46 protein-coding genes (2 of these 46 running past the window's edge) are annotated in these 57,671 nt (G+C 38.9%); 11 read left to right on the forward strand and 35 right to left on the reverse strand.

What is annotated here, in order from left to right; all coding sequences use genetic code 11:
* The 14 genes from FA047_RS19235 to FA047_RS19300 form a co-directional block, all read right to left on the reverse strand.
* A protein-coding gene (locus FA047_RS19235) for a glycosyltransferase family 4 protein (protein ID WP_169304462.1) crosses the window boundary here: on the reverse strand, positions 1–1,100 show its 5' portion. The gene continues 88 nt to the left of window position 1, outside the view; the window shows 1,100 of its 1,188 coding nt (coding positions 1–1,100); the start codon lies at positions 1,098–1,100; its stop codon lies beyond the left edge, outside the window.
* A complete protein-coding gene (locus FA047_RS19240) occupies positions 1,093–2,313 on the reverse strand; it encodes an O-antigen ligase family protein (RefSeq protein ID WP_136837723.1) in 1,221 nt (406 codons plus the stop codon). Before FA047_RS19240 ends, FA047_RS19235 begins: the two co-directional genes overlap by 8 nt.
* A 21-nt stretch (positions 2,314–2,334) precedes the next feature.
* Positions 2,335–3,417, reverse strand: a complete 1,083-nt coding sequence (locus tag FA047_RS19245; RefSeq protein ID WP_136837724.1) for a glycosyltransferase family 1 protein — start codon at positions 3,415–3,417, stop codon at positions 2,335–2,337.
* Positions 3,417–4,013 carry a sugar transferase gene (locus FA047_RS19250; RefSeq protein WP_205943357.1) on the reverse strand — a complete coding sequence of 199 codons (597 nt, stop codon included), beginning with the start codon at positions 4,011–4,013 and terminating at the stop codon, positions 3,417–3,419. Before FA047_RS19250 ends, FA047_RS19245 begins: the two co-directional genes overlap by 1 nt.
* Before the next feature lie 10 nt (positions 4,014–4,023).
* Positions 4,024–5,265: a DegT/DnrJ/EryC1/StrS family aminotransferase gene (locus tag FA047_RS19255; RefSeq protein ID WP_136837726.1), complete on the reverse strand. Its 1,242-nt coding sequence runs from the start codon at positions 5,263–5,265 to the stop codon at positions 4,024–4,026.
* Positions 5,266–5,276: 11 nt separating this feature from the next.
* Positions 5,277–6,377: a glycosyltransferase gene (locus FA047_RS19260; RefSeq protein ID WP_136837727.1), complete on the reverse strand. Its 1,101-nt coding sequence runs from the start codon at positions 6,375–6,377 to the stop codon at positions 5,277–5,279.
* Between the two features lie 7 nt (positions 6,378–6,384).
* The gene (locus tag FA047_RS19265) at positions 6,385–7,251 is read right to left on the reverse strand and encodes a glycosyltransferase family 2 protein (protein WP_136837728.1); all 867 of its coding nucleotides are present in this window, start codon (positions 7,249–7,251) and stop codon (positions 6,385–6,387) included.
* A gap of 11 nt (positions 7,252–7,262) precedes the next feature.
* Positions 7,263–8,411: a DegT/DnrJ/EryC1/StrS family aminotransferase gene (locus FA047_RS19270; protein ID WP_136837729.1), complete on the reverse strand. Its 1,149-nt coding sequence runs from the start codon at positions 8,409–8,411 to the stop codon at positions 7,263–7,265.
* Positions 8,408–9,850, reverse strand: a complete 1,443-nt coding sequence (locus FA047_RS19275; RefSeq protein ID WP_136837730.1) for a lipopolysaccharide biosynthesis protein — start codon at positions 9,848–9,850, stop codon at positions 8,408–8,410. Before FA047_RS19275 ends, FA047_RS19270 begins: the two co-directional genes overlap by 4 nt.
* Positions 9,851–9,876: 26 nt before the next feature.
* On the reverse strand, positions 9,877–11,175 hold the full coding sequence (locus tag FA047_RS19280; RefSeq protein ID WP_136837731.1) for a nucleotide sugar dehydrogenase: 1,299 nt from the start codon (positions 11,173–11,175) through the stop codon (positions 9,877–9,879).
* A gap of 7 nt (positions 11,176–11,182) precedes the next feature.
* Positions 11,183–11,710, reverse strand: a complete 528-nt coding sequence (locus FA047_RS19285) for a UpxY family transcription antiterminator (protein ID WP_136837732.1) — start codon at positions 11,708–11,710, stop codon at positions 11,183–11,185.
* Positions 11,711–11,943: 233 nt separating this feature from the next.
* On the reverse strand, positions 11,944–14,187 hold the full coding sequence (locus tag FA047_RS19290) for a GumC family protein (protein ID WP_225872799.1): 2,244 nt from the start codon (positions 14,185–14,187) through the stop codon (positions 11,944–11,946).
* A gap of 85 nt (positions 14,188–14,272) precedes the next feature.
* Positions 14,273–15,037 (reverse strand): polysaccharide biosynthesis/export family protein, encoded by a 765-nt coding sequence (locus tag FA047_RS19295; RefSeq protein WP_136837734.1) that lies wholly within the window; start codon positions 15,035–15,037, stop codon positions 14,273–14,275.
* Between the two features lie 479 nt (positions 15,038–15,516).
* Positions 15,517–17,970 (reverse strand): TonB-dependent receptor, encoded by a 2,454-nt coding sequence (locus FA047_RS19300; RefSeq protein WP_136837735.1) that lies wholly within the window; start codon positions 17,968–17,970, stop codon positions 15,517–15,519.
* Positions 17,971–18,293: 323 nt separating this feature from the next.
* Here FA047_RS19300 and FA047_RS19305 point away from each other — a divergent pair, with 323 nt between their 5' ends.
* Positions 18,294–20,594, forward strand: coding sequence for a hypothetical protein (locus FA047_RS19305; protein WP_136837736.1), 2,301 nt, complete (start codon positions 18,294–18,296; stop codon positions 20,592–20,594).
* A gap of 39 nt (positions 20,595–20,633) precedes the next feature.
* On the opposite strand, the gene FA047_RS19310 is transcribed toward FA047_RS19305, so the two are convergent.
* The 3 genes from FA047_RS19310 to FA047_RS19320 all read right to left on the reverse strand — a co-directional run bounded on the left by FA047_RS19310 (position 20,634) and on the right by FA047_RS19320 (position 23,662).
* On the reverse strand, positions 20,634–20,819 hold the full coding sequence (locus tag FA047_RS19310) for a CsbD family protein (RefSeq protein ID WP_136837737.1): 186 nt from the start codon (positions 20,817–20,819) through the stop codon (positions 20,634–20,636).
* A gap of 66 nt (positions 20,820–20,885) precedes the next feature.
* Positions 20,886–22,778 carry an acetate--CoA ligase gene (gene acs, locus FA047_RS19315; protein ID WP_136837738.1) on the reverse strand — a complete coding sequence of 631 codons (1,893 nt, stop codon included), beginning with the start codon at positions 22,776–22,778 and terminating at the stop codon, positions 20,886–20,888.
* Positions 22,779–23,020: 242 nt separating this feature from the next.
* The gene (locus FA047_RS19320) at positions 23,021–23,662 is read right to left on the reverse strand and encodes a DUF6266 family protein (protein WP_136837739.1); all 642 of its coding nucleotides are present in this window, start codon (positions 23,660–23,662) and stop codon (positions 23,021–23,023) included.
* 347 nt (positions 23,663–24,009) lie between these two features.
* Between FA047_RS19320 and rpmB the strand changes: the two genes are divergently transcribed.
* The 7 genes from rpmB to FA047_RS19355 all read left to right on the forward strand — a co-directional run bounded on the left by rpmB (position 24,010) and on the right by FA047_RS19355 (position 29,989).
* Positions 24,010–24,243, forward strand: a complete 234-nt coding sequence (gene rpmB / locus FA047_RS19325) for a 50S ribosomal protein L28 (protein ID WP_131597730.1) — start codon at positions 24,010–24,012, stop codon at positions 24,241–24,243.
* 42 nt (positions 24,244–24,285) lie between these two features.
* Positions 24,286–24,468 (forward strand): 50S ribosomal protein L33, encoded by a 183-nt coding sequence (gene rpmG / locus FA047_RS19330; RefSeq protein WP_136837740.1) that lies wholly within the window; start codon positions 24,286–24,288, stop codon positions 24,466–24,468.
* Between the two features lie 32 nt (positions 24,469–24,500).
* Positions 24,501–24,656, forward strand: a complete 156-nt coding sequence (locus FA047_RS19335; protein WP_133577168.1) for a DUF4295 domain-containing protein — start codon at positions 24,501–24,503, stop codon at positions 24,654–24,656.
* A gap of 72 nt (positions 24,657–24,728) precedes the next feature.
* Entirely contained in the window at positions 24,729–25,700 is a 972-nt protein-coding gene (ftsY, locus tag FA047_RS19340) for a signal recognition particle-docking protein FtsY (protein ID WP_136837741.1), read from the forward strand.
* A 230-nt stretch (positions 25,701–25,930) separates the two neighbouring features.
* Complete coding sequence (gene rimO / locus FA047_RS19345) at positions 25,931–27,265, forward strand: 30S ribosomal protein S12 methylthiotransferase RimO (RefSeq protein ID WP_136837742.1); 1,335 nt, start codon at positions 25,931–25,933, stop codon at positions 27,263–27,265.
* Between the two features lie 46 nt (positions 27,266–27,311).
* The gene (gene bshC, locus FA047_RS19350; RefSeq protein ID WP_136837743.1) at positions 27,312–28,898 is read left to right on the forward strand and encodes a bacillithiol biosynthesis cysteine-adding enzyme BshC; all 1,587 of its coding nucleotides are present in this window, start codon (positions 27,312–27,314) and stop codon (positions 28,896–28,898) included.
* A gap of 5 nt (positions 28,899–28,903) precedes the next feature.
* A complete protein-coding gene (locus FA047_RS19355) occupies positions 28,904–29,989 on the forward strand; it encodes an Ldh family oxidoreductase (protein WP_136837744.1) in 1,086 nt (361 codons plus the stop codon).
* Position 29,990: 1 nt separating this feature from the next.
* Here the strand turns inward: FA047_RS19355 and FA047_RS19360 are convergent, their stop codons facing one another.
* The 14 genes from FA047_RS19360 to FA047_RS19425 all read right to left on the reverse strand — a co-directional run bounded on the left by FA047_RS19360 (position 29,991) and on the right by FA047_RS19425 (position 51,065).
* Complete coding sequence (locus FA047_RS19360) at positions 29,991–31,421, reverse strand: alpha-L-fucosidase (RefSeq protein WP_136837745.1); 1,431 nt, start codon at positions 31,419–31,421, stop codon at positions 29,991–29,993.
* Positions 31,422–31,551: 130 nt separating this feature from the next.
* Positions 31,552–33,195, reverse strand: coding sequence for a SusD/RagB family nutrient-binding outer membrane lipoprotein (locus FA047_RS19365; RefSeq protein WP_136837746.1), 1,644 nt, complete (start codon positions 33,193–33,195; stop codon positions 31,552–31,554).
* Positions 33,196–33,240: 45 nt separating this feature from the next.
* Complete coding sequence (locus FA047_RS19370; protein ID WP_136837747.1) at positions 33,241–36,699, reverse strand: SusC/RagA family TonB-linked outer membrane protein; 3,459 nt, start codon at positions 36,697–36,699, stop codon at positions 33,241–33,243.
* A 71-nt stretch (positions 36,700–36,770) separates the two neighbouring features.
* Entirely contained in the window at positions 36,771–37,892 is a 1,122-nt protein-coding gene (locus tag FA047_RS19375) for an ROK family protein (protein ID WP_136837748.1), read from the reverse strand.
* Between the two features lie 193 nt (positions 37,893–38,085).
* On the reverse strand, positions 38,086–39,402 hold the full coding sequence (locus FA047_RS19380) for a monooxygenase (protein WP_136837749.1): 1,317 nt from the start codon (positions 39,400–39,402) through the stop codon (positions 38,086–38,088).
* Between the two features lie 17 nt (positions 39,403–39,419).
* Positions 39,420–39,995, reverse strand: coding sequence for a redoxin domain-containing protein (locus tag FA047_RS19385; RefSeq protein WP_136837750.1), 576 nt, complete (start codon positions 39,993–39,995; stop codon positions 39,420–39,422).
* Positions 39,996–40,066: 71 nt separating this feature from the next.
* On the reverse strand, positions 40,067–41,773 hold the full coding sequence (locus FA047_RS19390) for a SusD/RagB family nutrient-binding outer membrane lipoprotein (protein WP_136837751.1): 1,707 nt from the start codon (positions 41,771–41,773) through the stop codon (positions 40,067–40,069).
* Positions 41,774–41,803: 30 nt separating this feature from the next.
* Entirely contained in the window at positions 41,804–45,130 is a 3,327-nt protein-coding gene (locus FA047_RS19395; RefSeq protein WP_205943358.1) for a SusC/RagA family TonB-linked outer membrane protein, read from the reverse strand.
* A 68-nt stretch (positions 45,131–45,198) separates the two neighbouring features.
* Positions 45,199–46,320 (reverse strand): ROK family protein, encoded by a 1,122-nt coding sequence (locus FA047_RS19400; RefSeq protein WP_136837792.1) that lies wholly within the window; start codon positions 46,318–46,320, stop codon positions 45,199–45,201.
* A 248-nt stretch (positions 46,321–46,568) separates the two neighbouring features.
* Positions 46,569–47,765, reverse strand: a complete 1,197-nt coding sequence (gene lepB / locus FA047_RS19405; protein WP_136837752.1) for a signal peptidase I — start codon at positions 47,763–47,765, stop codon at positions 46,569–46,571.
* A 93-nt stretch (positions 47,766–47,858) separates the two neighbouring features.
* Entirely contained in the window at positions 47,859–48,599 is a 741-nt protein-coding gene (gene dapB, locus FA047_RS19410) for a 4-hydroxy-tetrahydrodipicolinate reductase (protein ID WP_136837753.1), read from the reverse strand.
* A gap of 54 nt (positions 48,600–48,653) precedes the next feature.
* Complete coding sequence (locus FA047_RS19415) at positions 48,654–49,328, reverse strand: DUF5683 domain-containing protein (RefSeq protein ID WP_136837754.1); 675 nt, start codon at positions 49,326–49,328, stop codon at positions 48,654–48,656.
* Positions 49,328–50,251 carry a ParB/RepB/Spo0J family partition protein gene (locus FA047_RS19420; RefSeq protein WP_136837755.1) on the reverse strand — a complete coding sequence of 308 codons (924 nt, stop codon included), beginning with the start codon at positions 50,249–50,251 and terminating at the stop codon, positions 49,328–49,330. The genes FA047_RS19415 and FA047_RS19420 overlap by 1 nt, the downstream gene beginning before the upstream one ends.
* Positions 50,252–50,261: 10 nt before the next feature.
* Positions 50,262–51,065, reverse strand: coding sequence for a ParA family protein (locus FA047_RS19425; RefSeq protein WP_136837756.1), 804 nt, complete (start codon positions 51,063–51,065; stop codon positions 50,262–50,264).
* Positions 51,066–51,247: 182 nt separating this feature from the next.
* Here FA047_RS19425 and FA047_RS19430 point away from each other — a divergent pair, with 182 nt between their 5' ends.
* A complete protein-coding gene (locus tag FA047_RS19430) occupies positions 51,248–51,769 on the forward strand; it encodes an NADPH-dependent FMN reductase (protein ID WP_136837757.1) in 522 nt (173 codons plus the stop codon).
* Here the strand turns inward: FA047_RS19430 and FA047_RS19435 are convergent.
* Together FA047_RS19435 and FA047_RS19440 are read right to left on the reverse strand one after the other, a co-directional pair.
* Positions 51,756–52,211, reverse strand: coding sequence for a hypothetical protein (locus FA047_RS19435; RefSeq protein WP_136837758.1), 456 nt, complete (start codon positions 52,209–52,211; stop codon positions 51,756–51,758). The two genes, FA047_RS19430 and FA047_RS19435, sit on opposite strands and share 14 nt — an antisense overlap.
* A 77-nt stretch (positions 52,212–52,288) precedes the next feature.
* Positions 52,289–54,709, reverse strand: a complete 2,421-nt coding sequence (locus FA047_RS19440; protein ID WP_136837759.1) for an outer membrane beta-barrel family protein — start codon at positions 54,707–54,709, stop codon at positions 52,289–52,291.
* 162 nt (positions 54,710–54,871) lie between these two features.
* On the opposite strand from FA047_RS19440, the gene FA047_RS19445 reads away from it, so the two are divergent.
* Together FA047_RS19445 and FA047_RS19450 are read left to right on the forward strand one after the other, a co-directional pair.
* Positions 54,872–55,204, forward strand: a complete 333-nt coding sequence (locus FA047_RS19445; RefSeq protein WP_136837760.1) for a hypothetical protein — start codon at positions 54,872–54,874, stop codon at positions 55,202–55,204.
* On the forward strand, positions 55,201–55,857 hold the full coding sequence (locus tag FA047_RS19450) for an ATP-binding cassette domain-containing protein (protein WP_136837761.1): 657 nt from the start codon (positions 55,201–55,203) through the stop codon (positions 55,855–55,857). Before FA047_RS19445 ends, FA047_RS19450 begins: the two co-directional genes overlap by 4 nt.
* On the opposite strand, the gene FA047_RS19455 is transcribed toward FA047_RS19450, so the two are convergent.
* Entirely contained in the window at positions 55,852–56,442 is a 591-nt protein-coding gene (locus FA047_RS19455) for a TlpA family protein disulfide reductase (RefSeq protein WP_169304463.1), read from the reverse strand. The genes FA047_RS19450 and FA047_RS19455 overlap by 6 nt on opposite strands.
* A gap of 243 nt (positions 56,443–56,685) precedes the next feature.
* Positions 56,686–57,671, reverse strand: the 3' end of a protein-coding gene (gene leuS / locus FA047_RS19460; RefSeq protein ID WP_136837762.1) for a leucine--tRNA ligase. Its footprint extends 1,846 nt past the window's final position; only the last 986 of its 2,832 coding nucleotides appear in the window; the start codon falls outside the window, past its right edge; its stop codon occupies positions 56,686–56,688.

Genomic DNA, 57,671 nt, shown 5'->3' on the forward strand with positions numbered 1-57,671 from the left:
CTTATATAAGTTTTTAAATGTCTCTTCGCTGAAATCTCTATATGGTATTTATTTTGAAATTCAGTGATGGCATTTTGCTTTATCATTTTTCTATCCCGACTATAAACTGCTCTTTTGATCGCATCACAATAGCTCCTTACACTAAGATCTTCGCTTAAAAAGCCCGTCACCCCATCTTCAATCATCAGCGTTAAAGCTCCAATAGGCGTACATATTGGAATGCATCCCAAAGACAGGCTTTCAATAATGGTGATTGGCATACCTTCAAAAACACTTGGCAAGCAAAATCCATCCGCTATACTCAAATAATCTGCTACATTACTCCTTCCACCTAGAAATTCAACAAGGTCGTCCCCATCTGCCTGAATTTTTAAATGCCTGAACAATTTTTCATCATGTACCTCACCAATGATGAGCAATCTGCACTTTTTATCTTCTTTAGCATTAAATGCTTGCACAGCACGGATTAGCATCAGCTGGTTCTTTTCTGCTGAGATTCGCCCAACATGAACCAGCAAAAACTCTTTGTCTGTAGATTTATATTGATGAAAAATATCCTGATAAGACTCTGTAATTTTCAATGGGGGTCTCCCATTTTCGATCAGCACGTCATTGCTGAGGTTGTAATATTCTTTGTAAGTCCTGCTGGCGTTCTTAGATATCGTCACAGGAATTACTCTGTTCATCCAATAATGTAATTTTCTAAAGTGCTTTAGAAAATAACCGGTACATTCCACCTCCGCGACATTATGAATCGTATGGTAAAAAACAGTTTGATTATTAAAGAGCCTATATAATGTTAAATACTCCGAACTATTTAAATGACTGTGCACCGCATGCGGGCGATACATCTTCAACCAATTAGTGAGCTTTAACAGAACTGCCAAGCTAAATCCCTTTTTTTTATTAAAAGATAAATAGTTAACATTTGGAGCGATGTCCTTCACAAAAGAATTCTTATCCTGATTCTCACATAAAGAAATAATAGACAATTCATAGCGCTCATTTCTCGCTATTTCATTACAAAGATCTATTACAAAACGTTCTGCACCACCTAACCCCAGGTTACCAATAATGTGCACAATTTTTAGTTTAAGCATATGCATGAGATTGCTCAGGTACTATTGAATCCGCAGCCTGATATTTTTGCTGCCAATACAGATGAAGTATCCCGAAATACAAAAAAATAGTTGGGCCATCAGCTCCGATCAACCAGGGATTATGTGATAAAGCATTTATTGAAACTCCCATAAAGGAAAAACACAAACAAACCAACATCGCATTTTCCTTCAATCTTATAAATTCCATAACACGGATACAGATTGCGCCTACTTTGTAATAAATCCCAACTAACAACCCTAATCCTAAAAAAGGACCGAGATAGGTAAAAAACATTAGATAGGCATTATGAGAAGTTATTCCTGAAGAAAACACAGAGTCTCTGTAAATGACGTCACCCCAGCTTTTACCGTAAAAAATCAATCCGAAAGGATAGTCAATATAAATCCTTAGGTTTTCTTCTACCAGTCCCCCTCTGTTATAGGCAGCATCGTTATGAACATTCTTTGTAATGATGTTCTCTACACTATCCAGATTATCTTTAAGAACATAATTATAAACACCTGCACAAACGAGCGCCATCAGGGTAAGCGAAATGACCGCCCTGCCTCTGTAATAAAGCAGCATAAACAGAACTACGCAAAAAATAAAAGCGACAAATGCAGAACGTTGCATACATAGGAACAAGAATCCAAGACATATGGCAAGCACAACTCCTTTTGCCAGTAAAGACTTATTAAATACGCAGGTATAAATAAATGCAAACGGCGTTAATGCCGCTACTTGATAACCAAAATTAAATTGATAAACAGCAATACCTGAAGGACTTTGCATCACTCTTTCACCCATCAGCATCGCCCTCCATTGACTGATCTCATAAAAGTGATCGAATACAAGAACAATACACGAGATGGTTAGTAAACCAAAAAATACTACTACGACATAATTAAACCGTTCCTTACTGGTTCCTACAAAATGATTAAAGAATAAGGCACAGACGATGATACAAATGATATTAGCCGCAAAACCATTAAGAACTGATAAACCAACTACATAATAAAGGAAACCAGCTGCAGCAAGTAGCAATAGAATTTTCCAGTAGATGAACTCTGTATTGTCTTTCTCTTTAAAAAATACTATCAAAGGAATACAAAAGATCAGTGGAGCAGGAATTCTAAACAGATCCGTCATAAAAATTCCAAAAGCGAGAGCATACAGATACAACACCAGAAAAATGGCAGCTATTATTTTCATTTCCAAATCAATTAGTAATTCTTAATCGGTTACATTTTGTTTTAAAACATCTATGAACCCTTGTGCATCATTCATAGCATGCCTGTAGGTATCCTGACCATTCTGAGCGATATACCTTACTTCTTTGTAATTGACGATCAATTGCTCCAATAGTTCTTGTGTACCAATCATATTCCAGGCCACAGGAACATAGGTTTTATCAGGAATATACACATCAGGAAAAGTCACCATGTGGCTCATTAAAGGCTTTACCAATAGAGAGCCAGAAATAAATGTTTCAAAATCACGGTAACAGATCTCTCCCCAGCCAAAGGGACTAACACTCAACTTTGAGTTTCGCAGCTCTTTCCAATATCTGGACTTGCTTACATTACAGCCCTTGGCAATATTAAAATTCAGGTGATCAAAAAGCCCGATGATATGATTTCTTTGATAGGAGATCCTATTCATCTCATGATTATCCTGATGAATTGTCCCCCTAAAAGTCAAGTCATATTTTCTTTGTTTATCTGATCCTGAAAAACGAAGCGGATAGATATTGTAATTTAAAAAATTACTCAATCTGCTCATCTTATAGCCAAAATACCTATAGTCATTCAATCCAAGATTCCAACCAAGCTTTATTTTTTTAACATGCTCTTCAGGACAGGGGACAAATGCTGTTTTTGGATTTTTAGGATCATTAGAATTCAACCATATTCTTAAGTCCTTTATACCGTTCTCTGCACTATAATATTCCTTATTCTTTAGTATCTGCTTTTTGAGGAATACATCTACAAAAGGTATAATGGCAAAGTCGCCCGAACCGGTAGAGTCTGCAGCATCAAACCAGATCAATTTGCCTGAGCTGTGCCTCATTTCCAAAAGAAAAGCTAAGAGTTCCTGCTCGTTCTGTTCAGATCTGGTATTTAAATTTTGCCAACCAGCAAAGTACCTGGAATGGATCAACACGCAGTCCGCATCTTTCAACGCTTTATCCTGGTGATCATAGTAAAATTGCACTTTAACGTCATTAGCTCTTAATTGGTTGGCCCATCTATAAAACGGATGTGTTTCACCATAGTATCTTTTTTCGGGCCAATCAAGTACCTTTAATGTTTTCATCACCTGACAAGAATACTTTTTAAAGTATAAGAGATAATTTTCAGATCAATCCAAATACTGTGATGATCGATATATTTTAAATTCTGATCGATCTTTAATGGAATGATCGTGTTGATGTAAAAGCTTTCAGGATCCTCTGCATTAGCAAGCAAACGATTTTCATCTATAAATTCAATGGATGCCCAATCCGTTATTCCTGGTTTTACAGTAAGCACCCTTTTTTGAAAGCTGTTATATAATTCTACGTATTTACATACTTCCGGTCTCGGTCCTACAAAACTCATATCTCCGTTTAAGACATTGATCAGCTGTGGCAATTCATCAATTTTATACTTCCTTAGCCAGTAACCTATCTTCGTTATCCTCATGTCGTGATCACCAACAGTAAGTAATCCGTCCTGATCTGCATTAGCACACATCGTCCTGAATTTCACCAACTTAAAAGTCTTCTGATTCAGACCAACACGTACCTGTTTGTAGAAAATGCCACCTTTTGACCCTGCTTTTATTAGAAAAGCCACAGTAATGAAAACTGGGAATAACACCAACATACCCGCTAGAGCGAAAAACACATCGAATAATCTCTTCACTAACATACTATAATGGCTAAGATGAAACTTTAACTAATTCTTTTATTCCTACTACCAGTCTCACGCTTGCTATAACAGATTCAATGATAAAATCAATCTCCAGATTTGACAGCTGAGGATATATAGGCAATGAAATCTCACAGGCGTATTGCTTATAACTATTTGGATAATTGTCTATGTCATAACCAATGCTCTTAAAATAAGTCAGCATTGGCATAGGGATAAAGTGAACATTCACTACTACACCTCTATTTACCATTTCTTCTATAATCTGATCTCTTTGGGCTTCTGTTATGCCTTTTATCCGCAGAGGGAACAAGTGATATGAAGATTCCCGGTGATCGTCTTTCATAACCGGTTTTATAAACCAATTATAGCCATCAAAGGAATTACAATACTTCAAATACACAATCTTTCTTAAAGGAAGTAACGTGTTTTTATATTTTCTCAGCTGAGCCAATCCAATCGCAGCGCAGATATCGGGCATATTCATTTTAAACCCTTTAAATAAAATATCATACTTCCAGTTTGCTCCCTTAGATTTTGCGAAGGCATCTCTATTCTGCCCATTCATGGAGAAAAGTTTCAAAAACTTGTATTCCTCCTGATTGTCAAAACAAGCAGGAAGATTCAGACAAATACACCCTCCTTCAGCTGTAGTAATATTTTTTACTGCATGAAATGAGAATATAGTGACATCACTTTTTCTGGCAGCAGGCACATCATCATAATATGAACCAATTGAATGTGCGGCATCCGCGATCAATAAAATTCTTCCTAGCAATGCTTGTCTTCCTGATCCAGGTACAAACTGTGCTTTAACATCAGGGTCGTTCACAAGTGCATTCAACTCATTGTACATGCACGGCAATCCTGCAATGTCCACAGCAATAATTGCCTTCGTCTTTTCAGTAATCTTACTTTTCACCTTTTCAGGATCTATGGTACAATCATCCAGAATATCCACCATAACAGGATTTGCACCGCAATGCAAAACGCACAATGCAGTTGCACAGTAAGAATATGCAGGAACTATCACTTCATCGCCTTCTCCTATGCCATACCACTTCAACATCATAATGGCACCAGAGGTCCAGGAATTAACACATACTGCGGCTTCCGACCCGGTTAAAGTTAATATTTCGGATTCCAGAGCCTTAACTTTTGGCCCAGAAGTGATCCAATTGGTTTGAAGTGTGTCTACCACTTCATCTATAACTGCCTGATCAATAAACGGAGGTGAGAAAGGAATATTCATAGTCTTAAGTTTTATTTTGCAAGTATCAGTTCTTCCCACATGTCAGAAATGACATCCAGAGAATTTGTTTTATTTATTGCCCTGGCATTGTCGCCCAGGCGATGTTTAAGCCCAACGTTAAACAGGATATTAAAAATGGACTTGGTCAGCATATTTATATTCCCGTTTTCAACCAGAATGCCATTTATGCCGTGTTCAATAATCTCAGAAGGACCAAATTCACAATCCATAGCAACGCATGCACACCCGGCGCTCATTGCTTCAATAAGCGCATTCGGATAGCCCTCATTTCTTGACGGCAGAACAAATAATTCGGCCTGATTATAATAATGCTGCAGATCATCCTTTGCCCCAGCAAGTATAATTCGGTCATCAAGCCTCAGCTTATGGATTTGGTATTCTAAATTTTGCTTTTCTATTCCCTGGCCAACGATCACCAGGTCGATATTCTTTATTCTAACTTTACTAAAAGCCTCGATTAATCTGTCAAATCCCTTTTCGTAAGAAAGTCTGCCTACAGCAAGAATAAATTTCCTATGATGCACAATCTTGTGCGAAGATGATTTAAATACATATACCGGATTCTTAATGATATTGTAATTATTCAAATGACTAAAAGCTTCATTTCTTTTCAGACAGTCTTCAATCCCCTTTGCAGGTATTACTATGGCTTTCGACTTTCTATAGATTACGTAGGACAACCACTTTAAAAAGTAATTAAACCTATTGATTGTATGATTCGGAGTGGTACGTTCAGAAACGATATAGGGTATATTAAGTAAATTACAAGTGATACCTGTCCACAAATTAGCACTTGTCATAAATGAAATTACACAATGAGGCTTTTCCTTCATCAATATCTTCACCATCCTCAAACAGGTGATTATCCCATATTTAATCCGGCGAAACAAATGCTCATTACGTTTTCTGTTAAGCAGCGAAACCACGCGGATATTTTCGGATAGTGGATATCCCTGTGCAGCATCATTCATACAAATGATGACTACATCATATGCGCGTTCGCTAAAGCTATTACTAAGTGTAGACAGAACTCTTTCTGCCCCTCCCTTTTGGAGCGTATAGATTACAAATACCAGTTTCAATCCAGGCATAATTCATTTATAATAAATTCATAATTGTTGTGAGTGCCCCGTTTAACCTAAGATTCCTTATGTCAAAAAGGAAGTACTGACGGAGATAAAATTTGAGCAATTCCCTTTTTAAACCGGCTGAATAGGTAAAGTTTTCTACCATCAAATTAAAATCACTTACCATTCTTTTTTTTCTTACTCTGGAATCAATCATACTCCATACTCCCCCTGTATGTAGCCGATAACAAGCCATTACCTGGGGAAGAACATAGATCTTTTTCCCTGTACTTGCCATTGCATATAGTTTCAGCAATGTATCTGAACCGTGCGTTTTAAAATACCAGCCTTGTTTACCTATTTCTTTGACTTCATCAAGGTTGCGCATCATAAGTGAGCAGATCCGGGTTTCTTCTCTTTTTCCAAGCAAAACATCCCCATAATTAAACTCCAGTGCTTCTGGCTTTTCCTTCAGGTAAATTGTCTCATCCCTATCGTTGATCACCTCTGTATGATGACAGCAAATGACATAATCCGGATGGCTCTCCAAAAAGTCAACCTGTTTCTGAAGTTTCAAAGGATCAGTCCAAAAATCATCACCATCACACATGGCAATGTATTTCCCCTTTGCTGCTTCCAAAACAGAAAGCTGGTTTTTTATTGCACCTACATTCTGTGAATGACTAACTAACTTAATGACATCAATATATTTTGATGCATATTTTTGAATGATTGCTCTTGTCTCATCTGTGGAATGATCTTCTCCGATTATAATTTCATATCTAAAATCTGTATCCTGCATTAAAAAGCCTTCCAATGCCTGGGAAATATATTTTTGATGATTGTAGGTAATACAACATACGCTCACCAGGATTTCATCTTGTTGTACTTTATTCATATTTATTAGGATTAATAAGCGGTGTCTAACTGTCCGTTCTGTTTCACTGTCAAACTAGATGGTAGCATTTCATTTTGCATATCATAATTCTGAACCCTCAACATGATTCTTGTAATCAGATCAAGATCACTGCTTGTTAAGGTATGATACAACGGGAGACAAAGAATTCTCTTTGCAACTGATTCACACACCGGCATAAATGCAGGATTTAAAAATGGCAATGCAGAAAGTGCGGGATAGAAATATCGCCGACAATAGATTTTTTCATTTTCAAGCGCTTTCATGCATTTGAGCATGAGCTGCTCATCATCAAACAGAACAGGAAAATACGCATAGTTATAATCCAGATCTGCATTAAGCTTTGGATAAGTCGCTTTTAATGTACTCAGGGCTCTCCAGTAATAGAATGAAAGCAATCTTCGTTTATCCAATATTTCATCTATCTGTTTCAGATTACATAAACCCATAGCGGCATGAAACTCACAGTTTTTACCATTAATCCCCAATTCAGAAAATTCATCTGGCCCATTGTGACCAAAATTTCTCATAGATGCCATTTTCTTTAAAAGTTCGGGGCATTGAGTAAATACAGCACCACCTTCTATTGTATGAAAAAGTTTTGTTGCGTGAAAACTTGTAGTACTGATATCGCCGTATTCAAAAACAGATTTGTTTTTATATTTAGTACCAAAACAATGTGCCGCATCATAAATAACCTTCAAAGAGTACCGCTGTGCTATCCCTTGTATGGCATCAATATCGCAAGGGTTTCCATAAACATGAGTAGCCAATATTGCTGATGTTTGAGGAGTAATCGCTTCCTCTATCTTTTTAGGATCAATATTAAAGGTCTCCCCGTCAATATCTACAAAAACAGGTTTACAGCCTTCCCAAACTAAACTGTTTGAAGTAGCTACGAAAGAAAATGGCGTAGTAATTACTTCTCCCTTTAATTCAAGCGCGTTGATAGCAAGCTGAAGTGCCATAGTCCCATTCGAAACATATAACAGGTGCTTAATCCCCAGATAATTCTTAAGCTTCAATTCCAGTTCATTGACCAATGGTCCATTATTAGTAAGCCACTGGCGTTCCCATATGCTATTTACATAAGATTCAAATTCCTGAATCTTTGGAAGAAAAGGTTTGGTTACAGGTATCATCTTTTTAGAATTAGTTGTTTGAAATCATTAATTGCTGTAAGTCTCAACACAGTACTGCTTCCCATATAAATCAGGAAGAAAAACAATGCGTCTATAATTATTCTGGTAATATCCAGTAGTGGAAAGGGCTTTAAACACAAAGTATCTACGACATAACACAGTGTTCCGGCAAACGCTGATGTTGCTATAATTGGAGTAATGTCTTGCAATTGTTCTTTGATGGAGTAGTCAATCAGCTTACCGCTATAGATAGAATTAATGTAATAGCCCAAAAAATTAAACATCAGCTGAAAATAAAGCAGCCCGTATATTCCGAATGGAATCACGCATACGATCCCTACTACACATATTGCCTTTTTAATAAACTCGAGTTTAAGAATCAAGTCGCTTCTTCCTTTTACTTTAAGGATGTTAAGATTATATGCATGTAGCGGATACATGATCCCAGCAAAACATAAGATCTGAAAATAAGGTGCAGCAGGCAGCCATTTATCTGTCAACAAAAACCTAAATAGTGGCTCTGCGATTACCGCCAGCAATATCAGCACTGGTGCATTCCAAAAAAGCACCTGCTGCATTAGCTTTTTATAAACCATTTTCAGCTTCACATCATCATCCACTATAGAGGCAAACATGGGATAAGTAACCTTATTGATTACGGCTGCAATATTGCCGATTGGCAACTGACTCACCGATTCTGCGCGAGAATAAAAACCCAGCTGTGCCGCAGAATAGCCTTTACCAATAATCAATACATATATATTCTTGTAAAGAATTTCGAGTAAACCTGTCAATGTCATTTTGTAGCCAAAATGAAAATGCCTCTTAAAGCACCTACGGCTAAAAACGAAATCAGGTAGCCATCCTGAATATACCCAATGCATTACCGTCGACAGGAAGGACTGAAATAATCCCATCCAAACTAAACTCCAAACTCCATAACCACGCAGCGCTAAAAAAACACCCAGTAAGCCGCCAATAAACACAGAAGGTATCTGAATCTTCATCTGAATTTTAAAATTCATCTCTTTCGTTAACCTTGCATTCTGTACACCGAAAAACGCATTGAGGATAAAGTCAAGGGCGTAAACCCTAAGTATCAGGGTCAGTACTTCCTGATGATAAAAAAGCGCCACATAAGGAGCCAAAAGGTATACAATTCCATAAATTACTATGCTTCCACCCAGATTGAAAAAAAATACTGTCGAATAATCTTCTTGTGTCAGTTCCGAAGACCGGATCAATGAAGATGCAAGCCCGCTCTCTAATAGAGAATTACCAATAGCAATAAATAAACTCAGCATTGCTATCAATCCAAATTCTGAAGGCAATAATATCCTGGCCAGAATAATTGTAATCCCAAAGCCGATAAATTGGACACTAAACTGCTGAACAAAAGTCCAGACCAGTCCGGACATTGTCTTTTTTCGTAAACTCATAATTGAAAGCTAAAGCCGCAAAGTGCTCAGAGGCGCATATTTACTACCATGTCTGGAAGCATTGATTTGATGTCATATACCACAGTTTCAGAATGACACATACTGGAAATATCTATATCTTTAAATTTCTGATGCGCCACAGCAAGTATAATTGCATCGTATTTCCTTGTTTTTGATTCGCCATTTTGGCAAATAACACCATATTCTTTTTCCACCTGGACAGCGTCTGCCCAGGGATCATGAATCACGACATTAATGTTGTATTCACGTAATCTCCTCACGATATCAATAACCTTTGTATTCCTTACATCAGGACAATTTTCCTTAAATGTAAAACCAAGGATCAAAACCTCACTGTTATGAACATTCTTTTTAGAAACAATTCTGCGCACAAGTTCATCAGCGATATAAGTACCCATTCGGTCATTTATTCTGCGACCAGCAAGAATAATTTCCGGATAATAACCCATTTCCTGTGCCTTCTGAGCGAGGTAATAAGGATCAACACCAATACAATGTCCTCCCACCAACCCTGGCTGAAATTTAAGGAAATTCCATTTTGTCCCGGCAGCTTTTAAAACCTCTCCTGTGTCAATACCTAATCTATTGAATATCATTGCCAGTTCATTTACAAAAGCAATGTTGATATCGCGCTGAGCATTTTCTATTACTTTTGCTGCCTCTGCAACCCTGATAGATGAGGCTTTGTATGTCCCGGCAGTAATCACCGAGCGGTAGAGACCGTCAATAAACTCTGCTGATTCTTGCGTAGAACCGGAAGTAATTTTTAGGATATTAGCAACTGTATGGTCTTTATCCCCCGGATTAATTCTTTCCGGAGAATAACCAGCGAAGAAATCAGTATTAAATTTTAAGCCGGAACTCCGCTCCAATACAGGAACACACTCTTCTTCTGTAACTCCCGGATATACGGTAGATTCATAAACAACGATATCACCCTTTTTAAGCACTTTTCCAACCATATTGCTGGCCATAATCAAGGGCTCTAGATTAGGTCGGTTATTTTTATCAACCGGTGTAGGAACTGTCACAATATATACGCTGCATTTCCTCAGTAGTTCCAGTTCATTTGTACAAAACAGGCCTTTTAGTGTGGAGCAGTCAAAGGTGAGCACATTTTGAAGAGCCTGTACATCGATTTCATGTGTATGGTCAAAACCATCCTTAAGGCTGTTTATCCTTTCCACATTTGTATCAAAACCAAATACCTTATATTGTTTGGCAAATTCTACAGCAAGCGGCAATCCTACATACCCAAGCCCTATTACTGCAACTTTTATTTCTTCAACCTTTCTCGAATCCATAACAAGCTTAGTTTATTAATTCCAATGCAGATACAGACACTTTGGTTACCAGGGCACAATTTAGATTGTCGATAACTACCAATACATTTTTACCGTGTAGCTTAATGATCTGTCCTTCTTTATCCGTCATAATACCTTCTTTTATCTTTACACGATCACCAACCTCCATATCACGGATATCCTCCACTTCGGCCTCCGGATAGGACTCCAGGTAATGTTTAATGTCTTCAATTACAGACTCACGGATACGTGCCATCTTCCCCATATAATAAATGAAGTTTACCACCCCCATTGTCAATCTTACTTTCAATTCTTCTTTGGGATTGATGTAAACAAATACATAAGAACTAAACAATGGCAACTCTACTTCTTTAATTCTGTCAGCCCATTGGCTTTTTACTTTTCTTACCGGACAATAAGAAGTAATATCTTGCATTTGAAGTAACTGATCCACTTTCTTTTCCCATCTCGGACGAGTATAGATGACAAACCAATTTCTTGTAGACGATGATTTGAAGGGTAATAAATTTTCCATATGAGCTATTATTTAGAGTTTTAGATTACTTTGAACAGTCCGGATACAGCTTCGCTACCTCACTTACATGATTGTTTTTTAATTTTTTCTATTTCTGATTCCCCACCTGCAATCTTGAAAAGATTGCCAATTTTTAGACAGTCGTCGTCTCCCGATCCAACTTCACATCCGGCTTTGGTTGCCGGCATTCAATAACACATATCCCTTACGATACAATAACTTAGAGCTACAGCTCAGGCAGAATAGGCATATCTTCCATACCTATATACATTTCTATTTTCTTTCTTGGCATCGTTAAATACCAGCATCGGATTAATCAGTTTATGATTTTCACAGATGTCTTCAAATATTCCTAATTCAGTTTTATTGGTAAAATTATAGCGCACCACATAAATACTTGCATCTGCGAACTCTGCAAGACTAAAAGCATCGGCTACACGCCCTACAGGCGATGTATCCACAATGATATAATCAAACCTTTTCCTGAGCTCATGAAACAATATATTCAACCTGTTACTCATCAGCAATTCTCCAGGATTTTCTGGGATCTTGCCACAGCCTATCACAGAAAGATTGCTTGAGGTTGGTGATTGTACCAATATATCATCCACGGTTAAACTCTCCGATGTCAGATAATCGGACAATCCAATTTCTGATGTCATCTTCATGCTATTGAGCATATCAGGCTTACGGAGATCAAACTCAAGCATCACCACCTTTTTCTCTATTAGCGACAGCGTAATCCCGAGGTTGACACTAAAGAAAGTTTTACCTTCACCTTTCGTACTGGAGGTCACCAGCATTACCTGATTACTCTTATTCGTATCCATAAAGTGAAGATTAGATCTGATAAACCTAAATAACTCTGAAATGGTCGTGCTTTTATCTTTGTGTACGACAATAGATTCGCCAATACCTTTATGACTCAGCTCACCCAAAATCCTTGCTCCTCCTGTTAAATACTCTACATCGTAAATATCTTTTACCTTATTATTTAATTTATTCCTGGTATATATTACTGAGGCTGGAATAATCAAACCCAAAACAAAACTCATCAGGTAAATAATCTGTACTTTAGGTTTAGCGGGTATAGATACATAAGCAGGTTTGTCTATCACCTGAGAGGTGGGAATAGTGGCTGATAGCGACAGCTCTGTTTCTTCTCTTTTCTGTAGCAGATAATGATAAAGCGTAGTTTTCACACTTTGCTCCCTACTTCTTTCCAAAAGACCTTTTTCCAGTACCGGAACACTTCTCAACCTGGCTGCATACATCGCAGACTTACGGTTAAGGTTATTTTTTTCGAGACGTAGTCCTTTTCTTATTACGGTTAAATTTTCCAGTAAATTCGATTTTAAGCCCGAAAGCTGTTCAGTGATATTGATCACCAGCGGATTCCCTGCTTGATTGGTACGTAACAATCTTTGTCTTTCTATCTGCAGATTATTGTATCTATCAGTGAGATTTTGAAGAGTAGGGTCTTTCAAACCCAAAGTTGTAGGCACGAGCTCATATTTACTTTCACTGCCTGTTAAATAGGAGATCATTGATTGTACCAATCCCAGCTGAACCTCACTCGAAGCAAGCTGCTGATCATATTCACCAGACGACTGCAAATCCATCTGGGCATTTGTACTTAGCTCCGTTACTCTGTTAAATTTCTTATAATCTTCTACATCTTGCTCTACTCCGGATAAATCCTTTGAGAGGTAGCTTAGCTTACCATCAATAAATTTGATGGTGTTCATGGCCATAATATTTTTGTTGCTTACATTCTCCATATTATAGGTTTCAATAAGACGCTCAAGAATATCAATACCTCTTTGTGGAACCGCATCCATGAGACTAAGCACAATGGTATTCGCATCTTTTACTACCGGCATTACAATTAATTGGGATGCGCTGTATACCTCAGCAAGCCTGCGCAAATTCACAAAGGCAACTTCCACCGACTTTCCAGAAAGTTTAAAAGCAGGTCCCTTTACAATTGTGATGTTAAATTCAGGTCGAACGATTGCCTGGTTAAACCTGTATATGTATTCCTTGCTGCCTTCTTTGAAAAGCAATTTTTCATCGTCTAATATTTGTACAGACAAATTCTTTTTTGCATAGGCCCCATCTTTAATGGAATTCACCAAAATTTTAAAAGTAAGTGAGTCTCCATACAATTCTTTTGATCTTAAAGGCAATTTTTTAGAATAGCGAACCTGTAATGCCAGATCATTAAGCACTTCGTAAATCAGATCTTTTGAACGCAACACCTCCATCTCATTGTCTACAGTTCTGGATGATCTGAACATATTCAAGTCACTGAAAGCTGTCCCCTTTAATATACCATCTCCTTTTGCATCATCCTGAATTAGCAAGGTACTGGTTACCTTGTATTGAGGAACTGTAATTTGCAGGTACAGATAAGCACCACCCAAAGACAGTAACAACGTAATTAAAAATAAGTACCAGTATTTAAAATATTTCATGATCTGATCTTTTAAATCCGGCCGTTTCATTATTGATTGTTGATTAAAAGACATGGCTTCTGTATTAAGTTGAACAATGGATCAATTATCTATTAAGGAATGTGGTTGCCAAAACTGCGACAGCCGATATTGTGGCTACAATGAGTGGCATCATCCTGTTACTATTGCTGTATTCCACAGACTTGGCCTTATCCGGCTCTATATAAACAACATCATTCTGCTTCAGATAAAAATAAGGTGAGTTGAGTACATCTTTATTATTAAGGTTCACCCTTACCATTGTACGTTTCCCTTCAGTTTCCCTGATTAACAGGACATTTTCCCTCTTTCCGTAAGGTGTCATATCACCGGCCATCCCCAAGGCTTCTAAAAGATTGATCTTTTCATTCTGAACCGTAAATGTTGAAGGGTGATTTACCTCCCCTATAACGGTGATCCTGAAATTCATAAACTTGACGTTCACAACAGCATTCTTCACCATCTTATTTAATTCGGATTCAATAAGACCCTGGGCTTGAACAACAGTCAACCCGTCTAACTTGATTTCCCCAAGTACTGGAAATTTGATTTTGCCTTGCTCATTTACACGATACCCTTCTTTCTCATAAAATCCATTTGCATTCACGTTATTGGTATTGGCGGCAAACATCACATTCGATTCCGGACTCGTGCTGTTAACTGTCACACTTAACACATCATTCTTAAGAATCCTGGGTTCACCATCATTCATTACCATGTTAGAGGTTTCACTTTTTGAAGTTAGGTCGCTAAAATAGACCAAATTCCTTTGTCTTGAACACCCAATTAAGGTTATTAAGCTTAAAGAACATAAAATATAGTTTAATTTCATAACAAGTAATTTAAATTAACACGATTAAATGATGCCTTAAATATTATGAATTAAATTTAGGGACTAATTGTTATTAAAATTGCCCATTTTTTCAATTGTGAAATAGATTGTGCAAGATACACACCTAACTTCACAGCTTTGTGTACGTCGTTATACAAGTAGTGTATAGATTTTTTCTCACAAATCACATAAAAACTAGAAACCAACACCTAATTAATCGAATTTATCGATAGTAAAACAGATATATGGCATACAAATTCTCAATTATTTCTACCAAATCACAAAAACAATAGCAAATACCACTGCTTCAAAACAAAATCATTCGTATAAAGCAATTGTAATTGCGTAAATACGTGTAAAGGGCAAAACAATAACAGGCAAGAGATTTTTCTACGGTCTATATAATATATAGGCCAATAAATAGGCCGGGATATCCAATGGATATCCCGGCCTATTTATATTGAGGAATTTTTTGTTCGTTAAAATTTATAAGTCAATGTCGTAACAAATTGTCTTGGAGGAATTGGATTTACACTATAGTTCTCATGGATGTAATAATTCAATTCGTTAGTTATATTAGATAGTTTACCAAGGATAGTGAACTTTTTGTAAGCATAACCTGCAGAAAAATCAACAGTAGTGAAAGCTTTAACCGGAATGATCCCAGAAGATGTACCTAATTTGTTCGTATTTCTACCACCATTACGATCTCCCGTATAGAAAGCAGAAGCTCCGAGTTTTAATCCTTTAACAGCACCTTCACTAAAAGTATAGAAAAGACTTGCATTTGCAGTGTTCTTAGTTGTTCCAACAAGACGCTCTCCTTCCACAATACCACCAACATCAAATGTTGAACCATCCTCTTTCTTTAATGTTTGTTTAGCTAAAGTTGAAGTATAACGCATATAATTATAGCTATATCCCGCAATAAAGTTAAGACCTTTGACTAAAGTTGCAGTAACATCGATTTCCAGACCGTCACTTGCTGTCTTTCCAGAAAATTCTTTAATGGTTGCATCAGCATTGGTTTTTCCATTTGCATCGAAAAGCGCCTGTTGTGCAAATTTATCATTGTTAATTCTGTACCAGGTAACATTTGCAGAAAGTCGTCCATCCAGGAAGTCATTTTTTACACCCGCTTCGTATTGGTCGACAATTGAAGCACCAAGAGGAGATTTGTAGATGTCGGTTCCGGTATTTGGAATAAAATTACTGGCATAGCTGGCATAAAGAGAGGTAGTTTTGATAGGCTGGTAAATTAATCCAAACTTAGGAGAGAAAGCTTTGTCTGAAGTACCAGCCGCAGTACCTTTTGATGTTGAACCATCTGCTACTGTCGTTATAGATGTTGCTGGAGTTTTTTGGAAGGTCCAGCGGACACCGGCTAAAACTTTAAACTGATCTGTTAGGGCTATCATGTCCTGAACAAATCCACCAAATCTATAGATTGGAGCTTTGGTATTCGCTCTTACCGTAGTTTCAGGGATATCACTTCTCGTGTTGTAAGTAGATGGATCAAGCAGGTTAATATTACCATAGCTATAAGAAGTGGCATTATTATTTCCCGGATAGATGAAATTTCCACTTGTTGTATTTGATTGATCCGCGTCAACCCCAACAAGCAAGGTATGTTCTATGCCAACGGTTTTAAACTTACCTGTCAAATTTACCTGTTGGTTGTAAGTAAATTCCTCTGTTTTTGAACGTGTCAAATCACGTTTGGCAACACCGGCGGCATCAGCAAATGGGCGTTCAGCAGAAAAATAATTTCTATTGTAGGACTGTAATGATCCTGAAACATTTAATTTCCAGTTATCATCGAATTGGTGATTAACTGCCAACTGGCCAGTAGCTGTACTAGTCTTGTTGTATGCCCAAAGTGTATTAAGGTAAACATTTCTTCCCAGTGGTGATACTTTGTTACCAACTGTACCTATACCAAAATCAGGAGTAAAATCACTTTTCAAGTAATCCCCTTGTAACAAGATGTCCGTTTTATCGCTTATTTTATACAATAAGGATGGGTTTACATAAAATCTCTTAGAATCGACATGGTCTCTGTAACTACCAGCAGTCTCATAAGTACTGATTAAGCGAAACGCAATTTTCTCAGAAATAGGTCCATAAACATCTACAGTTGGTTTGTAAAGATCATAACTTCCCACACGCATAGAGGCCTCGCCACCATACTCATATTTCGGTTTTTTAGTTACCATATTTACCACAGCACCCCCACTTACACCACCATAAAGTAATGCGGCACTACCTTTTAAAACCTCTACCGATTCTAAGGTACTTGCTTCTGGAAATCCACCGATGGAAGTTCTTACTCCGTTTTTAAAAATATTGTTAGACCCAAGACTATATCCTCTAGCATAAAAGTTATCACCTACAGATCCGCGATTAGCGCCCAGTGCGACACCATTTACGTTTTTCATGACATCACTTAAGCGGTTAGCTTGCTGATCTGCAATCACCTGAGCACCGATTATCTGAATCGATTGAGGTAAGTCTCTCGGTGCAATAGCAATCTTTCCAACATTGGCCGGTTTTTCATTGGGAGTCTTATATCCATTAATAGCTACCTCATCTAACTGAGCAGAGTTTTCTGATAATACAAAATCAACCGTTGAAGTTTGTCCTTCAGCAACAGATACTTTTTGAGTTTGTACTTGCAGACCTATAAACGAAGTTTTAAGTGTGTACTCACCTGTTTTTAAATTATTAAAAGAGAAATTACCATCTTCATCCGAAGAAGTTTTTCGATTATTCTCTACAATCTGAACGCTCACGTAAGCCGCTGGTTTTCCATCATTGGCTCTGATCTTGCCTGTAATAGATCCTCTTGCCGGAGCTGAGGCCAGTTGAGCGACAGATTCCTGATTAAAAATGAGAAACGAGCAAAAAATTAATAATAAGTATATGTGTTTCATTTTCTTTATTTAGATTAATTCTAATGGCCGCAAAAGTAATATCCATATTCCACTTCATCAAATTTATTTAGAATTAGTTCAAATAGCCGCAAGGTACTTTCTATACGCTATAAATCCCCGCTTCTCCAACCCTTATTAACCTTTCCCATCCATACGTATAATACATTTCGGCTTCTTAAAAAACTTGTATATTCAGCATGGTTTTCTAACTTTAACTCATGCGAAAAATTTTATTAGCACTCTCTTTCTGTCTCCTATTAATAACCTCAATATTCAATACTACAAAGGCACAGTGGAAAAGTCAACTGGAATTGAGTCAAAAAATGGGATATCACAACCTTGCAAACGCCTCTGCTTCCCTTTTTATTCATTTTGATAAAAGCATTTATTCTAACAATGAAACCGTGTGGTTCACCGGATATTTCTTAAACACCACCCCGGAACAACTTAAAAGCAATGAAATACTTTCTCTGGCACTAATCAGAGATATCGATAGTGCTATAATCAAATGGGATAAGTACTTGATAACAGGAGGACTTTCCTTTGGGAGCATGGCATTACCAGATTCTATGTTAGCTGGCGATTATCATTTTCAGGCGACGACCAATAAAGTCAGCAAAGGAATCCCAGATATCGTCTTTACACAACGTATCATTATCAAGACCAATATAGACCCGACATTTAATGCAGGTGTTAAGCTGCTGAAAGAAGGAGGTATCGGAAAAGCTCCACATCAGGCTGTTTTATCTGTACTCACACGTGATGCGCGTTTTTTACCAAAGCCCGTTGATGTGACTTATAAATACGGAACTATTGTAAAACGAGGGAAGACCAATGCTTCAGGCGAACTGGTAATGGACGTCCCGGAACAGGAAAATATTTCAGACCCCAATCTCTATATTAAAGTAAAATATGGTAAAGACAGCAGCTTCTTAAACCTGACACTCCCCGTCACTAAACGCAAGGCAAGCGTTGGCTTTTATCCTGAAAGTGGAAACCTGATTCAGAATATGCCGTCGATAGTGGCCTGGGAAGTTAAAGACAATCAGTTGGCCCTGGTAACAACAAAAGCATTACTGTATAAAAATGACGATGTAATAGACACCATAGAAACCAATAGTTATGGGATTGGAAAATTCATCTTACTTCCGGAGAAAGACTGTACTTACAAAGTAAAGCTACTACACTCCGCGTTTACCGACAGTATTTACAAATTACCAAACCCGCTCGAAAAAGGGCTTAGCATCTCCATTGTAAACGCAGCAGCTACAGATACGCTCACAATGAGAGTTATAAATACCGTTCCTCAAAATGCAGCCTTAAGAATACACAATTTCAAAGAGACATTTTTATACGACGAGCTGGACTTTACCACTACGCACAAACTGCTCAGAATCCCTCTAAATGAAGTCCCAAAGGGGCTCAACACCATTACAATTTCCGATAGCTTGGGGAGGCCTTTAGCAGAAAGGATCTTTTTTGCGCATTATAATCCCGAACCTAAAATTACTCTTGCGACAGACAAGTCTGTCTACGGGCAAAGAGAAAAAGTAACTTTAAAAATATCCTTAAGACAACCAGATACATTGGGATTTCTGTCAATTGCATGTGTTCAGGAAAATAGGCTTTCACCGAAGTTATCTTCTGACATAGAACGTTACGGTTATCTTGAAAACCAGCTAAGAAACCTGCCTGTTTCGCTCAACGGAAATGGATATTCAGATAAAAATTACATGGAGGACATTTTACTGGTCAAAGGATGGCGGAGATATACCTGGCAAGACGTTTTAAATACGAAATCAGCAGATACTTTAAAGATTTATGATCCGATAGGGTTAACACTAAATGTTAAAAAGAACGACAAAGAAATAAAAGCACCTGTTGATATCACTATACTAGGCGGACAAGAGTTGGATATTAAGAAAACCGATAACGTAGGGCAATTGGCATTAGATACCAAAGATTTATTGATTGAAGCTGGCGGAAAAATGCAGGCTATCGTACTGGGTAAAAATCAATCAATTTATTCGATAAAAGCCAATGACCCTTATATAAATCTCAATAAGAGATATCTCAAATCTCTATCTGTTGAAAAGACTGAAATTCCATCAAATGTCCAAAACAATTCCGAATTAGCCCTTAAGTCCAATGAAAAGATACTTAGACTTAAGGAAGTAAAAATCACCAGCGGAACTGATAATACGTTATACAAAAGAGGAGCTAATCCCTGCGGAGATTATGTCTGCCGCAACAATATTCTTAATTGCATGAATCATATTTCTGATCCTTCAAACACTCATCCAATTAAAGGGAGAACCTACATGAATCATGGATTCCCAACTATGTACAAGGGCTGTGATCCGGAAGACCTAAGGAGTTTTATAACAAAATTAAATCCAGTGTATACCAAAAGAGAATTTTATGTAGACAGCCATTCAGACCCTATCGAGCCAGCTTTTGTTTCCACCTTATTCTGGAGTCATGGAACAGTACTATCCAATAAAGACAAAGAAATTGTTTTTTATACCGGTGATATCGTCGGTAAATTTAGAATAGTAGTTCAGGGTGTAACAGAAACCGACGTCGCCCACGGAGCCTATTCATTTGAAGTAAAAGGTAAATAAAATAGGCCCCGTTAACGGAGCCTATTTTATTTACGAATCTTATAAAGATTTTATCCAGGTTACCAGTTCGTCTCTGGTCTTCCCTGTTTTTTGTTGAAGTTTACCTAGCAACTCATCATCTTTTCCTTCTTCGTGTTTCAAATCATCATCGGTTAAGTCAGCATAAGCTTGTTTTACTTTACCTTTAATCTCGTTCCATTTTCCTTTTAATTCTAACTTATCCATGATCACTTCTTTTTTGTTTTACAATTAGATAGATGCATGAAGAACAGAAAACAGAATTGATTTGTTTTATTTCTTTGCTTTTTCAATGATCTCCTCCACTACAGCAGGATCCAGTAACGTTGTAATATCTCCAAGATTGGAAGTATCACCCTCAGCTATCTTTCTCAAAATACGACGCATGATTTTTCCTGACCTTGTTTTAGGAAGACCCGAAACAAATAATATCTTATCCGGCTTAGCGATCGCCCCAATTACACGGGTCACGGTCTGTAGAATATCCTTGCGTGTCAGGTCTTCATCATTATGTGTATTCGGGAAAATGACAAATGCATAAATACCTTGCCCTTTTACGTCGTGAGGATAACCTACTACTGCACTTTCCACTACGCCCGCATGCATGTTGATTGCATTTTCAACCTCTGCTGTACCGATTCTGTGTCCTGATACATTGATCACATCATCTACCCTACCGGTGATTCTGTAATAGCCATCTTCATCTCTCAAACATCCGTCGCCGGTAAAATACAGATTCTCATAAGTAGAGAAATAAGTCAGTTTACAACGTTCGTGATCTCCGTAAGTAGTCCGCAGCATACCAGGCCATGGAAATTTAATACAAAGGTTACCACTAACACCATTACCCTCTATTTCATTTCCCTGCTCATCAACCAATATGGGCTGTATACCTGGCAAAGGCAAAGTAGCAAAGCTTGGCTTCGTCGGCGTGACATAAGCAATAGGAGAGATCATAATACCTCCTGTTTCTGTCTGCCACCAGGTGTCTACGATCGGGCAATTACTTTTACCTATATTCTCATCAAACCAGTGCCAAGCTTCTTCATTGATTGGTTCCCCGACAGACCCCAAGACCCTTAATGAACTCAAATCAACACCTTGCACCGGCTCTAGCCCAAAGCTCATTAAAGAGCGGATAGCCGTAGGTGCAGTATACAATATATTTACTTTATGTTTTTCCACCACCTGCCACATTCTTGAAGCATCAGGATAAGTAGGAATACCTTCAAACATTAATGACGTAGCACCTTGTGAAAGTGGCCCGTATACGATGTACGAATGACCTGTAATCCAGCCAATATCTGCGGTGCAGAAGAACACTTCGTCGGGCTGATAATTGAATACATTAGAGAAGGTATAGCCTGCATATACCATATAACCACCAATGGTGTGCACTACTCCTTTAGGCTTGCCTGTAGAACCAGAGGTATAGAGAATAAACAATAGATCTTCGGCATCCATTTCTTCAGCCGGACAATTGGTATCTACCAGCTTGATCTCATCTTCCCACCAAAGGTCCCTTCCTTTTAACATGGAAACGGGAGTTCTTGTGTGGGTTAAAACAATTACTTTTTCTACCGTAGGACAGCCGATTAATGCATCATCGATTACTTCTTTTAACTGGATTTGTTTGGCCCCGCGGAAAGCCCCGTCGGCAGTAATGACGATTTTGCATTCTGCATCATTGATGCGGTCTGCAATTGATTTGGCAGAGAAACCACCAAACACCACAGAGTGCACAGCTCCAATACGGGCACAGGCCAATACAGCCACGGCCAGTTCAGGCACCATCGGCATATAAATACATACCCTGTCGCCTTTTTTAACGCCATTCTTTTTTAGCACGTTACCAAAACGGCATACCTGCTCATGTAATATTTTATAACTTAAAGTAATACTTTCCTTGTTCGGATCGTTTGGCTCCCATATAATGGCGGGTTTATCTCCATTTTCTGCCAGATGACGGTCTAAGCAATTTTCAGTTATATTTAGCTTAGCACCCTCAAACCATTTAATGTTAGGCTCAGAGAAATTCCATGACAACACTTTATTCCATTTCTTTCTCCATTGAAAATTATTTGCAATACCCTCCCAGAACTGTTCCGGGTAATCTACACTGTACTGATATGTTTTTTGATACTCTTCAAATGTTTTAACTTGCATATTTTGGTTAGGTCAACTACTAAAGCGTAAACTTAATTAAATCTGAAACAGCATCAATGAAGAGATTTAAAAAAATTACAAAAAAGAATCATTTTAGGATGAACTATCAAGGTTTAAGACATTAACGAAATACCATCAGATTTAATAGATTTTTAAACTATGTGCATAACCGAGTCGCTTCCTGATGGATACCTGCTCTATTTGTGATTAACTTTAGAGATTCCATTGAATAGTTAATTTCCTTACAACACATCCAAAGATCCCAAGTACTGATTTGTAGAAGCAATACTCTTTTCTTCGGAATAAAAACTAATGTAACAATGAACTGCATGTCCTTTGAAATCCTCAGGCACAATTACCTTTACTGATGATTCCTGCCGGACGCCAGCATCTACAGCCCTAAAAAACTGCTTGGAAACAGGGTCATACACCACTACGATTGCCCTGTCAGTACCGGCACACATCGGGTTAAAAGCACTATTTTCCCAACTAAAGTCTATAGTCAAAGACGCTGTACACACCACTTTTAGCGACCAGCAAGCTAACAAATCACCTTTACTATAGATTAGATTTGGAAAAGAAATCACCATCTCTTCAGGAGTTGCACCTTCAGTAGTGTGGTATAAATTGTAAGACAATGCAGCATTCATTGGAGTCTTCTGCTCAAAATTCTGGAAGCAGTCCTCAATAATTTCGGCGACACCTAAAAGAAACCCTCTCAGCAATTTCATTTTCCCTTGCTGCATCAATTGTTTTGACGACGATGGCTTCTCACTCTTTCTCGGCATAGCACGTATATAATCAATACCGCGCCATGAAGCGCCTACTACCGGACCGACTTTCCCTGAAAATCCGCCCATTATTCCTTTTTTTATAATTCCCATTTTTATTTAGTATTTTATTGTTTACATTTCCTCTGCTCTTGCTAATGCCAAATTTCGTACTCGGCAAGGCTTCGTCTATAACTACTACTCACATCACGCACACTTTCTACACACTTTCTTCACAAAAAGGTACCTGTTTGTGTATTATTTGTGAACGAGGTGTGTAGAAATTGTGAAGATATCAATATCATGTGATTAATCAATCATAAATAGAGGGCGAGCGTTCCATTCTGACATTAAAATGAAAATATTTTCCTAGCACTCTTGATGATTACAAATATTTTAATGATATTTGCACACTCTTAAAAAAATTAAGCGAAGAACAATTAACAATATATAATAAAGGCATGTCAAGAGTTTGTGATTTAACCGGAAAAATGGCGATGACAGGTTTTAATGTTTCTCACTCGAACGTTAAAACTAAGCGTAAGTTTTATCCCAACTTACAACTTCAGAAATTTTATATTCCTGAAGAAGATCGTTGGATAACACTTAAAGTATCTACTTCAGCTATCAAAACCATCAACAAAATTGGTATTTCTGAAGCGATCAATCGTTTCATGAAAAAAGGATATTTATAGAAAAAAATTGGTTGATGTGAAATCAACCGTAATATTAAGAAAATGGCAAAAAAAGGTAACAGAGTACAAGTTATTCTAGAGTGTACAGAGCATAAAACCAGTGGCATGCCTGGTATGTCAAGATACATCACTACTAAAAACCGTAAAAACACTACTGAGCGTTTAGAATTGAAAAAATTCAACCCGGTAATGAAAAAAGTAACGGTTCACAAAGAAATTAAGTAATAGTATTTACTAAATACAAATCTATTTAGATCATGGCAAAAAAAGTAGTTGCAACCCTAAAAACGGGTAAAGGAAAAGAATATTCAAAAGTTATTACAATGACTAAATCACCTAAGGGTGCTTATTCTTTCAAAGAAGTTATTGTTCACAACGATCACGTTCAAGATGCAATCGCATCTAAAAAATAATTTTAATATTTTACGATATTAAAGCCGTCCCTTCATTCTGGGAGGGCTTTTTTTGTTTTGTTATACATTCATATGGGTTTATTCAATTTTTTCAAAAAAAAGGAGACCGCGCCTGAAGCGCAAGAGGCTCTTGATAAAGGATTAGAGAAAACTAAAGAGGGTTTTTTAAGCAAGATCACTAAAGCTGTAGCAGGTAAATCTACAGTTGACGATGATGTACTTGATAATCTTGAAGAGGTTTTGGTAACTTCTGATGTGGGTGTAAGCACGACATTAAAGATTATTGAGCGTATAGAGCAGCGTGTAGCTAAAGATAAATATCTTTCAACTTCTGAGCTTAATGGTCTGTTGCGTGATGAGATTCAACTACTCCTCGCAGAAAACAACAGCAATGATTTCCGCAGCTTCGAATACGGCAGTCAACATAAACCTTATGTAATTATGGTGGTTGGCGTAAACGGTGTAGGCAAAACCACTACCATCGGAAAACTGGCTCATAAACTTAAAGCAGAGAATTTAAAAGTTGTGCTGGGTGCTGCTGATACATTTAGAGCTGCTGCGGTAGAACAGATTAAACTTTGGGGCGAACGTGTTGATGTTCGTGTCGTGGCACAAGCCATGGGTTCTGACCCTGCCTCTGTTGCATTTGACACATTGCAGTCGGCAGTAGCCAATGGCGAAGATGTAGTGATCATCGACACGGCTGGTCGTTTGCACAATAAAGTGGGACTGATGAATGAGCTTGGTAAGATCAAAAATGTAATGCAAAAGGTTGTACCTGGTGCTCCTCATGAGATCTTATTGGTTTTGGATGGCTCTACTGGTCAGAATGCTTTTGAGCAATGCAAGCAATTTACCGAAGCTACAGATGTAAATGCTTTAGCCATTACCAAATTGGATGGCACTGCAAAAGGTGGTGTTGTAATCGGCATCTCTGATCAATTTAAAATACCAGTAAAATATATAGGCGTTGGCGAAGGTGTAAATGACCTTCAGCTATTTGACAAAAAGGCTTTTGTAGAAAGCTTGTTTAAACAGCACTAATCCTAAAATAGTGGATTCAATTATTAATGCGGTCGTACATATTGATCGCTTATTAATGCGGCCGTCATCCTGAATTTATTTCAGGATCTCGGAAGAGAAAAACCACAATGCATGTCCGGGATCCTGAAATAAAATGCGTAGCATTCTTGAAGACAAAACTCCAATGAATGCTACTGAAAAATTCAGGATGACGTGATGTATAAAATAAATAAAGAATATACTTACAAAACATGAATACAAAATTAAAGCCCCAAATAATCCCCGTTAAAAAACCTAAAATCAATGTCATCACACTAGGCTGTTCAAAAAACACCTATGATTCAGAGGTATTGATGGGACAGTTGCGCGGCAACAGTTTGGACGTAGTTCATGAAGCCAATAAAGTTGGCAAAGATGATATCGTAGTCATTAACACTTGTGGTTTTATAGACAATGCCAAACAGGAATCTATAGATACCATTTTACAATATAGTCAGCTGAAAGAGGAAGGTAAAGTAGGCAAGGTAATCGTGACAGGATGTTTATCGGAGCGTTACAAACCGGAACTTGAAGCTGAAATCACGAATGTTGATGCCTTCTTTGGCACTAACGATTTAAATAATTTACTGCACTCCCTGGGTGCAAGCTATAAGCACGAATTGATTGGCGAGCGCTTGCTGACCACTCCTTCTCATTTTGCTTATTTTAAAATAGCAGAAGGCTGTAACCGCCCCTGCTCTTTCTGTGCCATTCCATTGATGCGTGGAAAGCACGTATCACGCGATATGAATGAGCTGGTGAATGAGGCAAAAATCCTTGCTGCCAACGGCACTAAAGAATTGATCCTGATTGCCCAGGACCTTACTTATTACGGTCTGGATATTTATGGAAACCGTAATCTTGATGAATTATTACGCAGGATATCTGACGTACAGGGCATTGAGTGGATCAGATTGCAATACGCCTACCCTTCCGGTTTTCCTATGGAAATTCTGGATGCCATGAATGAGCGTGAGAACATCTGCAAGTACCTGGATATGCCTCTACAGCACATCACAGATAATATGCTGAAATCTATGCGCCGTGGCATCACCAAGCAAAAGACCATAGATATCGTAAATCAGATCAGAGACAAAGTACCCGGCATCGCTATGCGTACCACTTTAATCTGTGGATATCCTGGTGAAACTGAGCAGGATTTTGAGGAAATGATGAGCTGGGTAGAGGAAACACGTTTCGACAGGCTGGGATGCTTTACCTATTCACACGAAGAGAAAACACATGCACATAATTTGGTAGATGATGTTCCTGATGAAGTAAAACAGGAACGCGTGGATGCCATTATGGAATTACAACAAGGCATTTCATTCGACATCAATCAGGAAAAAGTTGGTAAAACTTATAAGGTTCTGGTAGATAGAAAAGAGGGCGACTTCTTTATCGGACGTACTGAATTTGACTCTCCTGAGGTAGACAATGAGGTTTTGATTGACGCTGCGACGGGATATGCGGCAAATGGTAGTTTTGTAAATGTAACGATAGACCGTGCAGAGGATTTTGATCTATATGGACGGATTGTAAAATAAAGGCTTCAAATTAAGAATTATGGTTTATTAACTTAAATTCGTAGCAATGGAGGCCAAATACATCACTTATCAGGAAACAAACGCTTTCTCTTCCACTGTACTGGATTACATTGGCGGAAAAGCGCAGCTCAGAGATTTTTACAGCTATACCCCGGATTTTGGAGGCTTCTCTGAGGCCATAAAAAATCGCAATTTTATAGGCGAAAGGTCTGTTTTAGTACAGACTTTAAAAAATCAATATGCCTCTGCCAGCCCCTCTTCTCTTGTCAAGACAAATATTGAACTCCTGTCTGATGAGAAGACTTTTACCATTACTACAGGCCATCAGCTCAATATATTTACCGGCCCTCTCTATTTTATCTATAAAATAGTTACCGCTATAAATTTAGCTAAAGACCTGAAAACCAAATTTCCTGAATATAACTTTGTACCTGTATACTGGATGGCTACTGAAGATCATGACTTTGAAGAAATCAATCATGTGAAAGTAGAAGACAAAATGATTACCTGGAACAAAAAGGCTGCAGGAGCAACCGGCAGACTAGATACGAAGGATATCATTGAAGCCCTGACTGCCTACAAAGGCTACCTGGGCATTAGTAAAAACGGACTAATGCTATCAAGACTCGTAGAAGATGCTTATACAAACAACGCTAAGCTCAGTGATGCGACCCGTGAACTGGTAGATGCACTTTTTGGGGAATACGGGCTTGTTTGTGTTGATGCAGATGAGATTGAACTGAAAAGACAATTTGCAGAAATCATATATAAAGACATCACTGAAGAAAACAGCTTTAAACATATTGAAAAAACCAATGCCGGGCTTGAAAAGTTGGGCTATAAGATCCAGGTAAACCCAAGGGAAATTAACTTTTTTTATATGGTTGACGGACTGAGGGAAAGAATCGTAGCTGAAGACGAGGTGTATAAAGTGATGCATTCTGACATTAGCTTCAGTAAGGAAGCGCTGCAACTTGAAATCAATGAACATCCAGAAAGATTTAGCCCCAATGTAGTGATGCGACCTGTTTATCAGGAAGTCATTTTGCCTAACCTGGCTTATATTGGTGGCGGTGCAGAGGTTACTTACTGGCTGGAGTTGAAAGCAAGCTTCGATCACTATAAAGTTGACTACCCTGTATTAATGCTGCGAAACTCTGCCCTGATCATAGATAAAAGAAGCGAGACAAGAATGCAGATTCTTGGCATTAGTCACAAGCAATTGTTTAGCAATACAGAGACATTAAAGACCGACTGGATTAAATCCCATGTTAATCTACAGCTTACGCTGGATGATGAGGAAAGAGCCGTAAGAGCGGTGTTTGACCAGATCAAACTGAATGCCTACAAGATAGACAAGACACTTTCTCAATCTGCCGACGCGGCAAAAACCAAGGCGCTTAAATTGATTGCATCGCTCGAGCAAAAAATGCTGCGGGCTGAGAAAAGAAAGCATGTCACTTCATTTTCTCAAATCGAAAGCCTGAAAGAAAAACTGTTCCCCACGGGTGTTTTACAAGAAAGGGTTTTAAACATCGCACCTATGTTTGTTTTATATGGTGATGATTTTATTGATGCTTTGATTGGAACATTTCAACCCTTAGATCACCAGTTTACCATACTCTTTGTCTAGATACCATGACTTTTTATACTTTTCCTGAGGACAATTTACGCCTTTTCACTAAAAATGTATTCCTTAAAATGGGATGCCCCGAAGCTGATGCAGACCTTGCAACTGATGTATTGTTAAAATCAGACCTCAGGGGAATTGATTCCCATGGGGTAGCGCGTTTGAGCGGATATGTGCGCTTGTGGGAAAAGAAACGGATCAATGCAACTCCAAACGTACGTGTGGTTCATGAAACAGCTACCACAGCTACTGTGGATGGCGATGGCGGACTAGGTTTGGTTGTAGCGCCGTTTGCGATGAAAGTGGCAATAGAAAAAGCAAAGATTTATGGCAGCGGTTGGGTTTCTGTTAAGAACTCCAATCATTTTGGTATCGCAGGATATCATTCCCTGATGGCTGTAGACGAAGATATGATCGGCATCAGCATGACGAATGCCAGTCCACTTGTAGCCCCTACTTATGCCAATGAACGCTTGTTGGGTACAAACCCGATGTGTTATGCTTTTCCGGCAGGAAAATACCCTCCCTTGGTCGTAGACATGGCTACCGCAGCAGCGGCAAACGGGAAATTAGAAATTGCGCAACGTTCCGGATCTCCTATTCCGGAAGGCTGGGCACAGGATGCAGCAGGTAATCCTTCTACGAATCCCCACCAATTGAAGCAGGGAGGTTCTTTGCTGCCTCTGGGTAGTGACAAAGAACATGGCAGTCATAAAGGATATGGACTAAGTGCTACAGTAGATATATTATCGGCAGTATTGTCTGGCGCCAATTATGGACCTTGGGTACCGCCATTCGTGGCCTTCCTGGAGCCACCTACAGATCCTGTAGGAGAAGGAATTGGCCATTTTCTTGGTGCAATGAGAATTGATGGATTCAGACCGGCACAGGAGTTTAAAGATCACCTGGACAACTGGATCACGCGTTTTAAAAACGCAAAGACTGTAGATGAAAACAAAAAAGTAATCATTCCCGGTGAGCCTGAATACAATTTTGAGCAGGAAAGAAAAATTCAGGGCATTCCCCTCATTGATGTTGTGGTGAATGACCTGAATGAATTGGCTACTAAATTGGGAATCGCTCCCCTATCCTAAATTATTGAGCTGTAAATGAGAATGCAAGTGCGGGTAAGTCTGAGGGCAGGCCTTTAGGCAACCATACTTTTACTCCTGCTTCCGTTTTTTCCCATTTCACATTTTTCCCTGTTTGCAATAACGTCATTTTAGATCCTTTAACAGGAATATTGCTCTTCCATAACACATATTCAGGGACTGCAGTCTTTTCTTTGATACAGGTTAACGCATACCTTGTTTTGGCATCCTTGCTTTGCGTAAACCAGGTATCTCCATCATGATAATCTTTCGTGATACGTGTTCCATACAGTGCCTTACCATTTTTGTTTACCCATTTGCCGATATCCTCCAGTCTTGCGATGGCATTCTGAGGAAGCGTTCCGTCCGGTTTTGGGCCTATGCCCAGCAACAGACTCCCGCCTTTGGCAACCACTTCTATAAGTGTATGAACTACTTTTGCAGTCGTTTTAAATTGGTCGCCCGCAGCAAATCCCCATGCTCCGCCTAAGGTCATGCAACTCTCCCAGGGACGATCCAATTGCTTTTCAGGAACCCGCTGTTCAGGTGTCTGGTAGTTTTCATAAGGGCCATGTACCGTGCGGTCTACAACCAATAATCCTGGTTGCGCTTTGCGTGCCATATCCACTATTTTAGGCATATTTATATCCTGGCTCCATTCCGGAATTCTGGCTCCCCATGACAGCACTTCAGCATTTACAGTTTCCAGGGGCCTCACCCATCCCCCGTCAAGCCATAGGATATCAACCGAACCATAGTTGTGCATCAGTTCACTGATCTGATTGAAAGTAAACTGCTTAAATTTGTTCCAGCGCCATGGATTTTTGCGGATGTCGTAGTTGTTATTCCGGTCTGCTGTTGCATATTTCGACCACCAGTAATACTGCGAGTGCCAGTCGGGCTTAGAAAAGTAAGCACCGATCATGAAATCCTGTTTGCGGAAAGCATCGAATACATACTTTGCCACGTCTGCTTTTGGATTGTCTTTAAAAGGGCCTTTGGCAATGCTGAAATCTGATTCTTTGGTATCAAACATATTGAAACCATCATGATGCTTCGTGGTGAAAACGAGGTATTTCATACCAGCATCTTTACCGGCTTTTGCCCATTGTTCAGGATTGAAATTGACTGGATTAAATTTAGTATTTAGTCCCCAGTACCACTTCTTGTAATCTTCGTAAGTGATGGTACTGTCTCTTGAAATCCAGTCTTCAGAGCACAGATTCCATGACTCCATGATTCCGGGTACGGCATATAGTCCCCAGTGAATGATCATTCCGAATTTTTGATCCTGCCACTTGTCGAGCTTTTGCTTTACCAGCGGGTCAGTTGGCCATTCATAAATAGTAGATTGTTGATGAAGGTTATTATCCTGGGCCTTGGAATCAATGAAAAGAAAAATAGCGCTAAAAAAAATAAGGAGTCTGGTTTTCATCTGTATATAATTTGTTTTTGTCTGTGCAATACAAGATTACTAGGATTGATGTATTGCTTTATTAAAAAATCCCAGTTGACCCGCAACTGGGATTTAAAGTTAAAAATTGAATTATAAATTATGAATTAATTTATGGCATCCAATAAACCTTTTTCAACATCTCAGCGTCAGGATCAGCACCACCGCTTGCTTTTATCCAATTTTCACGGTTATTTGTTTCTTCATCAGTCGGATACGGCAATTTATTATACTTCGTAGTCGCAGGTATCGTCTTTGGAGTCATTCCTGTTCTTCTTACAATTGCCCAAGCTTCTGGTGCTTCAAAAATAGCCGCTAGCCATGCTTGGGTGATGATCTTTTGAAGATTCCCCGCATTGTCAGCTGGTACAAACGCCACTTTTGGATGTGCCAGGAAAGTGGCTATAGCGGTTGGAGCTAATGTAGGTCTATTTGCAATAGGCCAAATAGAGCCAGAATTACTCACCACATAACTATACCAATAGTTAATAGAAGAGGTTAATCCTGCCTTGTATTCAACTTCAGCTTTAGCCCAATCTACTGCAACAACCATTCCTTTAGCATATATTTCCGATTTCAGGAAATGAACATCTGCCTCTGATATCAAGATATATGGAAGTTGTTGCCAATCACGCATAATATACCAGTTAAACCCTGCAAATTTATTATCTGGAGCGGTATTAGGAGCCAAAGGAACATCGGCATTGACATAAATATTAGTTTCTCCTTCCTGTTGAGATTTATCTTGTTTTTGCGGCACCCATTTACCAAAATTGTTTGGCATAAACCAAACAGCACTACGAGGATCAAATATACCTGAACCATCTTCGGCATTGCTTGATGATATCTGGTTCCATACATTATCGCTGAGCCTGATACTGCTTACCGACTTTTCACGGAACGCATAAAAAAACCTATCACCCCAACCACCAGGCAAATTGCCAGTAAGGAGTTTCGGGTAGGTACCAAAATTGTTTTTCCGCATATTAATCTGATCATTACCGTAAGACATGTCATTCGGCAGGGGCTTATTACCACCTACAATATCTGTAATAATTCCCGATGCCAAAGTCTGCTCCTTAAGATACAAACGAACGGCATAGCGCAATCTGATAGCATTGCCAAACTTTATCCAGGCATTGTAATCATTGTTCAGAAAAGACTCATTAGCGCCTATTGACACCTGTGAGCTGGCAGCACCGCCTGTTTTCATAGTGTTCACTGCTGTTTCAAGATCTGCCAAAACTGATTTATACACAGTGGCCTGGTCATCATAAGCAGGACGGTATTTACTTGGCCCTTCACTTCCTATTCCTGCTTCTGAATAAGGTATGCTACCATACCTGTCGAGCATCTGTAATGTTTTATACCCTATTAAAATAGTTGCCATCGATTTCACATTATCATAAGACGCAGGACTAGGACTGGCTGCAACTAGCTTGAGTAATAGCTTATAGTCTGCCAGATCAGGATAATAGTTGTTCCAATACGAACGTGTGTAATTGGTCGTATTGATTACTACATTTTGCGTACCCATTTGATTTGTAATAGGCATAAATAAACCCGTATATAAGGTATAATCCTCATCGGTTGCATGGCTAGCAAGGTTATTAAAAAGACCAGCAGGTGAAGCAGTTGACACTGAAACATCCTTGTACGGTGTATTTAAATCTTCGAAATCCTTGGTGCACGAAACACCCGTTATTATCATGGTAAGCCCAAGCATACCCTGTATAATTTTATGTTGTATTTGCATAACGCTTTTATTTTTAGTTTAACACATAATTGAATCAACAAAAACTTATAAAGAAGTTTTTATACTGAAACCAAAGGAACGTACTCTCGGCATAGAAGAATATTCAATTCCCTGAATATTACCAATACCGTTTACACCTTCAGGATTCAACCCCTTAGGTATTGTGGTGAAGATATAAAACAGGTCACGTCCAATCAACGATACAGAAAGGCTTTGCAATACTTTTGTCTTCTGCATTAATTTTTGCGGCACCCTGTAAGTAAGCGCGATTTCTCTCATTTTCAACCATGAGTTTTCAAACACACTTGCTGAAGTTGGCCTGCCTAAATGGTTCCACGCAGAATAAGTACCTGCATAATACCAGAGATAATGCACTACATCAGTATTTGGAGTAGTACTTAGTATTTTGCCAGTATTATCTCGGGTAACCAAAACACCTCCAAAATCAACACCAACATTTGCTGTTGTTCCATCTGGATAAGTATATGGCAAACCGCCACCATTACGTTCTTTTAATGTTTCTTTAATCGTACCACTTCCCATAGCCGCTGCATAAGATCCAAAATAAGTATCCCCACCTATTTTTGCATCAGCTAACAAGTACAACGAGAAGTTTTTATAGCGGAAAGTATTAGAAATACCTCCTGTCATAAAAGGTTGCGAATTTCCAATTGAAACTTCATCAGGAGTAAGCGCCCATTGTGTACCTGCATAATAGGTTTTACCACCAGCTGAATATGTTACCGGTAAGCCGTCAGTACCCAAAGCACGCTTTACTTCCTTCTGACCGTCTACGTAAACAAAATCTTTACCGTAGATAGTACCATAGTTTTCACCAACTTTAACACGTTGCGATACACCTGCTCCTCCAAAATAATTACCAAGGTTTAACTGATTAACGCCATCCGAAAGCCCCAATACTTTTGTGCTTGACTTGGCTCCGCTAAGCGATATATCCCAAGAAAAATCTTGAGTCTTAATAGGCGAACCACCAACAACAAACTCGAGGCCTTTATTTCCCAATGAACCAGTATTAATTGTAATAGAACTATATCCCGATGATACTGGAAGCGGATTACCCAAGATCTGGTTAAAGCTCTTCATTGAATATGCTGTTAAATCAATATTCAAGCGATTATTAAATAATCCCAGATTAATACCCGCTTCAAAAGATCTGCTTTTTGCTGGTTTAATACCATCAATTTTCAAATTTGAAGGAAGACTTTGAGCCTGTGATCCATTATATACTGCTCCATCAAGCGTATTAAAGATAGAATAAGGATCAATTGAACCATCACTTCCTGTTTCTGCATAAGAAAGTTTAAGCTTACCAAAATTTAACCATGGCATACTGGTTTGCAGCCCGCTGATATGATCAGTAAATACATATCCCAAGTTAACTGACGGGTAAGCGATACTATTGTTTGCCATTGGCAATGTACTAAACCAATCCTTTCTTAAGGTACCTTCTAAGAACAAATAATTTTTATAAGAAAGATTCAGAAATCCAAATACAGAATTAATTTTCTTAGTATACCTTACTTCTTCTCCGGCAGTTGGTGCAGTCGCTCCATTATTTAATGCATAAATAAATGGCTTAACAAAATTTCCAGAAGTTGAATTGCTCACTGCATAATCATTTCTGTAAAAAGATTCGCCACCTAAAGTAAGGCTGGCATTAATATCTTTAAACAGGTTATCTTTATGTAAACGAGCAAAGGCATTTAAGTTTCTACTTAAATATTTCGACAATGACTGCGCATATTTACCCTCAATCTGACCAAGAACATCTATAGGTGTATTTCTTACCTCTAGCACATCATTAGAATTATCTAGACCCCCTAGTGCTGTTACGTTTAACCAACTTGTTAGATCTGCTGTAAGTTTAAGACTGCTTACGAACTGGTTACGTGTATAATCTGAATTATTTTTTAACAACTGCCAGTATTGGTTATTCAGGTATCCTGTAGACCAAGGGTATGCTGGGCCATTGGCTAGAGTGGGCATAGCTCCAATATCAATACGTTCGCCATTTGCGCCAAATTGCTGCGAGAAAACCAAATCAGGATCATAATCCCTCGCCATAGAATAAACAGGCGCCGCCTGCCAACCTGCACCTTGTCCTGCTGCATTCAAACGTTTGAAATTAGTATAGCTGGAAGTAATTTCCGCTGACATTTTACTGCTGATTTTTAATGTAGAGCCAAGATTAAAGTTATTGCTCTGTATATTACTGTTAATCATATTAGGCTTTGTATCGTTCCTTGTATATGAAAGACGTGCTGTCGCAACTTCATTACCACCATTAACTGCAATATTGTGAGAGGTTACTGAGCCTTCAGGGAAATATGCCTTCCAGTTATCAGGTTTTCCAACATAAGGCCTTTGTACACCATCGTAAAACATAATTGGTTGGTTATCAAAACGTGGTCCCCATGAGTAACTACCCGGGTAACTAAAATAACTATAAAAATCTTGAGCATTAGGATAAGGCATTGGGCCATGAGAGTTGTTGGTATAGTTACCAGCAGAATTGGTGTTGTTACCTATTTGCATCCGCTGACCTGAACCGTTTTTAGGAAACCATTTGCTTTGATCAGAAGAAGTCATAGACCCTACACCACCCTGACCATATTCATTTTGAAAATCCAGCATCGAAAACGCATCTGTGTTACGGGTAGAAAAAGAATAATCTACTCCAAGTCCTTGGCGATTGCTTCCTTTTTTGCGTGTAATTAAAATAACTCCATTACCTCCACGCGCTCCGTATAAAGCTGCAGCTGCAGGTCCCTTTAAAACGGTTATGTTTTCAATATCTTCGGGATTAACCATGTTCATACCAGAGCCCCAGTCTTTATAGCCGCCAACATCAGCACCTACAGCGCCTAACACACTCCCGCCGCCTGAATTGCTGTTTACATTTATAGGGTCGTTATTAATAGCAACTCCATCCACGATGATCAATGCCCTATTATCGCCAGTAATCGTAGTATTTCCACGCACTACAATTCTAGACGACCCACCTTCTGCACCACCCCCAGCCTGGGAAATTTGCAAGCCAGCAACTTTACCCATTAGACCTTGTGCAATAGTTGGCGCCTGGGCAATCGTAAGATCTTTACCTTCCACCGTTTGAGTAGCATAGCCTAAAGCCCGCTTTTCTCTTTTTACGCCTAAAGCTGTTACGACAATTTCATTAAGGTCACTCGTTGAAGATTCTAAAACTACATTTAGACTCGTTGAACTTCCGACAACAACTTCCTTGGTGGTCAGTCCTATAGAGACAAATCTAAGCGTAGCTCCCTCCTTTACGGAAATGCTATATCCTCCGCTGGCATTAGTAGAGGCTCCATTTTTTGTGCCTTTTTCGAGCACACTTACTCCCGGCAAGGGTGCTCCAGATTGGTCGGTTACCTTTCCGGTAACAGTTTTTTGTGCATAAGCTGATATTGTTATTAGGCTAAATAACAACAGCGCCATACACTTTAAGTACATCTGTTTCATGGTTTTTAGATTTAGTTGTTAGTGTTTGTTAGTTTAGATTAGTAGTTATATATAAAAGAGATTCTTACCTGCTAGGTAAAATCACAATTCTCAATCACAAGAATTGCTGCCCCCAGCAATCCTGATTCGCCAGCCAGTTGAGAAACAGCAATCGTTGTTTGCTCAGCTAACCTTGGTATACAAAATTCATTGATAGCATGCTGCACAGGGGCCATTAATATCTTCCCGGCCATTGCCCCCCGTCCCCCAATCACAATAACCTCCGGATTCATGATATGAATAAGCGTGGCTATGCCTTTTCCTATCAGAAAGGCAGCATCTGACAAAATAGACACGGCTAAAGGATCTCCGGCTTTCGCCGCTTCTAAAAAATGATCACCAGGTAACTTACTTGAATCTTTAAATGAATGTTCCAACTTAGAGCTTACTCCCGCGGCAATTTCATTTTTTGCGCGCTCAACCAACACCAACAAAGAAGTATCTACTTCTAAACATCCGCGCTTACCACATGAGCACAACTGATTACTTTGAGATAATGGAATGTGGCTAAACTCTCCTGCATAGCCACTATGACCTCTAAATAATGCTCCATTAATGACCATACCAAGCCCTATTCCCCATCCAACATTAACAACCAGTATTTCCTTAAGATCTCTGCCAGCCCCAAATTTCAATTCGGCCAATGCAATCAGACTGGAATCATTGTCTATAAACACAGGAAAGCCCAATTCCTTGCTTAAATAACTTTTTAAATTATGATGACCCTTGAGCTTAAAAAAAGTGTAGTTAACCCCATGTGTGGCACTCACAAAACCCGGCATTCCAATACCGATACCTAATATTTTATCTGAAGGAACTCCAGAACGAAGAATGTAATCCTTTAAAAATTTTATAAGGGTCTTTAAACCTGCAGATTCCTCACTTAGCGAAAAGTTCAGCGTTTCAGACTGAATTGCAATATTACTTAACAAATCGTAGATCACTACCTGGGTGGTCAACTGATCCATGGCAACTGCTACTACAAACCGCTGCTTTTGCTGATTTAACAGGTATGTCGAAGCCCTTCTCCCACCAGTAGACGGGGCGAGGCCCGACTCAATTACATAGCCATCTGCAACCAAATCATTCACCGCATTGGTAACCAATGGTAAACTCTTATGAGTATATACGCTCAACTCCGTCAAGGTCAGCATTCTATTAAAATACAAATGCCTAATTACTTCTTTTCGTAATTGATGGTATTTTTTGAAACTGGCAGACACGGTTTTTTGGTTTAGTTACCTAAACTTAATATTTAATTACCAAAAAACATAATACTTTTTAATATTTTTTTAAAGTCTCTTAGACTTTAATCATAATACAGCTTCTAAATACATAGTCAGTACGCTATTTCGGGTCCAGTTCTAAATCTTCATCTCCAGGTTCATACTTTAGAAATACCAATAACATCGTCATCATTTCATCCGTAGTCTTCATATCATTTGCAGAAAACACCATTCTGGGAGGATTACTTGGATTGTTAGGATTACTTTTGGTATTGTCATAAAATGCTTCAATAGTAAGGATAGAACCTTTAGGTATCTTAACAAGCTTCTTGTAACGGTAGATCTCCTGCCATTTAAAGTCCCAGTCTGGAATAGAGACAAGCGGAATGGTATCTTGCTCCGGAGTAACGGCATATGACTTGAATTTCTTACCTAACAGGTGCATGTGAGGCCACACATATAACACTGACTGGTCTTGAGGTGTCACAATTTTGAGTTCAAATGATTTGGTTGTATCTGCCGGAATCATAAAATAAGGCTCAATAGATCCCTCGCCTACCCCTGCCGAGCCAAGACTGATCACACTAACCTTCCGCTTAATGGGATTCGGCGTAAAAAAGAAGTTAATTCCTGAGATGTCTTCCTGATCCTTACCAGACGGGGCATAATGTATTGTTAGCAAGATGACACCTCTTTTTGGCATTACCCAACCGAAATCCTTTGGATAGGATTCTAAAGATGTACCGGGTATCCAGCCGCCATAGTAATCCATTTTAGTTTTGAATGGCAGATATTGATCATATTGAGTTCTATCTGCTCCACTTAAATCGACAAAATCTGCTCCTTGCTTAATATCTATGTTATCCTCAACGGGGTGAATAGCAAAATTTGCATGGTGTATTACCTGCTTATTACTGGAAACGAATTCAATGGCCTCAACATTTTGTTCTTTGTCAAAATCAAAAGGAATCTTGAAAACGATAAAGCGCTCAGAATTGTCACCTTTTAACGGAAAAGGCTTTGACATTTTCAATACCGTATCAGGCTTTCTTCCATATTGCGTTCCGTTTACATACGCCTTGGCAGATGTTTGAATTTCCGCCTTTGCAGATCCCTCAGGGGCTTTATTATCTACCCATTTAATAATCAGATCCTTCTCTGCCTTGGATAGCGACCTGTCATTATGGAAAGTTCTGTAATCGTTATCCGGCTTCCAGGGTGGCATATAGCCTGAACTTACAACCTTCTTAATGAAATTTGCCCTTTTCGCAACGTCATCGTAACTGATCAAAGAAAAAGGAGCAGCCTCTCCAGGTCTGTGACAAGGGGTACAATTGTTATGGATAATGGGGGCGATGTCTTTATGAAAGGTGATCTTTTGTGCTTTTACCAAAGTATTCAGCAGGATCATAGAAAGTAAAATAAGTATTGGCCTCATATGGAGATCTTAAAAAATTATAAATCATTGATCAGACACCCGATCGGTTTGGTTTGTTTTATAGTGATGGCTTTGCCTGATTTTTGCTGCGCTAATGCGGTTGCCAGGTATTTTTCTGTAATTACTTTTCGTTTCTGACCTAGACTGGCAGGCCAGTTATCAATCATTCCATGGTAGGCTATCACTCCCAGTTTATCAATAAATATACATTCAGGAGTTGTGCTGGCTTTCAGGTAACTGCTCAATTTCTTTGCTGGGTCGATCAGTACTTTAAGCAACAACTGATATTCCTTCTGATACTGGCTAATTTCTTTGATGCCATAAGCTTTGCCAGGAAAAACACTATAAAATGCAACGTCGGGATATTGCTTGCTGAGTTCGTTAAGTACAGGAGCATAGTTTCTGCATAGTGGACATTCAGGGGATAGCATCACGAACACAGCAGGAGCATTATCCGTAAGCTGAATACTTTTCCCTGTTACATCCTGAAATGATATCTGTCTGATTTTTTTCCAGGAAACCATAGCATTTTGAGCATCTGCTTTAATCACTAGAAAAAGAAATAGGCAAGTAGTTAGTAAAGCTTTACTCATGATACGATTAGTCTTTCAACAATAAAGGGCGCCTTAAAAAGGCACCCTTAAAATAAGTATTATTTATTGAATTATTTCTTATCCCACCATACACGTCCGAAAATATCACTTGGACTGGTACCCCAGTCTGGATCTTTTTTCATTTCGTCAAATGCATTGATGATATTTTGATAGTTAAGGTTAGTTACACCTGGAAACTGAAGAGATGCTCTTCTTGGAATGGTCTGTTCTGTACCCTGAGCTATCAACTTCTCAAGAGGAAGCACACTAGTAGTATTTGGATAACCAGTCCTTTTGTACAATGCCCAGGCTTCGCTCGGCTGTTTAAAGAAGTGTAGATAAGCTTGACAAGCAATCTGATCTATTCCTTTAGCGGGGGTGTAAACTACAGCTGGTTTAGCAAGATATGCAATGATTTCAGCATCTGTTGCCGCTACGTAGTTGCTATTATTCGATCTGTCGACAATTTTAGCTCTGTTCGCCATATCATCATACATCTTTATTGATGCAGTTATGCCCTTATCGTACCATTCCTTAGCATTCTCTGTAGTAATAGCCCTTGCCGCCAGTTCTGCTCTCATAAAGCAAAAGTCTGCATAAGTTACAAGAGGGAAAAAGTTCACGCCTGTTCCACCATTCTCACCGGCAGAAAATAAGCGTGGTTGCAGGTTAGACAACGTGTCTAAAACCAATGATCCTCCAGTGGCTGGTGTGATCGTTACGCTGTTGAAAAACTTAGCAAAATCTGGAGCGGCTGATGCATCCGGACTTGTCGCTACACCATAGTAACGCTTTGTATCAAACACAGCAGTGGCAGGAATTTTTCCCTGAGCTTTAGCTGCATCGAAGTTTGCTTGAGAGAATAGATTTTGCTGATAAAAAAATCTGATCCGTGGATCCGAATTGGTATACATAAAATCTACTACTGGTCTTGGTGCCCTTAAATTCAAAGCAGACCAATCTCCTCCAGAAGCAAATGTGGCATTAGCTTCAAAAACCCAACTATCAGCATTTTCAATCATCAGATTAGCGGGTGTTGAAAGAATCTCCTGAATTCTGGTTGTCATCTTAGTTGGATTTCTTTTCATCAGACGCATTGCCATCCTCATTCTAATGGCATTTGCAGTTTTAACCCACTTTGAGACTACTCCACCGAAAAACATATCAGACGCTCCATAAAGCGTTTGCGGCACCGCCGGTGTACCAGACAGTTGAGATATTGATGTCTTCAGTTCTGTATCCAACAAATCAAACAATTGCTCTTGCGTATCATATTTCGGAGTAAATGTTCCTCCGTATTTGCCTTGCAAAGCTTCAGAATAAGCAATGCTTCCATTGATATCAGAAACATAAAACGCATAATAAGCTTTCACAATTTTGGCTATTGCAACTTGATTAACACGCTTTGCTTTTTCCTCTTCAGACATTTGAGAAATCATCTGCTCTATATCTACAAGAGCTGCACCAATGCCTGGATAAAACATACCGTAACGAACATTTCTTAAATTTCCAGATTCGCTTACAAAGCCAACGCCATTACCCGCCAGTGGAGTAGACATTTGCATCCATGGCATTATTCCTCTCAAATTGTCATAATACCATTCGGAACGGTTATCCGTTACTCTGATCGATACGTTATAAAATTGCTGTTCTGGTGTAATCTTATCCAGTATTTCTGGATTAGTATTTAGCTCAACAAAGGTTTCCTTCTTGCAGGAAGTTATTGAGATGCATGTCAGGACTGCTAAGCCCATCAATACTTTATATGTTGTTTTCATGTTGTTTTGTTAAAATCATTAAAATTGATACTACAAACTTCCTTTGATAGATAACGCAAAAGTGCGTGTATACGGTGCACCACCATATTCTGCAAAAGCTCCTGGGCTATTAGAGAATAATGACTCCGGGTTAATGTGATCTGGCAAGCTATTGTAAATGTAGGTCAAATTCCTAGCTACTACACCTATGCTTAATTTGTTGAACTTAATTTTCTCAGCATATTTTTTTGGTAGTGTATAACCAACGGAAACTTCTCTCAGCGCCACCCAGTTATTTTCAAAAGTTGAATATTCTCTGATGCCTGTCGCCCACTGCGTCAAACGTGCGTAATGCACACGAGCACTTACAGGCTGAATCAGACCTTGAGCTACCGCATCAGCAAAAGTCTTTCCACTGACATTTACGTTATTGATTACAGTACCGGCAGCAAAAATACCTTCAGGAATGATACCGTCGTTAAAAGTACCAGTCACTACTCCATTGGTGATAACTTTTCTTTCAACACCGCCATACTCAGTCGAACGGCCAAACAAAGTACTTTCAAATGCGCCATAGTTTGATCCGTATTGGTGAGAAGCAGACGTCATCAAGCCTCCAACTTTTGCATCTATTTGAAAACCTAAATTAAAATCTTTGTATCTCAAGTTATTGATCGTACTAGTAGTGAATTTCTCCATCATCGTACCTAGTTTTTTATTGCCCTGCCCTGCATCACCATTTCTCCAGTAACTTCCATTAGCCTTAAGCAATTTCTGACCATTAAGTGGGTCGTCGATGTTATTCCCGTTTGCATCCTTAGCCTGGTATGTAGCATAACCGTAACCTGTATAAATCGTTCCATACTCTTCTCCCTCAATCGCAACCGATCTCATGTCCTCTCCAAAAGCTCTGGATAGTGTAATTGCTGTTACACCTGGTGCCAATTTTATTACTTTATTTGTGTTTCTTGCAAAATTCACACTGGAGTTCCATTCAAAATTTGTCGATTTAACAGGAGTAGCATTGATCAGTATTTCGACACCCTGATTTTGTATGTTACCTGCATTAATCAATTGAAGTTGCACACCACTTTCACCAGGCACCTCAAGAGCTAATATTTGATTAAAAGTGTTCTTTTTATAATAAGTTGCATCAATACCTACCCTGTCATTCAGGAATCTCAATTCTGTACCTATTTCGAACTCTTTCGTTAACTCATTTTTCAGATTATCATTTCCTTTGATGTATTCACTATATCCATAACGTGGAATCTGAGCTCCTTTTGAATCCGTATAAATACCCAGGAAGGAATATTTACCTCTACTGGTTTCATATGGGTTTGTACCCAAACCTGTGTGTCCGTAACTAGCCCTCAATTTACCATATGACAAGAAGCCAAACGATGATTTCTCTTTCAATAAATCTGAGAACACAAAGGATAGACCCACAGAAGGATATAAGTATGAATAATCGCCATGTCCATCAGGATATGTTAACGTTGAAGATCGATCGTTACGCAGACTTGCGTTTAAGGTTAGATAATTCTTGTAACTGATATCCCCATAAGCATAAATAGCATCGGTTCTAATACTTCCATCAAGAGAAAGATCAGTAATGGCAGCATTAACAGAATTACCCATGTAGAATTTTCCAGGATCTTTCAGCCCACCGTTAGTTCGCGTCCTTGTACTTCTTCTACCAAAATCAGTGACAGTCTCACCACCTACACTAAAATTAAAATCGAAATTATCATTGATTTTTCTGCTTGCATTTAATAGAAATTGCAAACGTGTACTTCTCTGATCCGTTTGACCCAAGGCGTATTCACCTCCAGAAAAACCTACACCTGATCCAATATTCCTGGTTTCCGAGTTAACATTGATCTGATTTAGCGTTCCACGAACCATCGCATTCAACCAAGGTGTAACATTCGCAGTAACTTCCACATTTCCACGGAAGTTATTTTCGCGTTGTCTGTTATCTTGATTGTAAAGATTAAACCAAAAACTAGACAAAGCATATGGATCGGCACCGCCTTGTTTCGCGCCACCGTTTACGTCGTCTCTGTAATTATTCTTCCAATACTGAGTATCATAATTCCTTGGATTTCCATAAACAAAAGCAAACAAAGGGCTGGAATTATTACCTTGTTGCATTGGGTTTTTCACTTTTCCAACTGTATAATTTACACCTGCCTCTACATTAATCAGCTTACCCAATTTATGTGATCCTCTAAAATCAATCGCATCACGGTCAAAGCTGTTGTTTGGCAAAATTCCCTTATCGGCAAATTTGGTATATGACAACCTAAAGTTCCCATTATCATTTGCACCTTGGAAAGCAAGATTTGAAGTACTGTAAATACCTGTATCAAAGATATCTAATAGATTATTAGGTTTAGCATCCCAGGTAATCATCCTTCCATCAATATCTTTCACCTGGCTACCATCGAATTTTGGTCCGAAGCCCCAAAAATAGTTAGCTGCGTCTACTTGCGATACACCATTTGCATCTTTTGTAAAAGTAGGATTGATACCCGCACCAAATACGTTCTGTACGTCAAATACACGGTATGCTTCCTCAATAGTTTGAGTATGCGAGAATGATATTCCTAATCCTTGGTTTGCTCTTCCTTTTTTTGATGTGATTAATAAAACACCATTCTGAGCTTTTGATCCATATAATGAACTAGCGGCCGCACCCTTCAATACAGTTACGCTCTCATAATCGTCAGCATTCAGGTTTTTCATAATATTACCAAAATCTTGTGGACCGTTACCATATGAGTCAGCTCCGGTTACCCCAGGCTGAATCAACACCCCGTCAATAACTACCAATGGCTGAGTATTTGCTCCCAATGATGAGTTACCACGAATCCTGATCCTTGATGACGACTGAGGTCCGCCAGCTCCCTGATTAATTACAACACCGGCAACTTTACCGTTAATAGCGTTAAGAATATTCGGCTCGTTAGCCCTTACCAAATCATCACCTTTAACTTCCTGGATAGAGTAACTTAACTTTCTCGTCTGCTGTCTCACACCGAAACCGGTAGTCACAACCACTTCATTCAGCATCTTATCATCCTCTTTCAAAATAACGCTTAACGTTGTTTTGTCACCAATAGCAATTTCCTGGGCAACAAAGCCAATTAGTGAAATTTTAAGTACACTTTGCGAACTTAGTGATAGTGTAAATTGACCTGCAGCATTAGTAGCAGTTCCATTTTTGGTACCTACCTCCAGCACAGAAACTCCTGGCAAAGGCTGTCCTCTTTCATCCTTTACACTCCCTGTAAAAGACTTCTGTGCATAGGACCATGTGGCAGATAACATCAACACCATCATCCAGATACACTTCAAGTAAAATTGTTTCATTTTGATTAATTTTTAGGTTAGTAATTATTAATAGTTGTTAGTAGTTTCTATGTACTCAAAAATGGATACTAAGCAAATTCGCAGTTCTCAACTACGAGAATTGATGCACCAAGCAGTTCCGAAGATGTATTAAGAGTAGAAACTGCTATCGTAGTTTGCTCTGCTAATCTTGGAATACAAAATTCATTAATCGCATGCTGTACAGGTGCCATCAGTATTTTTCCGGCGATAGAACCTCTACCTCCTAAAACAATCAGCTCCGGATTCATGATATGGATTAAGGTAGCCAAACCCTTACCAATTAAAAATGCAGCTTCAGACAATATTGAAACCGCTAAAGGATCCCCGGCCTGGGCTGCTTCTAAAAAATGATCACCTGGTAATTTACTTACATCCTTAAATGATTGTGCTAACTTAGAACTTACTCCAGCAGCAATTTCATTTTTCGCGCGCTCAACCAATACCAGTAAAGAGGTATCTACTTCCAGACATCCTCGTTTTCCACAAGAGCACAGTTTGTTGCTGTCGGACAATGGAATGTGACTAAACTCACCAGCGTAACCACTGTGGCCTCTGAAGATACTACCATTAATGATCATACCCAACCCGGTTCCCCACCCGATATTCACAACAAGCACATCCTTCAAACCCTCGCCAGCACCGAATTTCAACTCCGCTAGAGCAATAAGGCTTGAATCATTATCTATATATACATGAAAACCTAACTCTTTAGATAGGTACCCTCGTAATGTCGCACTTCCTTTCAACTTGAAAAAAGTATAATTAATCCCCTGCTTTGCGTTGACAAAACCCGGCATTCCAATTCCAATTCCCAAAATCTCTTCCGCAGCAATGCCTGAACCCGAGATGTAGTTTTTCAAGAAACTAATGAGTTTTGTTAAGTCTGCTGAATCTTCTGTCAATGGGAATTCAAGAATTTCAGGTTGCTTGATTGTATTCATCATCAGGTCGTAAATAACAACCTGAGTGGTCAATTGATCCATTGCCACAGATACAATAAATCGCCTTTTTTCTGAATTCAGTAAAAAAGTAGATGCCCTTCTTCCTCCGGTAGAGGGCGCTAAACCTGACTCAATTACATACCCGTCCTCAACGAGATCGTTAACAGCACTTGTCACCAGAGGAAGGCTCTTGTGGGTACGCGTACTAAGGTCAGTCAAGGTAAGCATCTTGTTGAAATACAATTGCTTAATGACTTCTTTCCTTAACTGATGATATTTTTTATGACTAGCTGACACCCCCTAATAGTTATTTGGTATAAACTTAAATTTTTTTTACCACAAAACACAGTACTTTTTAAAAAAATTTTAAAGTGTAGACTCCTTTACAGAAAAACATGCCCCTATATATATTGATTAGACATAAAAAAACTGGGTATATTTTCATATACCCAGTTCTAAAAAACAAGTAAATAAGACTATTTAATTCCTCTCAGCAACCTGTTCCATCTAATCTTATTAAAGAATGTTCCGTTTGTATTATAACTCATCCAGATAAACAATGCCTTTCCAACAATATGGTCTTCAGGAACAAATCCCCAATACCTGGAGTCGAGTGATCTGTGTCTGTTATCTCCCATCATCCAGTAATAATCCATTTTAAATGTATAACTAGTTGCCGGCTTACCATTGATCAGCCATCCATTACCAGACTTTGCAACCGTATTACCTTCATAAATCCGAATACTTCTTTCATACAGGGGCATTGTTGCGCTATCTAATGCTACTGTCCATCCTTTTTTAGGAACAACAAAGGGGCCAAAATTATCTACATTCCAATTTCTGTTAGGATCAAAAGGAAAAACGTCCGCCTCTCTTTCCCCATCAGGTTTCACTGTTAGTGTTACAGATTGAACAAAGTCGAGCTTCTTAACCTCGTTCATCATATCTTCCGTAGCATTGAATTGATAACCATTTCCTGACTGGATGATATCATCACTCTGGATATTAAAGCCCATATCTTCAAATATGGAGAAGTTTATATCCATTGTTTTAAACACAACATCATATGTCATTTGCCCCGTATTCTTCAATTTTTCCTGTTTTCCGTTTACCGAAACAAGACCACCTTTCATACTGATGACATCCCCAGCGATCCCGATACATCTTTTGATGTAATTCTCTCTTTTATCTACAGGTCTGCTTACGATGGTATAATCGCTATTTACAGATTTCCATCCTCTATTCCTCACCATTTGATAGTAATCAGCATCCTGCTGCTCTAAAGCAACAGTATCTCCCTGAGGGTAATTAAATACGACTACATCATTTCTCTTAATGTCAGAGGTCCCCGGCAGTCTGCGATATTTCCATTGTACTCCATCCCAATATGCTTTTGTACCTGTTAAAGGCATCGTATGATGTGCAAATGGAAATGCGACAGGTGTCATGGGGATACGGGCACCATAATTTACTTTACTTACAAAGAGAAAATCACCGATCAACAATGAGCGCTCCATTGAAGCTGTTGGTATAGTATATGCTTCTATAAAAAATACCCTGATAATTGTTGCTGCAATAACCGCAAAAAGAATAGCATCTACCCATTCTCTTGTTTTAGTCTTTTTTTTCTTTGGCTCGGCATCCTTATTTTTTTGCCAGAATTTCCAACTCATATTTTTCGTTTATATATATACTGTCTTTCAATTTGATGAAGCCATCAGATTTGCTCATCCCACTGGGTGATCTGAAAATCAGGATGGTCTCAGTTATTTAAAATCAAACATATCGGTTACATTGTAAAAACCCTGCTTTCTCTCCAGCCATTCTGCAGCTACTATCGCGCCGAGCGCAAAACCAGATCTATTGTGCGCAGTGTGCTTCAACTCAATCTCATCTACCTCCGAGCTATAAACCACTGTATGTGTTCCTGGTATATTCTCGATTCTATGAGACTCAATCAGCAGCTGTTCTTTCTTTACGACATCTTCAAACGGTGTTCCTACCAATTCATTTACCCATTCCGACTTTCTATCCAGGTTATCAATGATACCTTCTGCTAATGTCATAGCGGTACCACTTGGCGAATCCAGTTTCTGAGTATGATGTATCTCTTCTACCTGAACCTCATAAGCCGGGAAATTATTCATTAACTTGGCCATTACCTTATTGATCTGAAAAAACAAATTAACCCCAATACTAAAGTTAGACCCGTAAAGCAATGAATTGTTACGGGATAAACACTCATTCTTCACTTCCTGCAACTGGCCATACCAGCCTGTAGTTCCAACAACAACGGGTAAATTTGCTTCAAAACATGCGTAAATATTGTCAATTGCAGCATCTGGTGAACTAAAGTCAATTGCCACATCTGCATTACGAAGGTTTGATGTAGTTAAATCTTCACGATTGTCTATGCTAATTTTCAGGACTACTTCATGTCCCCTTTCCAAAGCAAACCTTTCGATGATTTGCCCCATTTTACCATAACCGAGTAATGCTATCTTCATTAGTATCTATTATTTTTTAATTGTAATGAATATATATTAATATCCATTGTTTGTTTAAAATGACAAGCTAAGTTTGATTCCTGGCGTAACCTGATTAAACCCATATATGTCATTTGTATTTATTAATCCGGGAGAAAACTTAATGCCGGCGATATCGCCAACATCAAAATACTTTAACCTGGCATCAATATACGCTTCAACAACATTCAACAAGTACAATCCAACAAAAGAAAAAGTAACCACTTCCCTGTTCCTTCGTGCATTATCTTTTGCCAGGATCATTCCATCTGTTGGAACGCGTGCATAATCAACATTTTGTGTTTTCCCGGGATTGTCCTTGCGGTATTGAAGTTCTTTCAGAAAAACCTTATACATTTTGTTATTGTCGATATACGATAGTGTCAAAAAAGTCGCTCCTGTATATATACCCGCAACCTTAGCCAGACGATATACAGTCACACCATTTCTAATCTGGCCTAGCCCAGGCAACATCATCGAACTGATTGCAGCCCTTCTGCCAGCTATTTTTCCCTGGTTTACATACTTCGTCTTTCCTGTATCAACTGCTATTTTAACCTGTTTACCTGCATTAAGAACCATCGGTTTGGCCTTTTCTGTAGTATCTTTCAGGTTATTGAGGCTGTCCTTCTTTTCTTTCACAGGAACTTGTGCTACTGCAGTAAATACAGTAAATAAAAATAGTACCGATACAAGGACAGCTCTATACATTACCAGTCTAATAGCTCTAAGATACGGCTTAAGTCGTCTTCAGATACGAAAGGAATCTCAATGGCTCCTTTTCCGTTTTCACCGACTTTCAATTTTACTTTGGTAGCAAATTTGGAAGCCAGGTCTTTCTGCAGTTTTTGGTATTCGAAAGAAGCTGCGGCGATTCGTTTCGCAGGTTTAGGCTTAACCTGAACACTATTGATACTCCTTACCAGCTCTTCTACCTTACGAACAGAAAGTCCTTTTTCAATAATTTCGTCATGAATATAAAGTTGCTTATCTGCCTGATCAACATTGATCAAGGCACGGGCATGACCCATAGATATCTTCTGATCTCTTATAGAGATTTGGATAATCGGGGGAAGCTTCAGCAGCCTCAGGTAATTAGTAACTGTTGTCCGGTTCTTACCTACCCGCTCACCAAGTTGTTCCTGCTTAAGATTGCATTCATCCATCATCTGCTGAAAGCTCAATGCAATTTCAATTGCATTCAGATTTTCACGCTGAATGTTTTCTATTAAGGCCATCTCCAGCATCTGCTGATCATTGGCCGTACGGATATATGCAGGTATCTCTGTAAGACCGGCAAGTTTAGATGCCCTCAGCCTTCGCTCTCCTGATATCAGTTGAAACTTGCCACCGTTAGGCTGGGCTCTTACGGTAATGGGCTGAATTAGTCCCTGTACTTTTATGGACTCAGCAAGTTCATTCAAAGCTACCTGATCAAATTCAGTCCGCGGCTGATAAGGATTGGTTTCAATATCATTAATATTGATATGGCCTATATTATTTTTCGTATTACCTTCCTGTCTGGTTTCGCTTACAGGGTTTACTCCGTTTTTCGGTGGGTTAGCAGCCTCAGCGTCATCCAAAAGCGCACTTAATCCTCTACCTAAACCTGTTTTTCGCTGAAAAGATGTCATTAAGAATAATTTATATAATTGCTGTAGTTTCTGTCGCCTCTTCTTTCACCATGCCGTTTTTACGGACAATCTCACGCGCCAGATTCAGATAATTAATTGCTCCTTTACAATTTGCATCATGCATAATTACAGATACACCGTAGCTTGGAGCTTCACTCAAACGTGTATTCCGCTGAATAATGGTATCAAAAACCAATTCCTGGAAATGAGTTTTTACTTCTTCCACAACCTGATTAGACAAACGCAAACGCACATCATACATAGTAAGCAAAATACCTTCTATTTCAAGTTCCGGATTCAACCTGTTCTGTACAATTTTTATCGTGTTCAGCAATTTACCCAAGCCTTCCAATGCAAAATATTCACACTGAACAGGTATAATGACAGAGTCAGCGGCAGTCAGGGCATTGATCGTGATCAAACCAAGTGACGGAGAACAATCAACAATGATAAAATCATACTGATCTTTCACCTTCTCCAGCACAGCCTTCATCTTATATTCTCTGTTGTTCAGGTTGATCATTTCAATCTCAGCACCAACAAGATCAATATGCGCCGGAAGCAAATCAAGGTTAGGTGTCTCCGTCTTTTGAATCGCATCTACAGCATCAATATCATTGATGATGCACTCATAAATACTGTTCTTTATACTTCTGGGATCAAAACCGATACCTGAAGTTGAATTGGCCTGAGGATCAGCATCGACTAATAACGTTCTATATTCTAATACGGCTAAACTTGCGGCTAAGTTGATGGATGATGTAGTTTTACCTACGCCACCTTTCTGATTTGCCAATGCGATAATTTTACTCATTTATCTTATTAATATTTACAATTAATCTCTTAAGGCTTGTTTTTACTCGACGTAAATCTATAAAAAAATGCTATTTTTGTATGGATTTAGGCATATTTTAACGAATAGCTAAGATACAAACTAAATGGCAAAGTTAGTATTAAAGCCATAAGTGTTTTACACATCTTATTAACAATTTACAAATGATCACCATCATATCAGGCACCAACAGACCTGCAAGTAATACGCTGAAAGTTGCCAAATATTATCAGAAAATTTTAAAATTAAAAGGCCTGGAAACCAATATCTTCAGCCTCGAGGAGTTACCTTCCTCCCTAATTGCAACAGATCTTTACGGAAAAAGATCTTCTCTTTTTGAGCCGATACAGCAAATGATTGCTGAGACCTCCAAATTCCTTTTTATCATCCCTGAATATAACGGCAGTTTTCCAGGTGTGCTCAAAACATTTATTGATGCCTGCAATTTCCCTGAAAGCTTCTACGACAAGAAAGCCGCTCTTGTTGGTATTTCATCAGGAAAGTATGGAAACATCAGAGGCATTGATCATTTCGGAGGGGTGTGCAGCTATCTGCATCTAAACGTTTTGCCTTTGAGAATCCACATTTCTTCAATAAAACTGGAACTGGATGAAAATGGCGACCTGCATAAAGAAGATACATTGAAATTTACCCACCAGCAAATGGATAAGTTTATTGCGTTTTAAAACTCATCCAGGTTTTCCCTTCATTTCCGAACACAAAAAAGCCTGGATAAAGCATCTCCGCAACGTCTTCTAAAGCATCTACTGCAGTTACAGCATCGACTATCACAGGCCGGTCATCGTATAAATAAACCCTATTGTAAGCTACAGAAGGCCATTCATTCTGCAATAATGAAGGTACAGAGCCCATAAGTTGCAACATGTTCGTATCTCTTTCATGATAAATCAAAACCCTGGCCAACATCACATCCTTTTCCAAAACACCTCCCGCAGCAGTGATGATATCTTCCAGTTCGTTTTGGTACGCATTGTTTGCTGACAGGCACACAACAGGAACCTTATCCATGAACTTAATTTTATGCTGAATAATATCTACCCGCTCCTGCAATTCTTCGCGAACTAACAAATCTTCAACTCTGCTTATCACTGCATCAAAAAAAGTCATACCTGTTTATTTACTATTTCGGCAAAATTAGTATTCCTGAATTGATGGCAGCAAATTATAATGAATTATTTTAAAAGTTAGTTACCCTGCAAGCCTCCCATTCCTCCTCCTTGCTGCTGACTTTCATCCTTCTTAAGGTCATCATTTTTAATTGACTTTTTCTGTGTAAACTTCAGCTTACCAAAATTATAGCTAAAATTTACTCCAAATGACCGCAGCGGATAGTGGATGTTTGTACTCTGCATAGAAGTAGCGGTTTTATTTGTTGTTTTAATATTCAAGTCCCTGCTGAAGGGATTCAACACATTCAAACCAATTGTAGCTTTCTTTTTCAGGATCTCTTTTTTCACCGCTCCACCGTAAAAATACATCATGTCTGTTTTACCCTGAAAAGTCCGCTTTGGCGAATTAATCACTCCCCATAATTCAGTGCTCCATCCGCCTGATATTGAATAAGCAGATCGCGCAAATGCAGTATAATTCAAAAATGTTCCTGTATTCAAATCACTTTCGGCATTGTTCACTTCATAAGTGTTTAGCCCGAAGTTTGCCATCAGCGTCCACTTCGGTTTCGGATTATATGACCCAAAAACATTAAATCCATAGGACTGGCTCGTCCCTACATTTATGTAAGTAGTGAGATTTTTACCTACGCCCTGATCATCCACAAAAGGCTGGATCGCACTTTCAATCACATCTCCGGTATTCCTGTAAAATACCGAAGCATTGATCACCGATCCTTTGATATAAGTCGAATAACCAAGCTCTATGTTATCTGTAAGTTCCGGAGATAATTTAGGATTTCCTTCCATTGGGTTAAATACGTCACTTTCATTTCTGAACGGGTTCAGATAAAATAAACTTGGACGCTGTATCCTGCGGTTATAACTTAGCTTAACCGTGGTCATGCCTTTTAGCGTTTGCGATAAAATCAAGCTTGGGAACAAGTTGAAATAATCGTTATCAAAATTCAACGCGTTACCAGCTAGTCCATCAATTTTAGTATACTCAGCCCTTACTCCTGCCTTAGCGGTAATCTTTTTTGTCAGTTTGAAACCCAATACCCCATAAGCAGATGCAACATTTTGGTTGTAGTCAAAATCTTGCGCACTCACATCATAGTCACTTGAAATCTCTCTGAATATCCCCTTCACCCCTGTTTCCAATGTTGTTGTTTTATTAAACGGGTAGGTATAATCACTTTGAACCGTATATTCATTGTTCTTGCCCGTATTGCTTCCCAGAACGATCACATCTGCAATACCGGGACTTAAAAATTTATTGGAAAAATCACTCCCGTTTCTTCCTGTAGAAAGCTGTGCAGATGCACTAAACTCCTCCCCCTCGCGTTTACTGGTTTTTCTATAATCAGCACTCCAATCCAGGTTATTAAAACTCATATCCATATCCCTGATGTTTTGCGAAAAAACACCATTCACATATACATCAGAACTCCCTGGTCCACCATTAGAAAAATTATTGACTTTAACATTGGTGCTAAAGTTATTATAACCATTTAAGTCATAATCCAACCCGGCGCTACCATTATATCCTAGCCTCGACCACTTAGAAAAACCATTTTGGGAAATCGTATTTGAGGCTCCATTTACCACCGAATTATTTAAAGTGACCACACTGGAATTTTGCGGATAGGCATGGTTTATACCTAAGCTGGTAGTAACTGCCAAACGCCCGGTTTTAACATTCAGATTAAAAGCCCCGTTATTCGAACGCGTTCCGGCCGAAGCATTGACACTCCCGCTTGTTCCCTCTGCTGTATTTTTTTTAGTGATGATATTGATAATACCACCTGAACCTTCCGCATCATATTTCGCTGATGGACTCGTAATTACTTCTACACTTTTGATCTGTTCTGCCGGAATCATTTTTAAAGCATCGGCAACACTATTGGCCATAGTACCCGAAGGCTTGCCATTAATCAATACCCTAACTGAACTTCCCCTAAGTTGTACATTGCCATTAATATCAACCGAAAGCATCGGCACCTTCCGCATCACATCTGAGGCATCACCTCCCGCATTCGTAATATCTGCCTCTGCATTATATACCAGTTTATCCACCTTATTTTCAATTAAAGCTCTTTGTCCGGAAATCTCCACCTCTTTCAGGCTCCCAGTACTTGAGGTCAAATAAATTGTTCCCAGATTTTGATCGGGCTTTTCAGGTGTCGTTTTTACTGTAAGTGTTTTTGTTTTATATCCTAAAAAACCAACCACAAAGTTATATTCATCAGGTATTACATTCTGCAATGTTACCTTACCCTTACCATCACTCACACCTCCATTTACAGATTTCTTTGCTTTAGTAAGGGATATACTCGCATAATCAATTGGTTGTTTCGTAGCTGAATCCAGAATTAACGCGGTAATACGTCCTGTTATTTTAGATTTAGCTGGCGCCAGTCCACCTATTGGAAACTGCGCCTTAGTGTTCAAGATCAACCCAAGACCTGCCAGCAATAGTATTATTCGTTTCATAAAATTTATTTACAACAATTAGTCGAAGCAAAGCTAAGTTTGTTACAGCTCCTGCCCTATACTATTTTGATCATACACCAACTGAAGCCGGCAGAATGCATTTTTTTATCGGTCAAATTTCATTATCATTACATCACAAGAACCAAATGCCCACACGCATTTATGAACCGGAAGACTATAAACATACACTATCGCTTTTATCAAAACTTTGCGTTGCTCTCGCTGATCATTTCCAACGTATCTGCATTTTTTGTCATGATGGTCGGACTAAAAGGGTTTGCGTTCGCATTTTGGTTTAAAGCAGCTACCCTGGGTATAATTTATTTGTATCTTAACAAGTACAAGAAGAGCGATTTTTACTACTACCAAAACCTCGGATATTCTAAAAAAACACTGTGGTGGTATACCATGGCTTTAGATATGGTAGTTTACCTGCTGCTTATATTCATCTATACTCAAAATCAAGCATACTTACGAGCCATACTGCCAATATGAAGCATACTTTAGAAGCTGACGGAATCAATCTGGAATTTGGGAACAGAAAAATCCTGTCCGACATCTACCTGAAATGTGAAACAGGGAAAATAACAGGCCTGCTGGGCAGAAATGGAAATGGCAAATCTTGCCTGATGAACATCATTTACGGAACGCTAAACGCAACAGATAAGTCAATCAGGTTAGATGGGCGGCCCTTGCTTCAGGCGTATAAGAAGCCTGAAATATTACTCTACTTACCGCAGTTCAATTTTATCCCTAAATTTTTAAAGTTAAAATCCATATTTACAGATTTCAATCTTGAATACAATGAGTTAGAATCCTTATTCCCTGAGTTTAAAACCAAATACAATAGCCGGATTAAAAATCTTTCAGGAGGCCAACGCAGATTAATAGAAATCTATATTGTACTAAAATCCAACTCTAAATTCGCACTGCTTGACGAGCCGTTTTCACACCTGAGTCCGCTAATGATAGAAACAGTAAAAGAATTATTATTAGAAACGAAAAAAACAAAGGGGCTTCTGGTTACGGATCATATGTTTCGCGATATTATTGACGTCAGCGATGACCTCTATCTGCTGACGGGGGGGCGGACACACCTGACCAAAGACATCAAGGAACTTGAATTCTTAGGCTATGCTAAACTATAAATTCATTTTCAGCAGTTTATCTATGAATGCCGCTACTTCAGGATTGCTGTAATCTGCACCACCTACGTGATTAAATGACAGTCTTCCTTGCTTGTCAAGAACTATGGTAGTGGGCATAGAACCTGAGAAATATTCCTTAGGCATGCTACTTGCCGGGATATGTACCGGCAAAACATATCCTTTTTTCTTCATGAATGCAGTTGAACTATCAATAGTACCATCCACATCTGCCATAATAAATACCACATTTTTATTGTCCTTGTATTTCTTATAAAGTCCGTTAATGGAAGGCATTTCGGCAATACAGGGAGGACACCAGGTTGCCCAGAAGTTAATGAACACAACTTTGCCTTTTAGTGAAGCCAAATCAATCAGTTTTCCATTAGCGTCTTTAAACAACACTGGTGTTCCTTTGGTTAAATCAGGTTCCGCAGATGCTACTTTCGCAGGCACTTCCGGCTGAAAAAGACCAATTTTCATTAGGTTCTGGATCATCCAGCCTTTTGCATCAGGACTAAAGACCAGGATCAGGGCGAATACGATGAGTAATCCTGTGATAATATTGCTTAAGATGTTTTTCTTCATGATTTTAATATCAGGTTTTAAATTATACGTCCTCAACCTTAAGAAGCGCTGGTCTGTATGCAGTGTATTCGATTTCCGTTCGTTCTGCAGTCGTTACTATTAACGTATTTCTACGTACCAACTAGGGTGTTGGTTCGATTGAGACCGAATCAACACCCTAGCAACACCGAACCAACACCCTAGCAACACCCTAGTTGATACGAACGCATACCGAGCACAGACCAAGCTCAGCCTGTCCGCTTACTAAATAACAATATTGACGATCCTTCCCGGAACAACGATTACTTTCTTAGGAGCTTTCCCCTCAAGATATTTCTGAACGTCTTCATTTGCAAGTACCGTTTCTTCGATTTCTTTAGACTGCAGCGCTAAACTTAAGTTCAGATTTAACCGGGTTTTTCCGTTAACTGAAATCGGATAGCTAAACTCATCCTCAACCATATAAGCAGGATTGAATTTCGGATATTCTGCATAAGAAAGGCTTCCACCTTCATGCCCTAATAATGACCACAGCTCTTCGCAGATATGGGGCGCATAGGGAGAAAGTACAACAACCAGATCTTCCAGCACCTGGCGGTTTTTGCATTTCAGCTCAGTTAACTCATTAACAGCAATCATGAAACTGGATACCGATGTATTGAATGAAAAACGCTCAACATCATCCTGTACTTTTTTAATGATTTTGTGCAAAGCTTTCAATTCCGCTTTTGAAGGAACTGAATCATTTACGTGAAATACCCATTGGTCGTTATGGAATAAACGCCAGAACTTGCGCAGGAATTTAAACACGCCTTCAATACCGTTGGTATTCCATGGCTTGCTTTGTTCCAGTGGACCTAAGAACATTTCGTACATACGCAATGTATCTGCTCCATAATTCTCGATCAGCACATCAGGATTCACCACGTTGAATTTAGATTTTGACATCTTTTCAACCTCTACTCCACAGATGTATTTACCGTTTTCAAGAATAAATTCCGCATTGGCAAATTCAGGTCTGAATAGCTTAAACTTCTCTACATTCAAGACCTCATTCTCCACTATATTTACATCAACATGCAATGCTGATGTTTTATAATCCTTTCTTAATCCATAAGACACCAAGGTATTTGTACCCCTGCCCTCTTCATCTACAACCCTGTAGACGAAGTTACTCCTCCCCTGGATCATTCCCTGATTGATCAGTTTTTTGAAAGGCTCTTCTTCCTTTACATAACCAAGATCTTTCA

The organism is Pedobacter frigoris (genome assembly GCF_005116445.1).
Classification (GTDB): domain Bacteria; phylum Bacteroidota; class Bacteroidia; order Sphingobacteriales; family Sphingobacteriaceae; genus Pedobacter; species Pedobacter frigoris.

Excerpts from the sequence above, each read along its gene's own strand:
- FA047_RS19240 (WP_136837723.1), bottom strand. The coding sequence starts at position 2,313 with ATGAAAATAATAGCTGCCATTTTTCTGGTGTTGTATCTGTATGCTCTC.
- FA047_RS19245 (WP_136837724.1), bottom strand. The coding sequence starts at position 3,417 with ATGAAAACATTAAAGGTACTTGATTGGCCCGAAAAAAGATACTATGGT.
- FA047_RS19250 (WP_205943357.1), bottom strand. The coding sequence starts at position 4,013 with ATGTTAGTGAAGAGATTATTCGATGTGTTTTTCGCTCTAGCGGGTATG.
- FA047_RS19255 (WP_136837726.1), bottom strand. The coding sequence starts at position 5,265 with ATGAATATTCCTTTCTCACCTCCGTTTATTGATCAGGCAGTTATAGAT.
- FA047_RS19260 (WP_136837727.1), bottom strand. The coding sequence starts at position 6,377 with ATGCCTGGATTGAAACTGGTATTTGTAATCTATACGCTCCAAAAGGGA.
- FA047_RS19265 (WP_136837728.1), bottom strand. The coding sequence starts at position 7,251 with ATGAATAAAGTACAACAAGATGAAATCCTGGTGAGCGTATGTTGTATT.
- FA047_RS19270 (WP_136837729.1), bottom strand. The coding sequence starts at position 8,411 with ATGATACCTGTAACCAAACCTTTTCTTCCAAAGATTCAGGAATTTGAA.
- FA047_RS19275 (WP_136837730.1), bottom strand. The coding sequence starts at position 9,850 with ATGAGTTTACGAAAAAAGACAATGTCCGGACTGGTCTGGACTTTTGTT.
- FA047_RS19280 (WP_136837731.1), bottom strand. The coding sequence starts at position 11,175 with ATGGATTCGAGAAAGGTTGAAGAAATAAAAGTTGCAGTAATAGGGCTT.
- FA047_RS19285 (WP_136837732.1), bottom strand. The coding sequence starts at position 11,710 with ATGGAAAATTTATTACCCTTCAAATCATCGTCTACAAGAAATTGGTTT.
- FA047_RS19290 (WP_225872799.1), bottom strand. The coding sequence starts at position 14,187 with ATGAAATATTTTAAATACTGGTACTTATTTTTAATTACGTTGTTACTG.
- FA047_RS19295 (WP_136837734.1), bottom strand. The coding sequence starts at position 15,037 with ATGAAATTAAACTATATTTTATGTTCTTTAAGCTTAATAACCTTAATT.
- FA047_RS19300 (WP_136837735.1), bottom strand. The coding sequence starts at position 17,970 with ATGAAACACATATACTTATTATTAATTTTTTGCTCGTTTCTCATTTTT.
- FA047_RS19305 (WP_136837736.1), top strand. The coding sequence starts at position 18,294 with ATGGGATATCACAACCTTGCAAACGCCTCTGCTTCCCTTTTTATTCAT.
- FA047_RS19310 (WP_136837737.1), bottom strand. The coding sequence starts at position 20,819 with ATGGATAAGTTAGAATTAAAAGGAAAATGGAACGAGATTAAAGGTAAA.
- acs (WP_136837738.1), bottom strand. The coding sequence starts at position 22,778 with ATGCAAGTTAAAACATTTGAAGAGTATCAAAAAACATATCAGTACAGT.
- FA047_RS19320 (WP_136837739.1), bottom strand. The coding sequence starts at position 23,662 with ATGGGAATTATAAAAAAAGGAATAATGGGCGGATTTTCAGGGAAAGTC.
- rpmB (WP_131597730.1), top strand. The coding sequence starts at position 24,010 with ATGTCAAGAGTTTGTGATTTAACCGGAAAAATGGCGATGACAGGTTTT.
- rpmG (WP_136837740.1), top strand. The coding sequence starts at position 24,286 with ATGGCAAAAAAAGGTAACAGAGTACAAGTTATTCTAGAGTGTACAGAG.
- FA047_RS19335 (WP_133577168.1), top strand. The coding sequence starts at position 24,501 with ATGGCAAAAAAAGTAGTTGCAACCCTAAAAACGGGTAAAGGAAAAGAA.
- ftsY (WP_136837741.1), top strand. The coding sequence starts at position 24,729 with ATGGGTTTATTCAATTTTTTCAAAAAAAAGGAGACCGCGCCTGAAGCG.
- rimO (WP_136837742.1), top strand. The coding sequence starts at position 25,931 with ATGAATACAAAATTAAAGCCCCAAATAATCCCCGTTAAAAAACCTAAA.
- bshC (WP_136837743.1), top strand. The coding sequence starts at position 27,312 with ATGGAGGCCAAATACATCACTTATCAGGAAACAAACGCTTTCTCTTCC.
- FA047_RS19355 (WP_136837744.1), top strand. The coding sequence starts at position 28,904 with ATGACTTTTTATACTTTTCCTGAGGACAATTTACGCCTTTTCACTAAA.
- FA047_RS19360 (WP_136837745.1), bottom strand. The coding sequence starts at position 31,421 with ATGAAAACCAGACTCCTTATTTTTTTTAGCGCTATTTTTCTTTTCATT.
- FA047_RS19365 (WP_136837746.1), bottom strand. The coding sequence starts at position 33,195 with ATGCAAATACAACATAAAATTATACAGGGTATGCTTGGGCTTACCATG.
- FA047_RS19370 (WP_136837747.1), bottom strand. The coding sequence starts at position 36,699 with ATGAAACAGATGTACTTAAAGTGTATGGCGCTGTTGTTATTTAGCCTA.
- FA047_RS19375 (WP_136837748.1), bottom strand. The coding sequence starts at position 37,892 with ATGCTGACCTTGACGGAGTTGAGCGTATATACTCATAAGAGTTTACCA.
- FA047_RS19380 (WP_136837749.1), bottom strand. The coding sequence starts at position 39,402 with ATGAGGCCAATACTTATTTTACTTTCTATGATCCTGCTGAATACTTTG.
- FA047_RS19385 (WP_136837750.1), bottom strand. The coding sequence starts at position 39,995 with ATGAGTAAAGCTTTACTAACTACTTGCCTATTTCTTTTTCTAGTGATT.
- FA047_RS19390 (WP_136837751.1), bottom strand. The coding sequence starts at position 41,773 with ATGAAAACAACATATAAAGTATTGATGGGCTTAGCAGTCCTGACATGC.
- FA047_RS19395 (WP_205943358.1), bottom strand. The coding sequence starts at position 45,130 with ATGAAACAATTTTACTTGAAGTGTATCTGGATGATGGTGTTGATGTTA.
- FA047_RS19400 (WP_136837792.1), bottom strand. The coding sequence starts at position 46,320 with ATGCTTACCTTGACTGACCTTAGTACGCGTACCCACAAGAGCCTTCCT.
- lepB (WP_136837752.1), bottom strand. The coding sequence starts at position 47,765 with ATGAGTTGGAAATTCTGGCAAAAAAATAAGGATGCCGAGCCAAAGAAA.
- dapB (WP_136837753.1), bottom strand. The coding sequence starts at position 48,599 with ATGAAGATAGCATTACTCGGTTATGGTAAAATGGGGCAAATCATCGAA.
- FA047_RS19415 (WP_136837754.1), bottom strand. The coding sequence starts at position 49,328 with ATGTATAGAGCTGTCCTTGTATCGGTACTATTTTTATTTACTGTATTT.
- FA047_RS19420 (WP_136837755.1), bottom strand. The coding sequence starts at position 50,251 with ATGACATCTTTTCAGCGAAAAACAGGTTTAGGTAGAGGATTAAGTGCG.
- FA047_RS19425 (WP_136837756.1), bottom strand. The coding sequence starts at position 51,065 with ATGAGTAAAATTATCGCATTGGCAAATCAGAAAGGTGGCGTAGGTAAA.
- FA047_RS19430 (WP_136837757.1), top strand. The coding sequence starts at position 51,248 with ATGATCACCATCATATCAGGCACCAACAGACCTGCAAGTAATACGCTG.
- FA047_RS19435 (WP_136837758.1), bottom strand. The coding sequence starts at position 52,211 with ATGACTTTTTTTGATGCAGTGATAAGCAGAGTTGAAGATTTGTTAGTT.
- FA047_RS19440 (WP_136837759.1), bottom strand. The coding sequence starts at position 54,709 with ATGAAACGAATAATACTATTGCTGGCAGGTCTTGGGTTGATCTTGAAC.
- FA047_RS19445 (WP_136837760.1), top strand. The coding sequence starts at position 54,872 with ATGAACCGGAAGACTATAAACATACACTATCGCTTTTATCAAAACTTT.
- FA047_RS19450 (WP_136837761.1), top strand. The coding sequence starts at position 55,201 with ATGAAGCATACTTTAGAAGCTGACGGAATCAATCTGGAATTTGGGAAC.
- FA047_RS19455 (WP_169304463.1), bottom strand. The coding sequence starts at position 56,442 with ATGAAGAAAAACATCTTAAGCAATATTATCACAGGATTACTCATCGTA.